Origin of the sequence: Mycobacterium sp. AZCC_0083 (genome assembly GCF_014202335.1) — a bacterium.
Lineage (GTDB): Bacteria > Actinomycetota > Actinomycetes > Mycobacteriales > Mycobacteriaceae > Mycobacterium.
The window spans coordinates 169,609-222,331 of record NZ_JACHGP010000015.1 but is presented as its reverse complement, the minus strand read 5'-3'; the positions used below and the strand labels follow the sequence as shown (position 1 = coordinate 222,331).

Genomic DNA, 52,723 nt, shown 5'->3' with positions numbered 1-52,723 from the left:
GCCACCACCGGCACCCGCCAACCGATACACTGACCGCTGCTCACAGGTGGGGAATTCCGATAAGCACACCTGGGGATCTTCGATGAGCGCCGTCACCGTTCCCGCAGGTCAGACCACTTTCTGGACATGTGCGCAAGGTTCGAGTTTCTTCCTATTGCCTCCACTTTTTTGGATACCTAATATGTCGTGATCGAACCCGCTCGAATGGGCTCGCGGCGTTTATCGGTGGGTCTGCGTCTGGTTCGTCGGCCTGGTGAGGCTGGCAGTAACCGTAAGGAACCGGCGCTTGGCTTTGAGCATGGTGTTTCTCCTTGAGCCGTGGCACGGCGTGGACACATCGGCTACTGCCGTGTCGAAATCACGGCGTGGTGGTCTGCGCAGGGATCGCGCTTGCTCAAAGCGAACTGAGTGAGTGCAGGCGCGCGGCCAGGATGTCGCCTCAGCGTCATGGATAACGGCGGTTATCCATGAAAGTCCGCCGTTTTCATCTGATGAACCACGGGTACGGCGTCGCAGGCCGTTGCTAGGCGCCCTGCTTTGGTGATGAAAACTTTTTGTTGATTTGGGGATTTTGTCGGCGACGCCTGAAAGATGACCCCGTGTCGACGGTCGAAAAGGGGTCAAAATTCGGCCGTCGTTGACAGATTTGGGCCCACGCGCAGTAGGTGTCAGGGCGTTCCTCATCGCCTGGTGCCGACACGCCGGGGCAAGTCGCGTCGAATGTGGCGCGACGTCGCAGAGCTTCTCGGCTATAGCGACAACGTCGTCCAACGGCACGCCGAGATCGCAGCACAACCGTGGGCAAGCTGCGTCACGTCGAGGCGGCCGCCGCAAGTGCTTGCTGCCTCTGTACACCAGGAGCGAGATCGTTGACCAGACGCTCAGCTGATTGACTCCCTGAACTCCACACCGTCCTGCGCCGCCTGCACCCAGTCGGCGATGTCCACGACCGGGTAAAGCTGGAATTCGTTGAGGGGACCGAACTTGCCGGTGCCGTCGAGCAGGTCCGCGGGACTGTCGGTCTCCACGACGGCGAACCCTCCAGTCCCATCAACTCGGGCGACGAATTGGTGAAACGTCGTGCCGGCCGGTTGCTGCCACTTTGAAAACAGTTCCAAACCGCGCCGGGTGGCCGCTTCATTCTCCTCTGCGGAGCCGCTGAGCCGAGGCGTCCAGGTCATGACGTACTTCATGTCTTTCCTCCTAGGATTTGAGCCGCGCGTCTGACCGCGGTGTGCGGTGTGTGCGGTTCTTGTTCACATCGAAAACAATCGACCGGGACGACGTTGCTCAAGGCGACAGCGTGGCGTTTGTCGTTTGCGGGTTTCTTGCACGCGTGTGGCGTGTGCCGTCATAGGTGGTCCATCTCGCGGGCCATTCGCGCCGCCTCGAAATAGTTGGGATCACGCCGCGGATAGTGCGGTCGTGGCTCAGGCAGCGCGATGTGGATGCGGCCGATTGCGGCGATCAACGTTGTGCCCAGCCGGCGATGGCGGGTCGTTGCGGGCGGCACCGATATCGCCGCGGCCGTTGCGAATGCAACTTCCTGTTCTGTGACGAGAACCCGTGTCGGGCCGTATTGCGTGGAGTCGACCGCCGACGGAGCTGACCGGACGTCCGGTGTCGCGGTAGATGCCGGTAGTAACTGCGACATGTGCGGATGCCTCCTCCCGATGATTGGTGGCTCCTACCGGAGTCACAGCTTCGCTATGTACAGCAAGAGAAGCACCAGGAGACGCCCAATCCCTCATCCAAATGCATGAGATCCAGCTACTCTTCATAAGAGATCCATAGCCAGGATGGGGCTGACGACGGTGGCAGTGTCAGTGGGGGTATCGGGGACCGGACGATGGTCACGGTCGAGGATTTCTCGCGCCTAGTATCTGGCATCTACGCTGCCGCGGTCACTCCCCAGCACTGGCGAATGGCCGTCGGCGACATTCACCGCACGCTCGGTGGCACACACGGCGGGCTTTTTTCGGACCATGGAACATCGTCCGTTCAGAACGCCGTTCCGGTGGAAGCCGCCCAAAGCTACGCCGAGCACTACCACCGCTTGGATCGCGTGCTCGCGGCCGTTGAGCGCAGTCCGGTAGGTGCAGTGCGGACCGGGTCGGAGTTGATGCCCCTCGTGCGGAAGTCAGAGTTCTATCAAGACTGGCTGCGGCCCCTCGACATCGACGACGGGTTATTCATCCGGCTTACCGACGAGTCGAGATCTACCTGCCTCATCGTTGCGGCGCCGGGACGGACGGAGTCGTTCGACACGCTGGAACGTGTGAAGCTGGTGAGCGGCTTGGTCCCACACTTGCAGCAGGCGCTGCGCACGCAGGACAAACTAGCGGCGCTGGCCGACAGCGCCGTTGAGCTGGCCGGGGCGCTAGAGGTCGTCCGGCACGGAGTAATCATCGTCGCAGGCGAACACCTGGTGATAAACCTGAATTCAGCCGCCGAACGGATCGTTCGTGCCGAAGACGGCCTTTGCATGCGGTCAGGACGGATCGCCACAACAAGCACGCGCGCCGAACAAGAGCTCCATTACGCAATACAGAAAGCCCTCACCGGCGAACCGTCCACCGTTCGCACGGGCCGGTCGCTCACCTGCTCTCGGCCCTCGGGTAAGCGCCCCTTCGTGATTCACGTGCTGCCCTCCCACCACCGTAACGCCGATGAGCCACTCAGGCAGCCAATGGCATTGGTGCTGATCATTGATCCAGACGACGAACCCGAACCCACCGTAGCTCTGTTGCGGCGGCTCTACCGCCTCACTCAAGCCGAAGCCGAGGTTGCGCTGCACGTGATGCATGGCGCGGATCTGAAACAAATCTCGGAGGAATTGTCGATCTCGTACACAACGGTTCGCACCCATCTGCAACACGTCTTCGACAAGACCGACACCCACCGCCAAGCCGAGCTCGTCCGTCTCTTACTCGTGCTAAGCCCGTGACGACACCCGCCAGCAAACTTGCGTAGTGCTACCGATCGACAACGGGAACCGCCAGAGCTTGCCCTATCTTGGCGCGTCCCGTCCTTCCCCTACAGGGTCCGCGGAAGGTTCAATGGGAACGAGCGAATACGGCGAGATCGAATACGGAGGGTTACCGGTATTGCCTTCGGTCGCCGAGTCGATTCACTGTCTCGACCCGGTCAGACGCTGTATCCGATCGACGGTGTCCGGGTTCGAGAGTTGTCCCCTTAGCTCCACTTTTGAACAGGCAGTTTGCAGGTTTTTTCGGTCTTGCTGGCTCGTCGGAATCCGGTTTGACGACAGTTGTCGTTCGAACACGGGCTCCACACTCGAACACGCGGAGATCGACGACATTAGGTGTTGTTCGGACTCGCTCCTCAGATCACGACGATTTGTCGCCTGGCGCTTAGCTGCCAGACCGGCTCGCGGCAGTGATTGGCACGACAGAGGTTCTTGTCGTCCTCGTCCGCCACACCGCGATTCATCGTCGGCAGGGCACAAAGTCCTCGGCCATCGCCGGGGGGCTTCGCATCGATTGAACCGGGCCTCAAGTCCCTGAGACCGCTGGACTCCGGCTGGTCTCGGTGACCGCGATCGTGCAGCTTGTCGCCGAACTTGGTGGGCTGCAGGCCCTCAAAGATCAATTCGTGAAAATGTGTCGCCTTTTACGGGGCTCGGCGCTCCTACGTGTGTCAGGGGCCCAACCAGGACCCCGATCACATCGAAGGAGCACATCATGATCACCAATATCAACCCCCGGCCGCCGACTGACAGAATCCCGTCGGCGTCCGCGGCGGAACCGACGTCTGCGCGTAAGCACAGGCGACGACTCGCCGTCGTCGGCGTTTCAGCGATGGCCGTCATGGCCGCCATGGCCGCCATGGCCGTGAGCCTGTCCGGTGTGGCCTGGGCGTCCACACCAACGAAGACCAACTGCACTTTCAAGACCGCCGATGGGCACTATGTGACGGCAGTCAATAGCGGCGGGCTGACGGGACTCGGCCAACCGCCGTTCGACGTAATCCACACGGATGCAGTGCGGGTCGGGTCATGGGAGACCTTTACGCTCGTAGACTCCGGTGACGGAACCCATTACGGTATCCAAGCCTTTGATGGGCATTACCTCACTGCCGTCGGCGGCGGCGGACGGATCACCGACGTCATCCACTCCGACGCCACGCAGTTGCAGGGTTGGGAGAAGTTCACCGTCACGAAGGTTCCATCGGCTCCGGGCGGCCAGGACGTGTATTCGATCGGCACCATCGACGGGCACTTCCTCACCGCCGTCGGCGGTGGCGGACGGACCACTGACACCATCCATTCCGATGCGACGGTGGCCAACGGCTGGGAGAAGTTCCACATCCACTGCGCAAACTGAGCGCACGCCGCGATATCAAGAGGCAGGTCGTTGCGGCCACAGGCCTGGCCAGGCATTGATCCTGGTCTTGCCTGTGGCCTCTCGATCGGTGCAACGCGGTCATCCTTGGCGGGTTGTAGCGCAGGAGCGCCGACTCGGATGTCTCTCGGCCTCAGGCAGCGTCGCTAGCTCTACCTCGAGGGTCGGGAGTAGGACGAGATAGTGCTTATCTTCAACGAATTCGAGGCACCTTTGCGTTCAGCGAGCGCGATCAGGTGCGCCAGAACGTGACTCGACGACTATTCGGCGGATATGTCCAAGAAGCGGCAGGAATTATCCGGAACAGCTGGCATCGCACTCCAGCTAAAATCGTTGCGCCGCAGCATTTAACGCGTATTTGCCGGAATGTTCAAGAACCGCCGATCGGCAATCCGTTGGTCGCGGGTTCGGGCCCCGCCCGCCCCACAAGGGTCAATCGCCCGCGTCGTTGACGTGGATCTCGAACATCATACGCGCGATCTTTAATCGGTCCTTAAAACGCATGGTGTAGAAGCGTTCTCGATAACGAAGACCTTGGTGGAAAATGCCCGCGACGTTCAGCGTGGCGGCCTCTAACGGTTGCGCATTGTTCACGCCCGGCGAAATCCAGCCATCTACTAATACCCATCCATGGCCCTCGGCGGCGCGGATATGTTCCGTGATTCGGAAGAGCGGATCGAGAGAGTGACCGAACATTGTGTACTGCCATCGCCCCGGTCCCTGAAAGTCGAGTACGTATATGTGATCCGATCCCGGGTCCGCCTCGGCGCGCCCGCCTATCCCGGCGTCCGCGTCTTGAGAGATGTAGCGCTGAGGCCATCCCGAATCACTAGGGACAGGACCGCGCGTTGAGGGCCCTTTCGCGCGTCGTCGTCAGCAGAGCGAGGCTTAGTAGGCCCGGTCACATTGAGCATCCTGTGTCCTATCGCTGGCGATCCTCGCGCCATTTAGTCGTGATGTCAGGTCCTTGTGCGTCGAGGGGCGGCGGGTAAAGCGCAGCCGAAATCGCCCTCCTCTCGATGGCTCCGACCGACCCTTGGCCAACGACGTCGAAGGCGGGTGGACTCTGACACGCCTACGAAATGACGTTACGACAAACCCAGATCGATGCCATTCCGCAGATCATCCATCGAAAAGGCCACTTTGGCGTCGCCGATATCCACGGTGTATTGGCCTTCGCCGGGCTCTGTCACCGGTGCCGAAAACTTGTAATGGCAAGAGGCCCGCCATGATTCGGAAGGTCTACCGTGTGTGGTTCCCTGTATGAGCTCACCGGTGGACAAGTCGCCGCCTCCGACGGCGCGTCCGTCGAGGCTGATGACTACCGGAACTCCTTGCCTGACATCGATGCCTGCCTGAACCGAGTTGGCAATGCAGCGCTTGGTACGGGGGCTATTCACATCGTCGCCGGAGATTGCCACCGAGACCTGGCCGTAAGCCAGGAAGCCGGCTCGCCATCCGTCTGAACCTCTGTGTTTTGACGCGACGAGCGTGGCGGCCGTAGCAGCAACCGCTACCAGCAGGAAACCAATCAGTATTGAAATCCAAACGCCGGATCGGCTGAGTCGAACCATCGGGATTCCTCCGAGGAGACGATGAAAGCCCACAGCGGCCGTGCCCAGCGAGAAGCGGCTTCGTATCTCGTCGCTGTTCCGCGCGGAGCCGTGATTGCCTGAGGCCCGCGGCCTTGCGCTAGGCCGTGAACACTTACTCGCTCTTGATGTGGTGCGCGATTGCGGTCTCCACCGACGCAGACCGGGACCGCGCCCTCTCGTCCGCCGCTTTCTGTGCCGCGGACGTGACGACGACCGCGTCCGCGCCGGGAAACACAGTTGCCACATGGCCGGTGGTGAGCCATCGCACCATGTATGGCGGCGAACCGTCCGCCGAACGCACCTCGGTGATCACCCCGCGCTGATCCGGTCGCTCCACTGTCGTGCCCTTAATCACCAACCAGTCGCCTACCTTGGCCTTCATCGCCCATTCCTTCCCTTCCCTTCCGTCTCCTATCGTGCGCGCACCTGTCACTCCTGGGAAGGGCATGCCGCTGTTCGATTCCTGCGCCAACAGTCCTAACCCGCGGTGTATGAGAATCGCGAGACCACGTGAGAGCGGGACCGGTTAGCGCGCAACTTGGACGGTATGGGGCTGGGGCCCTCGCTCACACGTGAACGTGGGTTGCCGACGGGGTGGTCCTGGCCGGTAGAGCCACAAGATGTGGGAGAGTGTCGGCTTTCATCACCGATGTCGGTGACTGTCGGAACGGCACACTGACGCTATCGGCGGGTGTGCCCAAGGGCGCCCCCGGCGGCCCCGGGCGATTCAGTGTCCAGGCCTGACCAGACGGCGTATCCGGTCAGCGATGTCCGGGTTCGACAGTTCTCCTCTCAGCTCCACTCGTTTGAATTGGCGATATGCAAGTTTCGCTGCTCGATCTGGCCATCGCACATCGCATTGACCGCCGAACTGCCGTCGCCTCTCGCGGTGACCTCGCGATCCTCGACCCGGAACTACCAGTGCTCAGGCGAGAAATGCTTGCAGGGCGTCGATGGCGAACCGATGATCGTCTTCCTCGGCCAAGCCTGATACCCCCACCGCACCCATCAGGGAACCAGCTATCCGCAGCGGGACTGCCCCGCCGGCAAGTGCAATGTCGGAACGGCTGTATCCGCCTTCGCCAAAGTAGTCCACTTGCTTGGCTCGATAGAGGCACGCAAGTGCCCAGGACGAGCAGTTGTGTTTGGCCACCGCGCGGATCTTTCGCGCAAGCCAGTCATCGTTCGCCGCCGACGTACCGGCTAGCGCCGCATGGAAGACCCGTTGCTCGCCGAAGTTGATCGCGATCGCCACTGGAAGGCCTTTCGCCGACGCCATTGACGCCATCGCGCTGCCCAGCATCCACGCGTGAGCATGCGTGAACTGGGCAAAGGTGAGGCTGTCTTCTTCTGCGATCACCGCCGCGTGCAGCTGACGCCAATGGGCTGGATCCGCTATCGGAGACATCATCAATTCCCTCCGGATTGGTTGCGCGCCCGGCGGTGTGCCTCGGCGCCGGTCTCGAACCACGCATTCCTCGACAGGCGCCGTTCCTTCGTGGTGGTCTTGCGCAGGTCGCGTATCAGGTCAGGCCGTGCACGGCGAAGTACGCCGATGCGCGGGCGGCGGTCAGTGCAGGGTCGGCGAACAGGCCGATGGCGTCGCCGGCGCGGATCAGTTCTGCCAGATGCTGCAAACTGCGGCCGGTTTCGAAGCCGCCGATCATGCGGAAGTGGTCTTGGCGGCCATTGAGGTACGCCAGCCACGCGACGCCGACCTTGTAGTACTGCGTCGGCGCAGCGAACACCAGGCGGCTCAGCGCCTCGGTGGGACCGAGAATGTCCCGGAACCCCTTTTCGTCACCGACGTCGAGTCGCGCGAAGGCGGCCGAGGCGAACGGCGCGATGACGGCGAAGGCACCGAGCAGGGCGTCGCTGGAACGGTTTCCGTCGCCGGCGATCAGGTCGACGTAGTTGAAGTCGTCGCCGGTGAAGACGCGTGCCGGTTCCAGTATCCGCTCGCGAAGTTCGATCTCGAGGGCGGGATCAAGCAGTGACACCTTGATGCCGCGGACGGCACGTACGTGGTTGTTGATGATCCGAACGACGGTGTCCATTGCGGCGCGGGGTTCGGTGAAGCCCCAGTAGCCAGTCAGCGCTGGGTCGAACATCGCACCGAGCCAATGCAATACGACCGGTCGGGTCGCTGATGCCAGCACCGCGTCGTAGACCGTGAGGTAGTCATCGGCTCCGGTTGCGGCGCGAGCGAGGTCACGGCTGGCCATCAGAACGACCTCGCCGCCGGCGGATTCGACGGCCTCGATCTGTTCAATGTAGGCGTCGCAGATCTCGTGCAGCGACGGCGACCCAGTGGTGAGTTGGTCGGTGCCGACCCCGACGACGACCCGGCCTCCGACCGACCGGGCTTCGGCGAGCGTACGCAGCGCAAGTTCCTTGGCTGCCGGCCAGTCCAAGCCCATGCCGCGTTGGGCGGTGTCCATCGACTCAGCCACGCCCAGTCCCAGCGACCAGAGGTCGTGGCGCAGCCGCATGGTGCCGTCCCAGTCGACGGAGTCACCGCGATCAGCCGTTGACGCACGCAGGGGGTCGGCGACGACGTGCGCTGCGGCGTAGACCGCCCGGCTGACGGGCGGCGTGGAGCGCACGTCGAGGCGGGCGGGTTCGTTGAGCAGCAACCGATTCATGGCGTGATCGGCTGCAGGGAGAAGCAGGGAAACCATGACTGTCGTCTTTCAGCGGGCGTCGAGTCCACCGTCGGCCAGGATCGTCTGGCCGGTGATGAAGCTGGCGGAGTCACTGACCAGGAAGGACAGCAGGGCGGCGATCTCTTCGGGTTCGCCGGCGCGGCCCAACAGGTTGGCGCGGACCTCTTTGCGGACCTCGTCCGACCAGGTTTCGGCCATGTCGGTCATGACGAAACCGGGGGCGACGGAGTTCACGGTGATCGTCGGTGCCAGCGCCTTCGCGAATGACACGGTCACATTCTCTAGGGCGGCCTTCGCCGCGGAGTAGCCGGTCACCTCGGGGCTGGCCAGGTTGTCGCGTCCGCGGATGGAAGACACGGTGACGATGCGGCCACCGCCCTTGGCCAGCATCAGAGGTGCCACGGCACGGATGAAGTTGACCGGCGCCAGGACGTTGGCGCGGTATTCATCGATCCAGACGTCGGTGTCGCCGGTCATGGCATCGGTGGCCTGCACGGCGCCCAGTGTGCAGATCAAGGCGTCGGGGATGTACCCCTGGCCCTTGACCTCGTCGATCATCGCTTGGACTGCGGCGGCATCCTGACCGTCGCAGCTGAAGGCGGGTGCACCGAGGTCAGCGGCGAGCTTCTTCAGGCCATCGGATTCGGTGCGGCCGTGCAGAACGACCTGTGACCCGGCTGCTGCTTCGAGTCGTGCGGCGGCGGCACCGATTCCGCGGGACGATCCGGCGATCATTACGGTCCTGGGCATCTACTGACTCCTTCTGATGGTGGTGGAGATGGTTTCGCCGGATGCGGCGAGATAGGCACCGGACAACGAGTCGACGAGCGACGAGAGTCCACCCGAAGTAGGTTGTGCCAGTGCTTGTTTGAGGATGGATTGGGCGATCGGCGTCGTCCGCAACACGTCCTCGATTAGTCGTCGAACGCAGACTTCGATGCCGTCGTCCGGGGCGATGAAGTCGACGATTCCGAGGCGCAGTGCATCCTCGGCGGACATCGTGCGACCGGTCATCGAGAGGATCCGCGCGGCGGCGGGGCCGGCAATGCCAAGGACACGGCTGAGCCCCGACCACCCGGGGGTGGTGCCTAGCGTTGCCTCGGGCAGCCCGACGCCAATGCCATCCGCCGCGACGCGGAAGTCGCAGTGCAACGCCAACTCCAGGCCCCCGCCGAAGGCGCTCCCGGTCAATGCGGCGATGGTTGTCTGCGGCAGTGCGGCCAATGTCCCGAACACCCGCTGTCCCAGCCGAATCCAGCGCCCACGGATGGCTTCGCTGGACAGGCCGCCGAACTCGCCGGTGTCCGCGCCCGCGCAGAAGACGGTGCCGGCGCCCTCGACGACGACCACCCGAACTCCGGAGCGGTCGGCGACGGCCGTCAGCCGCTCGTCGAGCTCGGTGAGCATGTGGGTACTCAACGCGTTGCGTTTGCGTGGTCGATCCAACACGATGCGCGCCAGCGGGCCCTCAAGCTCGAGTCGCACCTGCCCGCAGGCGTCGTCGTTCATCGCGGCGGAGAGGTGTTGCGCTGCAGGCTGGTCCAGCGGCGCTCGGTGAGCAGATCGATGTTGGCGCGACCGCCCAGGTCATCGCCCAGCCCGGAGGCAGCGGTGCCGCCGAACGGGACCTGCGACTCGTGCATGGCCGAGCCGTCGTTGACGTGAACCATGCCGGAGCGGATCCGGTCGGCTACGGCCCACGCGTTGTCGAGGTCGCGGCCGAACACTGCGGTCGACAGTCCGAACCGGGTGTCGTTGACGATCTCGATCGCCTCCTCGACGGTGTCGACCACGGTGATCGGCGCAATTGGGGCGAACACCTCCTCGTCGTGCAACGGCATGCCCGGCGAGACGTCGGTCACCACGGTGGGGCGCAGGAAGACGCCCTCGGCGGTGCCGCCCTCGACGACGCGGGCGCCCAGTTCGACACTGCGCGAGACCATTTCGAGGGCGCGATCGGCCTGACGCTCCGACAGCATCGGCCCGAGATCCACGTCGTCGAGGAAGGGGTCCCCGACGGTGAGCGCGTGGGCGCGTTCGACGAGCTTGGCCACGTAGGCCTCGGCGACGTCGGCCAGCACGATGTGCCGGCCGGTGGCGATGCAGACCTGACCCTGATGCCCGAACGAGGACGTGGCGCCGCACTCTGCGGCGAGGTCCAGGTCGGCATCCGACAGCACGATGCTCGCGTTGTTGCCGCCCAACTCCAAGGCGACGCGTTTGAGCAGAGGAGCGGCAGCGACGTTGATGCGGATGCCGGTCGGCTCGGATCCGGTGAAGTGAATCATGTCGACTCCCGGGTGGTTGACCAGCGCGGGTCCGGCCTCGCTGCCCGGCAGCACCTGCACGACACCGGCGGGCAGTCCGGCCTCGGCGAGGACTTCGGCGATCATGAGCCCGCCGACGAACGGTGTCTCCGGTGCGGGTTTGAGCACCACCGCGTTGCCCAGCGCGATCGCCGGTGCGAGCACGCGGAGGGCGATGTGCAGCGGTGCGTTCCATGCGGTGATGAGGCCGACGACGCCGACGGGTCGGCGTTCGACGAGGTTCACCCGGCCGCGTTGTCCGGACGGGATGACTTCGCCCAGCGGGGTGGTGGCCAGTTCGGCGGCTTGATAGAACTCGATGACACTGGCGCCGATCTCGCCGAGTGCCTTAGGTCCGGTGGCGCCGCCTTCGCGGACGAGGACGTCGCGGAATCGGTCCGTCGCGGCGTCCAGCAGGGCACCGGCGCGGCGCAGGATGGCGGCGCGTTCGGTGGCTGGGGTGGCATACCAGTCACGTTGAGCGGCAACGGCTCCGGCAACGGCACGGCCCACCTCGGCGGTGGTGGCCGATGCGGTGGTACCGATGACCTGCCCGCTGGCCTTGTCGGTCACCGGCAGCGGTGCGCCGTCGGAGGTGATGAACTCCCCGTTGAGGAAGATGGTGCCCGGTTCGAATGAGTCGGTCAGTCTGCCTGTTGATGCGGAGATGGTGGTCACGTGGCCTCCTTGGGAGGGGTTGTTGTTCAGGCGTGGACGTCGATGAGGGACCAGTCGGCGCGTGCTGCCGCCCGGCCCAGCATCAGGGCATGAATCTCGCTGGTGCCGTCGATGATCTGAATGACCTTCGAATCGCGCATCAGTCGCTGCACCGGGTAGTGCAGATGCACCCCGTAGCCACCGTGAAGCTGCACGGCCTCCGTGGTGTGGCGCATCGCGGCGTCGGAGGCGAACATCTTGGCTGCCGAGATCAGGTGCGCGTCCCCGCCGCCGCCGGCGGCGAAGCTGTCCACGCCTTCGCGCAGCAGACCGCGGGCCGCGAGGTAGTCGGCGTGCATGTGCCCGAGCTTTTCCTGGACGATCTGCAGATCGGCCAGCGTGCGGCCGAAGGCCTCCCGGTCGCGGACGTAGGCACTGGTCTCCCGCAACGCGGCGCGCATGAACCCAACGCCGTAGCAGCCGGCGTCGAGGCGGGCCAGGTTGAGGCCTTCGAGCATCCCGCGGAAACCGTCGACGTCCAGACGCCACGACGAGGGCACCCGGGCGCCGTCGAAGTGCAGGTTGGCCATCGGCATGCCGCGGAATCCGGACATCGGTTCGTCCTTGCCCACCGTGAGGCCTTCGGTGTCTAGGGGCACGACGAAGGCCGCGGTTGGCGCGTCGCGGTCGGCCGACTCCAGCTTGGCCAGCACGATGACGAAGTGCGCCTCGGGGGACTGGGTGATCCAGGCCTTCTCCCCGGTGATGCTGACGGTGTCACCGTCGACGGTGGTGGCTACCGTTCGGCCCGCGCGAATGTCGGTGCCGGAGTGCGGTTCACTGAGCGCGAAGGCACCCCGAATGGAGCCGTCCATGAGACCCGGCAGCCACCGCTCGCGAATCTCGCTGGGGCCATACGCCGCCAACAGATAGCCGTGCAGCCTGGCGATGGAGATCCCCAGTGCCACCGACCCCGAGTAGGAGGCGATGAGCTCGGTGGTCTCGTGGGCCAGGGCGAACATCGCCGGATCGATCTTGCCGTCCTCGGAGAAGATCAATCCCTGCAGTCCGAGGGCAGCAGCTTCGGCGAGCAGGTCGGGAAAGAACTCGCCGGACAAGTCGATGTCCTGTGCGCGCGGCGCGACCCGGGTCTGACAGAAGTCGTTGACCACGCCCAGGAAGTCCTGGGCGTCCCTGTCGAGGTGCTGAATGCTCACGGGGTGTCCACTCCGTTGTCTGCCCACTCGTAGCGGATGACTCCGCGAAGGTTCTTGCCCGACAGCAGATCGTCGTATGCCTCGTTGATCTGCTCGAGCCGGTATTCATTGGTGACGAGATCGTCGAGGTTGAGCTGGCCGGTGTCCCAGAGCCGCAGCATCGCCGGGATGTCATTGCGCGGGTTGCAACCACCATTGAGCGAACCCGTCAGCGTCTTCTGCCACAGCACGAACTCCGAGGGATTGATCGGAATGTCGGGCTGATCGTGGCGGGTGAGACCCACCACGGTGGCCTGGCCGCCCTTGCGGACCACCTTGACGGCTTGCCCGATGGTTTCCGGCGTTGCGACAGCCTCGAAGGACCGGTCCACACCCACACCCCACGTGAGTTCATTCGCGAACTCGACGGGATCGGTCGTACTGGGGTTGACGGTGTGGGTGGCGCCGAAGATCTTGGCCTGCTCCAGCTTCCAGTCGTTGATGTCGCAGGCGATGATGCGCTTGGCGCCGGCAAGCTTGGCACCCTGCACGATGTTCATGCCGATGCCGCCGCAACCGAAGACCATGACGTCGTCACCGGGCTTTACCCCACCTCGGTAGATCGCGGTTCCGACACCGGTGGTGACGCCGCAGGCCACCAGGCAGGCGCGTTCGAGGCGGTAGTGTGGCTCGACCTTGACGACTGATTGTCCTGGCACCACGGTCCATTCGCTGAACGTCGAGACCAGGCAGAACTGTCCGAGTTCGGTACCGTCGTCGTCGCGGAAGCGGTACGTGCCGTCGATCTGGGGCCCGAGCACGGTGTAGGCGCCCAGGTCGCACAGATTGGTCTGCCCGTTGGTGCACCACCGGCACGTGCCGCACGACGGCAGGTAGGACATCACGACGTGATCGCCCGGCTGCACGTGGGTGACGTTGGCGCCGACGGTCTCCACGACCCCGGCTCCTTCGTGCCCGAAGATCATTGGTAGAGCGGCAATTTGGTCGCCGGTGACGTTGTGCATGTCGGAGTGGCAGACGCCCGACGCGGCTAGGTGCACCAGCACCTCGTTGGGACCGGGTTCGTCAAGCTCGACTTCCTTGACCTCGAACTTGGTGTTGAGACCGTAGATCACGGCTGCCTGTGTACGCATGTCAGTGCTCCTTCTCTTCTGCACCGTCGGCGTTGCCAGGCGGCGGCGTGGGTTTGTGTGTGTGCGGTGTGCGGTGTTCGGCGAACAGCGACGCCGACATCACACGGATTTGGTCGGCGCGCTTGGGTTCGAAGTCCATCAACGCAACGATTTGTTCGGCGGTCCAGCCGGGGGCGACCTCGATGAGGACCGGCCCTTCGTCACCGAGGACGAACACCGCGCGCTCGGTGACGTAGATGACGTCCTGTCCACGTTCGCGGGCCAGTTGCGCGTTGAAGGTGATCTGTCGGACCTTCTCGATGAACTTGTGGTGTTTGCCTTCGGTGGTCACCCGCAGATGGCCCTCGGACATGTCGGTGCGCAGGCCGCCGGCGGTCAACGAGCCGCAGAACACAACCTTCTTCGCGGCTTGGGAGATGTTGATGAATCCGCCGGCACCGAAGATGCGGCCGTCGACCAGCGAGGAGTTGACGTTGCCGTCGCGGTCGACTTCGGCGAAGCCTAGACAGGTGACGTCCAGACCGCCGCCGTCGTAGAAGTCGAACTGTGACGAATGATCGATCACCGCTTCGGGGTTCCACGACACCCCGAAGATGACCCCCCGTTCGGGAACGCCGCCGATCATGCCCTGCTCGACGGTGAGGGTCATGTCCTCGAGGCGGCCCTCCTCCAGTGCGGCAGTGGCCACCCCGTCTGCCATGCCGACACCCAGGTTGACCACTGAACCGAGCTCGATCTCGTCCAGCGCGCGCCGGGCGACGACCTTGCGCTCGCTTAGCGCCATGGCCGGCGACCGACCGAACGGCACGTACACCTCGCCGGAGAACGCGGGGTTGTAGTCGTTGATGGCGGTCTGCCGCTGATTCTCGTCGAGGACAACGATGTCAATCAGGTGGCCAGGTACTACAACGCTTTTCGCATTGAGGGTGTGCGCTCCGGCGATCCGCTTGACCTGAGCGATGACGAGCCCGCCGCTGTTGCGGGCCGCGGTGGCCGCCGCCAGCACGCCGAGCTTGGCGGTCTCGTGTTCGAGGGTGAGGTTGCCGTTCTCATCGGCGGTGGTCCCCCGGATGAACGCCACATCGAAGGACGGGCTGGGGTAGAAGAGGTACTCCTCCTCGTGCAGCGACAGCACTTCGACAAGATCGGTGGTGGTGGCGGTATTGAGCTTGCCGCCGCCTTGGCGGGGGTCGCAGAAGGTGCCTAGGCCCACCTTGGTGACCAATCCGGGGCGCTTGGCGGCCGATTCCCGCAGCAACTGGGCCAGCACTCCTTGAGGAAGGTTATAGGCCTCTATGTCCCCGTCGTGAGCCATCTTCGAGAGGGTGGGTGTCATCGCCCAGTGCCCAGCGACGGCGCTGCGGATCAGTCCGGGGATGGCAAGGACGTCCATGCCCGAGCCGTTACGGTCGCCGATGCCGCTGCAGAAGTACGCCGACAGCGCGGAAGGTGAAGCGGTGTGGCGGTACCGCTCGGCCAGTGCGTCGAGCAGAGCCGACGGTTCGATGACGCCGCCGCCGGAGGCTTCCACCAGCAGACGGGCGCGGTCGGGAATGCGGTCCACGGCCTCACGGGCCGAAAGGAACTCGGGTTTGACGAGCTTGCTGAGTCTCATGGCATCACTCCTCCACCATTGACGTTGATCGTCTGCCCGGTGACGAAGCTCGCTTCCTGGCCGGCGAGCCAGGAGACGGCGGTCGCCACTTCCTCAGCGGTGCCGAAGCGGTGCATGACGAGCTGACGGGTCTTCGTTTCGATCCACTCGGGAGTGGCGTGCTCGGCGGTCATTGGGGTCTCGATCGGTCCGGGTGCCACGCAGTTCACCCGGACGTCGGGGCCCAGTTCGCGGGCCAGTGCCCGGGTGAGCCCGCCGATGCCTGCCTTCGAGGCGCTGTAGGCCGCGCAATTCAGGCCGCCGGTGTAGCCAAGCTGGCTGCCGATCGTGACGATCGATCCGTGCGATGTGCGCAGTTCCTCGGCTGCCGCGGAGGCGGCGAGGAAGGTGCCGGTGAGGTTGACCGCCAGGGTCTGGTTCCAGGTGGCGAGGTCCAGTTCGTGCAGGAGCTTCTGCTCCATCACCCCGGCGAGGGTGACCAGGACGTCGATACGGCCGAAATCGCTGACCGCGGTGTCGATCAGGTGGCGCATGTCGTCTTGGGACGTCACGTCCGCCGGCACCAGCGTCGCCCGCTCCGTGTCGTCGATACCTGCGGTGTCGGCGCCCGGTCGGTGACCGAGGATCAGGGTGAAGCCGTCCTTTCCGAGGCGTTGGGCGACGGACTGGCCGAGTCCGCCTTCGGCGCCGGTGAGTACTGCGACGCGTTCAGTCATCGTTGATCGCCCCCTGGAACGCCAGCTTCATCACCGATTCCTCATTGGCCTCGGCGCGGCTCAGTTCGCCGACGGTGCGCCCACCGCGCATGACCACGATCCGGTCGGCGGCGCCCAGCAGTTCGGCCAGAACGGAAGAGACCATGACGATGGCGATGCCTTCGTCGGCCAGACCCCGAATCAGCCGGTGCACTTCGGCTTTGGCGCCGACGTCGATGCCGCGGGTCGGTTCGTCGAGCAGTAGGACGCGGGGTTTGGTGGCCAGTACCTTGGCCAGTGCGACCTTCTGCTGGTTGCCGCCCGACAGCGCGCCGACCGGCAGAGATGGACTTGCCGCCTTGATGCGGAGCTCCTTGAAGAACCGTTCGACGATGCGGGTTCCGCGCCGACGGCGCAGCCACGGCCCCGTACTCATGTCGTTGAGGCTGGCCAGTTCGATGTTGGAGCTGATCGACATCCCCAGGTGCAATCCCTGGTTCTTGCGGTCCTCCGGCACAAGGGCGATCCCAGACGCGAGCGCCGCGTGCGGGTGGGCAGGCTTGTGGGGCTTCCCATCGAAGCTCATGGTGCCGGTTGTGGTTCGGCTCGCCCCGAAGATTGCGGCCAGTAGCTCGGTGCGGCCGCTGCCGACCAGGCCGCCGATGCCGAGGATCTCGCCGGGGCGGACGTGTAAGGACGCCGACAGCACGCCCGGCGCCGCGATGTCGTTGACGCTCAGGATCGGCGTCTGCGCCTCGGTAGCCGCAGTCTCGTGACCGTGGTAGAGGGCGTCGATGTCGCGGCCGATCATCTGCTTGATCAGGGACTCTTCGGTGAAGTCGGTGGCGGGCGCGGTGATGATGTGGCAACCGTCGCGAAGGACGGTGATGGTGTCGGCGTACTCGAGGACTTCGGGTAAGTCATGGCTGATGAGCACAACCGCGGTTCCCTGGTCGCGCAGATCGCGCAGCAACGCCAGCAGACGGAGTGAATCATCGTGCGGCAGTGACGATGTCGGCTCGTCGAAGAAGACCGCGCGGGCGTTCAGGGACAGGATTCGGGCGATCTCGACGAGCTGCTGTTCGGCGATGGACAGATCGCTAGCCGGACGGCGCGGGTCGATGTCGAGACCGACGCGGGCGAGGTGGGCCCTGGCCTGCTCGACGAGTGCATGTCGGTCGAGGAATCCCCACCGCGAGGGTTCGGCATTGACCAGGACGTTGTCGGCGACGGACACCGACCCGATCACCGAGAGCTCCTGGTGCACGATGGCAATGCCCAGACCGGCCGCCTGCGTGGGATTGCGGGGGTGAACCTGTTCGCCGTCGAGCAGGATGGTGCCGGTGTCGGCGGACTCGAAGCCCGCCAGGATCTTCGACAGGGTGGACTTACCGGCGCCGTTCTCACCGACGAGGGCGTGAATCTTGCCAGGCTCCAGGGTAAGTGAGACATCCTGCAGGGCCGCGACTCCGGCGTAGTGCTTGGAGATGCCGCGCGCCTCGAGCATGGCGGTACCGGGCGGTGCCGTGGCCAGGATCATTCGCCCGGCTCCCCTCGAGTGACCCGGTCCAGCACGACCGCGGCGACGACCACTGCGCCGGTGACGAATGTCCTCGCGGGCGATGGGGGCGGCGCATCTGCTGCCAGTAGAACGGTACGTTCATCAGCGTCAGGCCGTTGCCGAGAACGGCGATCACCAGGGCGCCCAGGAAGGTACCGGCCAATCGGCCGCGTCCACCGAAGAGGCTGGTGCCACCGACCACCACGGCGGCGATGACGTCGAGCTCGAAGCCGACGCTGCCGGCAGGCTGTCCCGAGGACAGCTTGGCCGTCAGGATCAGCGAGGCGATACCGGCACAGAGTCCGGCAAAGACGAAGGCGAACAACAGGACTCGAGACACCCGAATTCCGGAGAGCCGTGCGGCGTCGCGGTTGCCGCCGACGGCGTAGATCCGTCGCCCGATCTTCAGGCGGTGCAGGATCACGTAACCTACGGCGAAGGTGGCACCCATGATGATGACCGGGATCGGCACGGGTCCGACCTTGCCAAGCCCGATCTGAGTGAACGAAGTGTTCTTGATCGAGATCGGGTAGCTGTTGGTGATCAGCAGGGCGATGCCGCGCAGCGCCGTCAAGGTGGCCAAGGTCGCGATGAATGCGGGCACCTTGGCCATCGTGACCAGGAGGCCGTTCAGCAGCCCGCATCCGGTACCCACCACCAGGCTGACGATGACCGCGACGACCGCGGACATTCCGGCCCCGAGGGTGGCGTGCTGCAGGTAGAGCGCCGCGACGCTGCCAGTAAGGGCGACGACCGAGCCGACCGAGAGGTCGATACCAGCCACCAGGATGACGACGGTCGCACCAACGGCAGCGACGGCGGTGATCGAAACCTGTTGCAGAACATTGGTCAAGTTGCCAGCGGTGGTGAACTGGGGTGCCTGGATCGCGAAGAACCCGGCGAGCAGGACCAGCGCGACGACCGGCCCCAACTGCGCGAGTCTCTTGACGTTCGGGTTGTCCAGGATGCGCCCCTTGGCGGGCGGTGGCTGAGCGGGTCCCGTTGGTTTCGGCCGGGCCGAGATGGTGGTCATGGATACTCCTAAGACCGTTGCGTCGTGCGGGTGACGGCGCAGAGGATGGGTGGCTTCGGTCAGAACGCCGGGGTGGCGCTTCCGGCGTCGATGGTCTCCTTGGTCACGAGATCCTCCGGGAGGACCTTGTACTGCGGCACGGGCTCGCCCCGTAGGTACTTGACGGCTTCGTCGACGACGATCCCGGCGGTCGGCTTGTGAATGACCGTCGCGAGCGCCTCCCCGTTCTTGATGGCCGTGAACATGTCTGTCTCGCCATCCATTCCGACGACGTCGACGCCTTGGCGGCCGGCGGACTGGATTGCAGAAAGGCCGCCGAGTGCGGCCTCGTCGTTGGCGCCCACCACCAGGTTGATGTTGGGGTTGGCGGCCAGCATGTTCTGGGCGGCCTTCTCCGAATCGCCGCGACGGTAGTTGCCGGGCTGTTCGGCGACGATGTTGAAGGTGCATGCCCGCAGTAGCGGTATCGAGAAGGCGTTGATGCGGGCGTCGCTGGAGGCGTCGCCGGGGATGCCGGAGATGATGGCGACGTTCGCGTCGGGGCGTCCCTTGTAGTGGTTAGCCACCCATTCGCCGAGCATCTTGCCCTCGGTGGCGTAGGGCGCAAGGACTTGGGAAGCGGGATGGACGCCGAGCATGCCCTTCTGGGTGAAGAAGTAGGGGATCTTGGCGGTCTCGGCCTGCGACAGCACCGCCCCGAGGCCCTCGGTGTTGGCCGGCATCATCATGATGGCGTCGGTGCCCTGGGCGATCGCGGTCTGGATGTCGTTGAACTGCTGGTTGACGTCGTCGTTGGCGCTGACGACGTTGACCTTCACTCCGTTGCGTTGGGCGGCTTCCTCGGCGAGTTGCTTCTGCTTCACCAGGAACGGGTGACTCAGGCCTTCGATCGAGAAGGTGAGAGTGAGGGGATCGTTGGCGCCCTTGGGGTTCGGGTTGGTGTTGGTGCCCTTGTCGGAGTTCTCCGCGGCGATGCCATAGAGGTTGTTTGCCAGCGCAGTTTGGGCCTTGGCGATTGCATCGTGGTTCTTGGCGCAGCCGCCGTCGTCGACCGCGACGTTGGTCGCCGACGGTGCTGAGGTGTCGGCGTTGTTGTTGACACTGCTGCTGCACGCCGACATTGCGATGGCGGTGGCGGCGCAGACCAAGGTCGGCAGGACTCTACGGATCGTGCTCATCGGTGTTCTCCTTTGGGAAGGCGACGACGGCCGTTCCGCTGATCAACTTCGTCCTTGTCTCGTCGTCGAGGACTGTGGTGGTGAAGGTGGCCCGACGGGACACCAGGTTCAAATCCGTACAGGTGGCGCTGGCGGTGACGGTGGCCCCGGCAAACGCCGGAGCCAGCAGGTCGAGCTGATATCTCGTTGAAACACCGCCCGGTGCAACCAATTTCGTCAGGGCGGTTTGGATGAATCCGCCGACGAGAAGTCCGTGGGCGACGGGTCGGCCGAACCGAGTCCGCTCCGCGTACTTGGCGTCCTCGTGAATGGGGTTGTGGTCCCCGGTCATCGCTGCGTAAGCAGCGATCATTGCGGCGTCTATCGTGGCACCGTGCGACGACGTGGCCCCGAGGGTCATCTGCTCGATGGTCCGCACGGTCTGGGCGGTCACTGTGCTGCTCGGTCGTCGCTGCGTCCCTCGGCATCGCTGCGGCGGGCCAGCTCTTCGCTGATCTGCTCGGCGGTCGTCGACACGAGGTCAGCCAAACGGCCTCGCAGGTCCTCCTCGCTGACCCGAAAACTGGGGCCACCGATACACACCGACGCGACGACATTGCCTGCGGGATCGAGAACCGGTGCCGCCACCGACCGGACGCCGAGTTCGCGCTCTTCAAGGTTCAACGCATAACCTTCCCGGCGGATCTCGTACATCGCTTCGTGCAGTTCCACCGAGGAGGTGATGGTGGACTCCGTGTAGCGGGGAAATTCGAGCTGGTCGATGATGCGTTCCCCGACGCCGGGTGGCAGGAACGCCAGGATGACCTTTCCCTGGCTAGTTGCGTGCAACGGAACCTGTTGTCCCCGTTCGCCGTGCATGCGCACCGAATGCGATGACACCACCACGTCCAGATAGGTCAGCTGTAGACCTTCTCGAACCGAGAGAAAGACAGTCTCCAAGGCTTGGTCACGCAGGCCTGCCAGCAGGGGGTGAGCAATGTCGTGCAGGGTTGTGCGGTCGACGCCGTCGCCGGCAAGGACCCGCAGCTGCGGGCCGGGCAGGTACTTGCCGGACTCGTTGTGTACGGCGAACCCGCGATCACACAACACCTTCAGCAGCCGGTGAGCTGTCGGTGCGGTCACGTCGACCGCCCTTGCAATCTCGCCGGCAGAAGATCCACGCGGATGCAAAGACACCTCGGTGAGGATGTCGAGCACGCGGTAGGCGCTCTGGGCTCCTGGGATCTCCATAATGTGGACTCCATCTCCATAATGTGGATTGTGACTCAGACCATAGGTTGAACAGTCGCGAACGTCAACACCCAGCGGCGGGATGTCCAGATTGGAAAGGGGAAGGGCTTCCCGGCGACGTTGCTGCGGATGTGTGAGCCGCGTCTGCTCGGTCTGAGAACGTGAATCGCTGCGTGGGCTGCCGCGCCGAAGCGTAGGGAAACACCTGATTCTGTGCGGCCGGCGCATCCATAACGTCAGGTCCGAGAGATCCGACGGGTCTCACACACAAAGGGGAGAGATCATGAACACCAACAGCAACAAATTGGCTCTGCGCAGGCAGAGCATCCGGACGCTGACCGACAGCGAGCTGCGCTTCGCCCACGGCGGCGCGCCCAGCGTGGCGCCCGCCCCCGGCACGGACAGGCAGACGATCGGAGGTGGCGGTACGTCGGTGATCAAACTGACGGGAGCGGTGACGAGCGCTGTCGTCCATCTGACTGGCGGGATTCTCAACCCGTCGGGCGGCCGTCAAAACCCGTCGGGAGGCTAGGCCGCGTTTGCGCTTGGACCGACGCTCGCAATTGCTGATCCGGCACGCCTCTGCACGCCAGCGGCCACAATGTTTGTGGCGAAAGGGGTCGTGTGACCGATGACGACGAGGTTCGTTACGAGGCGGTCTTTCGCGAGCGCTGGCGCGACCGCAAGTCGGAAGGTGCGCGCCCTGGTGAGTTGATCAGGCAGCCGCGCTGGATCGATGTCGGGCTCGTCGCACTGGGAATCCTGTTGGCCGCGGGGGCGGTGGCGGCCGGCACCATGACGACCGCACGCACCGTCGCCCTGCCCGCGGTCGCGCAAGGCACGTCGGTGAGCGCGGTGCTCGCCGACGCGGCTGCGCCCGCACCGGGCACACCGGTGCAGTTCCGGGACGAATCGGGCACCACCTTCGACGCCGTCGTCGTCGGCACCAGCGCCGCCGAGGTGACGGCCGAATTGACGCAGTCCGGTCCGGCATCGGCAGGCAAGCTGCTGGTGCCGGCGGGGCGGCAACGGCTGATCTCGCTGTTGTTGCCGAGACTCTGGTGAGGTGGCGTCGGCGCGCGATTCCCTATGTCGCGCAGGCCGAGATGGCGGACTGCGGTGCCGCCGCGCTCGCGATGGCGCTGGCTTATCACGGCAGGCATGTACCGCTGGCCGAGTTGCATGCCGCCACGGGGACCGGGCGCGACGGCACCGACGCGCTGCGCATTGCCGAGGCCGCCACCACCTACGGGTTGCGCGCCCGCGGCGTGGCCACCGAGCTCGATGATCTGCGCGTTCTGCCGAGCGGTACCGTATTGCATTGGGGCGAAGCGCATTTCGTGGTTTTGGTGTCGGCATCGCGGCGTGGCGTTACCGTCGTCGATCCCGCCGCGGGTCGCTACCGGCTCAGCTGGGAGTCCGTCAATGACCTGTACAGCGGCGTCGCCATCCTGCTGGAGCCCGCCGAGGCGTTCGAGCCGGGCGGACGAGCCGCGCTGGGGGCGTTGCACCATGCCCGACGGTTGTTGACCCGTTCGAGTGGGCTCGGCAAGGTGTTGGCCACCTCGGTGGTGGTGCGGTTGATGGCATTGGCCGTTCCGGTGTTGACGGGTGTCGTCGTCGACAGGATTGCGCCCGCAGGGGACGGGCACCTGTTGAAGGTCATGGCCGCAGTCATGGCGGCGTTGATCGGCTATTCGGTGATCGCGACCTTCCTGCGGTCACATCTGTTGCTCCGGCTGCGCAGTCGTCTGGACGTCGACATGACGCTGGACTTCCTCGAGCACCTGGTTGATCTGCCGTACGGGTACTTCTTGAAGCGATCGTCCGGTGATCTGATGATGCGGCTGCGCAGCAACGCGACGGTCCGCGAGATCCTCACCACTGGCACCATCGCCGCACTGCTCGACGGCACCCTGGCCACCTTCTACCTGATCGTGATCATCGTCCTGTCGCCGACGCTCGCGGCACTGGTCGCCGTGCTGGGGGTGGCTGAGGTCGCGGTCCTGCTGTCGGCGCGGCGGCGAAACCAGCACCTGATGGGCGAGGCGCTGGCCACGGAGGCCAAATCGCAGTCCTACGCCTACGAGATGTTCTCGGCGATGGAGACATTGAAGACCGCAGGCGCCGAGCGTCGAGCCGTGACGCACTGGACCAACCTGTTCATCGCCGAGATGAACGTCTCGCTGCGCCGTGGGCGGCTCTCGGCTGCCGTGGAGACCGCGCTCCACGGGCTGGGCCTGCTGTCACCGATCGCGGTGCTGCTCGTCGGCGCCTATCTGGTGGGGTCCGGCCAGCTCTCCCTTGGCACCATGCTGGCGCTGGCGGCACTGGGCGGCGCCTTCCTCGAACCGCTCTCGGTCCTGGTCGGCACCGCAATGCAGGTCCAGCTGCTCGGCAGCTATCTGGCCCGAATAGAAGACGTCATCAACACCCCGACCGAGACCGACGGACGCGACCTGCAACACGCGCCCCAACTCACCGGGGCGGTGCGCGCCGAAGGCCTCACCTTCCGCTACCAGCCGCATGGTCCGCCTGCCGTCGACGGCGCAGACCTCGACGTGCGCCCCGGACAGTTGGTGGCCATCGTCGGGCGTTCGGGCTCGGGTAAGTCCACCATGGGTCGGTTGTTGTTGGGGCTCTACCCGCCGTCGGAGGGTCGTGTCCTGCTCGACGACATCGACCTCGCCACCCTCTACCCGCGTAGCGTGCGCTCCCAGATCGGCGTGGTCACCCAAAACCCGTACATCTTCGGGCTGTCGGTGCGCGACAACCTCGTGCTGGGCCACCCCGACCTGCCACTGAAGCGGCTCGAGGCCGCCGCCGAACTGGCCGGCATCGCCGAGGACATCCGGGCGATGCCGATGGGGTGGGACACGCCGCTCGTCGACGCGGGCGCGTCATTGTCGGGTGGTCAGCGCCAGAGGCTGGCGCTGGCCCGTGCGCTCGCGCCGTCGCCACGGATCCTGCTACTCGACGAGGCCACCAGCAGTCTCGACACCGTGACCGAGGCCCAGGTGCACGCCAACATCGCCGGCCTCGGATGCACGGTCATCGTGATCGCGCACCGGCTGGCCACCGTGATCGACGCCGACCACATCGTCGTGATGGACGCAGGCCGGGTGGTCGAGGGTGGCCGCCATCGCGACCTGCTGGCTGCGGGCGGCCACTACGCCCGTTTGGTCTCCGGGCAACTCGTCGGCGAAAATCCGCGGTAGAAAAGAGGATTGGGGTGCGCGGTCGAGGAACGGGCGTCGCTGCGTCGTTGATGGCGAGCGGCTTCTTCGTGATGCGGGCTCCCTTGTTGCCGCTGGAGGAGCTGGATCGACTGCGTGCCGATCCCACGTACTGGCGCAGCCTGGCGGCGCGACCGGAGGTCAACGAGGCGCTGCATCTGGCTTCGCCGGGATTGGTGCGCCGCTTGGCTGACGGAAATCCGGATGCCCGGGTGGCCGCATCGGTGACCGCATATTTGATCAGAATGTGCACCCGTGCAACGCCTTTCGGTCTGTTTGCGGGCTGCGCGTTGGGATCGTTGGGTGAGGAGACCGCCTTGCTGGTCGACGGCCCGGACGGGACCACTCGGCACAGCAGGCCCGACACCGAGGTGCTGGCGTCGCTGGTCGAGCGACTGCTTGCAGACCCGTCGACCAGGTCGGCGATGGTCGTCGAGCCCAACTCCAGCCGCTACCACGTGGCAGGCGCGATGCGACTGATCGAGAGCCGAGTGCGGGAGGGCCGTCGCAGCCATCACCTGGTCGTCATCGAGGACGACTCCCCGCTGCGCGTTGCGTTGGACGCCGCCTCCCGTGGATGCGTGGTGGCGAAGGTCGTCGACGCCGTCGCGGCTCACGCCGACGTCGAGGCGGACGAGGCACGCGAGTACGTCGATGCGCTGGTCGATGCCAAGGTGCTGACCCCGGTGGCCGAGCCGGCCGTGACGGGCCCAGAACCGTTGGCGCACGTACTGTCATCCTTGAACGGGCAGGGTCTGGCCGCGCCGTCGGAGGCACTGGGACGGGTGGCCGACGAGCTCGCACGCTTGGACGCCGCCGGGCTCGGCAATCCGCCAGAGGCATACGAGTCGGTCGCGGAGACGCTGCTCGGCCTGACCGGTGGCGGCGACGACGCCCGGCTGGTCCAAGTCGACCTGCACCGGGCAGGGTCCGGACTGACCCTCGGGCGCGATGATGTCGCGCAGCTCGCCGAGGCGGTGGAGCTGCTGCACCGACTGTCCCAGGGGTTCGAGGATCCGGCGCTCACGCGGTTCAAGGCGGAGTTCGGGGCCCGGTACGAGGACCGCGAGGTCCCGCTGATGGAAGCGCTGGACGAGGAGATGGGCATCGGGTTCGACCGGTCGACGCATCCCGCAGCCGACGAGTCACCGCTACTAGCTGGACTAGATCTCGGTGGCGTGCTGGGGAATTCGACATTCACCGTGCGTGACGCGACACTGCTCGATCTGGTGCTCCGCGCCCGCGACGGCGGCGCCGACCGAGTCGAGCTCGACGCCGATACCGTGGCGCGACTAACGACGGGTACTCCGTTGCCTCTGCCTGACGCGCTGGCCGTCTTCGCCACCATGCTCGAGGACGGCATCGAGGTACACGCCGTCACCGGCCCGTCGGGTGCTGAGCTTCTCGGGCGGTTCTGTCACGGCGATCGCGGCCTCCACGACGCCGTGCGCGCCCACCTGCGTGCCGAGGAGGCCCACGCGCCCGGGGTCGTGTTCGCCGAGCTCGTCCACTTGCCGGAAGGACGGATCGGCAATATCTTGGCCCGGCCGGTGTTGCGCGCCTATGAGCTTGTCCTACTGGGCCGTTCGGGCGCACCGGAGGAGCGTCAACTCAGCGTCGACGAGCTGACTCTGCGCATGGACGGTCAGCGGCTCGTGCTCTACAGCCCCCGGCTGGACGCAGAGATCCGGCCGCGACTGACCACCGCGCACAACCCGGCGTGGCGCGGCTTTGGCGTGTACCGGTTCCTCGCGGCGTTGCAGCGGGCAGGAGTGGCCGGAGCGCTCGCGTGGGACTGGGGTGCGTTGGCAGGTGCGCCGACGTTGCCGCGTGTCACCTCGGGTCGGCTCGTCCTGGCCCGGGCGCGCTGGCAGTTGTCGGCCGCCGAGCTGAGCACCGTCACCGGATCCGAAGCGGCCGAAGGCTGGGCGGTCCTCGTCCGCGACCGCGGCCTCCCCAACGAGGTACTGATTGCCGACGGCGACAACCGGCTCTACGTCGACACCACCAGCCCCGCGCTGATTGCGGTTGCGGCCAAGGTGTTGCGCGGACGTACCGGCGCGCTCGTCGAGGAAGTTCTGGCCGACGGCGTCGCCACCGGGCCGCAGGGCCGCTTCGCCCAAGAGCTCATCGTGCCCTTCACCTGCCGCACCGAACCCGCACCCGTGCCCATGCACCGGCGCACGCCTGAGGTGCAGCGCACCTTTGCACCGGGCAGCCAGTGGCTCTACCTCAAGGCGTACACCGGCACCGCGTCTGCCGACCGGATCCTCACCGACGCAGTCGGACCGGTGATAGATGGGCTACTGAGCACCGGGGTCGTCGACCATTGGTTCTTCCTCCGCTACGCGGATCCCGAGCACCATCTGCGGCTGCGATTGCATGGGGACCCGGCCGCACTGCACGACCACGCGCTGCCCGCCCTCACCGCTGCCCTTGCCCCATTTCTCGGCGACGGCACGGTCTCGACGGTTGCGCTGGACACCTACCACCGCGAGCTCGAACGCTACGGCGGCGACGAAGGCATCGAGCTTGCCGAACAGATCCATGCCGCCGACAGCGACGCCGTGCTGAAGGTATTGGGCATGCTCGACGGCGAAGACGTGGCCGACGCCCGCTGGAAGCTGTGTCTGTACGCCACCGACCGCCTGCTGGCCGACGCCGGCCTCGACATGCAGCAGCGCCGGGACTGGGTGAAGGATGGCGCCGCTGGCTACCGAGTGGAATACCCGGGCGCGCACAACCTCGACGCCGGAATCGGTGCACGCTGGCGCAACGAACGCGCACAGTTGACTGCGTTGCTCGACGACACGCAGGACCACCCGTACGAGCCTGCGCGCCAAGCGTTTCGGCAGCGGTCCGAGAAGCTCGCACCGCTACTCGCCGAGCTTGCGGACCGTGACCGGCGCGGCTTGCTGACCCAGCCGTTCCAGCACCTGGTGCTCAGCTTCAGCCACCTCAACGCGATCCGGCTGTTGCGCTCCGCCGCTCGGACCCATGAACTCGTCATCCTGAGCTTCCTCGACCGTCATTACGCCAGCCAGATCGCGCGGAAGCCTCGTCCGGACGTGTCCGACAATCCGACCTGACGCGCACCGATCGGCATCAAGAAAGTTCCAAGCGCGGCAGTCGATGCTCTCTTCTAACGCGAACCAACCAGGGCCCGCGAATACGAAGGGAAGCATCATGAACAGCAACCGCAACAAGCTGGCCCTGCGCCGGCAGAGCATCCGCACGTTGACCGACAGCGAGCTTCGCATCGTCAACGGTGGCGGCACCGGAGGCGCGCCCGCCCCGGGCACCGACCGGCAGACCATTGGGACGTCGGGTACGTCCGTGATTCGGCAGTCGGGTACGTCGGTGATCAACCCGTCGGGTGGGTCGGTGGCGTCCTCGGGTACGTCGGTGATCAACCCGTCGGGCGGCCGCGCGCTCAACCCGTCGGGCGGCTAGCCTGCGTCGCATTCTTCGGCCGACGAAGCATATCCATCCGGCGCCACACCACCGCCCATAGCTGACGCTATGGGCGGTGGTTGTGTCGTTGTGTCAGAACATGATTCGTCCGGTCGGTGTCATCGTGAAGGCCATCGTCGACCGTTTGCACGCCCCCTTTTGGGGTTTAGCGTCTGGTGCGGGATTTGTCCGAGGTGAGAGCAACTCTCATGGCTCCATCGCAGTAGGGGCTCAGTGATCAGAGTTGACGCAAACGATAATTATTTCTGATTTGCTAAGACAAGAGCATAAGTGCGCATACGCTGCGATAACCAGCGCCTATGCTGGTCGTGACGGGATCTCGCACTTATGATCGTTATTCGCTCGCTGACCGCTGCTGGGCTCGCTCTAGGTGGTGCTGCGTTCTGGTTCGCGGTCACCGACGCCCCCTCGACCATGGCGTTGCCGCCGATGGATCCGCCGATGGTGTCGCGGTCGGTGCAGTTAGTGAATGTGTCGTCTCCGCTAGTCGACCCGGCCTGCACGGACCCGTTGTGCGTGATGAGTGGCGGCGGCGTAGCGCCGACACCACCTCGGCTGACGTCTGCGCTGCTGACCACGGGTATCGGTCCGCTGTCGCTGGCCGCGGGAACGGATCCGCTGGCGGCGTTGATCGCGGTGTTCATCAGCAACGGCACCGCCGAGCATCCCGACGCCGGACTGTTCATCGGCACTGGCTACAGCCCATCGATTGGCTGCGTCGGCGCATCCTGCAACGGAGGCCGAGGGGGCCTGCTGATCGGCAATGGAGGAAACGGCGCCAATGCCACGCTCGCCGGTACTGCGGGTGGGAACGGCGGGAGTGCAGGACTCTTTGGAAGTGGAGGAGCCGGCGGCAACGGTGCAGCCGGCGTCACAGGGGCCGACGCGGCAGCGGGCCAGGTCGGTAGCGACGGCGGCGCGGGAGGCGCCGGAGGACGCGGCGGCGCAGGCGGATTGCTCATTGGACCGGGCGGGCAGGGCGGTTCTGGCGGTGTCGGCGGTGCTGGCGGCGCCGGCGCGACAGGTCCAGATACGTTGGTGGCGAGCATATCCGGGGATGGTGAGGCTGGAACGGCCGGCAGCGGCGCAGGCAACGGAGGCGCGGGCGGCAACGCCGGGGCCGGTGGTGCCAAGTTATTCGGGGGAGCGGGCGCCGCAGGCATCAACGGTGACGGCGGTGCAGGAGGCGACGGCGGCTCGGGTGGCCGCGGTAGTGACGGCGCCGACGGCACCGACGGCGGCAAGGGAGCCAATGCCACCATCGCCGGAGCCAAAGGGGACAACGGTATTGACGGCAAGGCCGGTGGTGACGGTGGCGCCGGGGGCAGTGGCGGGCAGGCCGGAAAGGGCGGCGCCGCTGGGACCGGCGGCAGCGGCGGACAAGTCGGAGCGGCCGGATCAACCGGTCTCCAGGGCGACGGCGGTATTGGCGGCAACGGTGGTGCCGGCGGACGCGGCGGCAACGGAGCCGATGGTGCCGACCGCGGCAACGGAGCGAACGCCACCATCGCGGGGGCCAGCGGAGTCAACGGAATCGACGGTCAGTCGGGCGGTATCGGCGGTGACGGCGGCAACGCCGGGCAAGCAGGCAAGGGCGGTGACGGTCGACAGGCCGGAGCCGACGGCGTGGCAGGCACTAACGGCAGTGGCGGTGACGGCGCCGACGGAGGTGACGGGGGTGACGGCGGCAACGGAGCCAACGGCGCCGACCGTGGCAACGGTGCGAACGCCACCACCGCCGGAGCGAACGGAGTCAACGGAGTCGACGGTCAGGCCGGCGGTAGCGGCGGTAATGGCGGAGGCGCTGGACGGGCCGGTACGGGCGGAGCTGTAGGGACCGGCGGTACCGGCGGACAAGCGGGCGCCGATGGAGCTGCTGGCGTTGAGGGTGATGGCGGCGACGGTGCCACCGGGGGCAAGGGCGGCAACGGCGGCAACGGAGCCACCGGTAGCAGCAGCTCCTTCTCCGGCGGCAAGGGCGGCAACGGCGGCGATGCAGGCAACGGCGGCGAAGGCGGCACCGCCGGCACCGGTGCCACTGCAGGAAATGCCGGCGTCCGCGGTATCGACGGGAACGGTGGTAACGGAGCCAACGGCGGAGTCTCCACCTACCTGCAGGGGGGAAACGGCGTGTCCGGCAACGGCGGCAACGGCGGCAACAGCACAACCGGATCCGGCGGCACGGGTGGGGACGGCGGCGCAATCTCCGTCATCAACGGCAGCGGGGCGCATAATCAGGCGGGCAATGGTGGATCTGGTGGCAACAGCGTGACGGGTGCCGGCGGAGTTGGTGGTGCGGGCGGCAATTCCAACCGGAGCGGGGGAACGAGCACCACGTACGCAGGCACAGGCGGGAAGGGCGGCGACAGCGAGACGGGTACCGGCGGCAACGGCGGCAACGGCGGTTCTCCAACCGGCGATCCCACCCGCAACGTCGCCGGCCCCGGTGGCGACGGCGGTACGGGCGGCGCCGGCGACGGACAACCCGGCGCCAACGGATAACGGCATCTGCCGGCGGTGTACCCATCGTCAACGGCGGCGTCCCCGGGAGGCACGGTTTGCAGCGGTGGCACGGGCGGCGCGGGTGACGGGCAATCGGGGACGTCCGGTTGATGCAAGGCGCTCGACTCTCAGCTTGATTATGCGTTCACCAGATGAAAACCGCGTTGCCCGTTCATGATTAAGGGCTTGGTGGCCGAGCGCCGTCGTGAGCCAGTCACGAAGCAGTTTCAGACCCGGCCGGACGTCCAGCGTGCGTGTCGCGATCCAGTACTGCGGTGCCGGGCAGTGAATGCTAGGAGAAGCTTCAGCTCCTGTCGGTGATCGGCGCGCCACGGTCGGTATGAGTGTCGCCGCTCGTGCCCGTCATCATCTCGCCGCCAAAAACGCCACGACCAACAACAGCACCACCGCCAACACCGCGGCGCCCACCACCCACACCACTGCGAAGCTTGGACGCTCCTCGGCCTGCGGCATGAACAGACACTCCGAGGGGTGAGAGCAATCGCAGGAGAGACGCTGCGGGCAAGGGGGCTGGGTCATTGCGTTCGATTATCCATCGGCGTCGACATTCGTGTGGACGTGTTGACCGTCCTGATGGACGACGACCACGGCGGCTGTTTCCGTCATTGGTCGTGTCGGTGATGCGACGACGGCGACCGCCGAACACGTCTTCGGCAAGCCCTTCACATGGGACGTGTTGACCCCCAATCTGGGCCGAAAGGAACTCACCGATACCGGAACCGTTGCGCCATGGGCCATCTGGGCGCCGATCGTACACATGCAGGCGGCTGGCGAGTACGCCATCGGCATCATCACCTTCCGAGGCCAGCTACGGATGGTTACGCGCCGGTCGCCGACTACCTACATGAAGTGCGGGACACATCGTCGGCGCCTCGCCCTGCTGACTGCTGGATTGGCTCGCGGATCGTGCCTCAGGCGAACGGATTGAGCACCACAGTGCACAGATGCGGCAGATTCCCGATGGGAATCCAGGCGACCATGGCGCGGCATGTCCCTGCCGCCCAGCCGACTGGCCCACCGCAGACTGGCCAAGCTCCGAGTCCTTGGGTGTTCAAAACGTTACGTGCGACACGGATCTGCTCGTCGCGGCCGGCAGTGACGGGTGATCCGACTCCTCCGTTGGCAGCCCATGTGGCCGGGGTGAACTGAAGTCCGCCGTAGAAGCCGTTACCGGTGTTCGCGGACCAGTTCCCCCCTGACTCGCATTGAGCCATTGCGTCCCAGTTCGGTTCAGCGCCGGCAGAGGGGATTGCCAGGGCCATTTGCGCAACCGCGATCACACCAGCGATGACGGCCACGGCGACCGCCTTCCGCACACTCATATCGATCCCTCCGTGAGGTCGCCGCACATCAACGAATGGAGCTGGCGTGAACGGCGATCCTCAAGCTCAAATCGTGATGGTGAGTTTACAGATGAGGCGGAAGTTAAACATAGATGTTAATGAGTCTAATTATGCTCTATGAGTCTATTTAATTCTTATGCTGCTGATGGGGCCGGAGAGGCTGCTGGGGATCAGCCGGGAAGCTGCGTTCAAGCTGGTCGACGCTATTCTGGTAGCTGGATTCCCGCCGTAGTCATGGCTTTTCGGCGCTTAAGAAGATGCGGCGGTCGTTCGGTCCAACCGCTGTGGCTATTGATCTCATTGTTATAGGACATCATCAAAGTGACAGATATGAAACATGTTATCTTTTGGGGTTTCTGTGACTAATGAGCTAGAAGTGATGTACGTGAATTCATGGGTCCGAGTGAGCCTGCGTGAGCAGTTCCGATCTCGCCCGAGATTCAGCCGTACCCAGCTCTCACACGCCGAGTCGGCCCGCTAAACAGCTTGTTCACGGCAGCTGCCGGCCTGGCAGCGTGGGCGGCAGGGTGGCGCGCAACCCTCGCTCACGAAGCGTCCCACGTCTATCTGCACCGGTACCTCTATGAACCCGAGTTCGCGCGGACCGCTGGTGCCGGGCATCTGCCATCTGACCAGGGCGAGAACCTCCAGTGTCTGCACCGCGACATTTCCCCTGATCCTGCTGATGTGGCGTCGACGCGACGGCGATCCGATTGGCGCGAGGTTCAGGCGAACAGAGGTATGGCCGCGTTGCTGATGCCGCGTAGGTTGTTCACCCGCGTGGCGCTAAGAGAGTTGGGACACTTGGGCCTAGGAACCAATGTCGCCGCCGACTCTGCCGAGTATCAGGCGTTGACAACTGCGCTCGCCGCCACATTCGAAGTATCGCGTCAGCCGCCGGAATCCGATTGAAGACAACATCTTTGGTCGTCCCGTCTGGGTGATGGCATCGACGCAGCGACACCCGGCAGTACTCGGGCGCAGAGTCGGTTGCACTCGCCGCTAGATTGTCCGGGGCCGGGCCGGGCCGGGCCGGGCCGGGTCGCCGGAGGTCACGCGCGTAGTTGGGACGACCCATCCATCTGCGCGCTCAAGGTGTACGCCGACGATGACACGATTGTCTCGATGGGATCGCGATGAAGCAGCAGGTCAGAGTCTCTTCGTCCAACGACATCAACTGGACGACGGGCGTCTGCAAGAATCTCCGGATGCCCGCTACCGACCTGACCGCCATCTCCGGGCTGTTCTCCCGCGCGACCTTTCGGGCTCTGGCGTCGGCGCGACCCGAACGCGCGCGTGAAGTTGCCCGCCGCGTCGAGGAAGCGGTCCCCGGGGCAGCAGAAATGAGCCTTGGAGATGCACTCGACAATGCGCTGCGGATCATGGCGAAGCAGTACCGCAACGAGTACGTCTTCAAGAACTCGCTGGTTGATCGCATCGTCTTCGGTCGACACAACCCTCGGACCGCGTCGGCACTCCTGGAGCTGCGGGCCGGGTCATCGATCGCGGATGTCGTGATTGTCAACGGCACGTCGACGGCGTACGAGATCAAGACCGACCTGGACGATTTCTCCCGGCTCCCAACGCAGATTCGCTGCTACGAGCAATGCTTCGAACGCGTCGTTGTGGTGACCTCGCCGCGTCTCGCGTCGCGTGTCTTGGCGGTCGTCCCCGATCACGTTGGGGTCAGCGCATTGAATAAACGGGGGAGCCTGTCTGAAATGCGAGCCCCGGCACCGGGCATCGGGCGTCTAACGCAAACCGGCATGTTCGGTCTTTTGCACCGGCAAGAAGTTCTGAACATTCTGCGCCGCACGCGCGGATACGAAATCGACGTCCCACCGGCGCGGTTGTGGCAGAGAACGCAAGACCTGTTCTTGGGGCTTGGTGTGGAGTTCGCCCACGTCGAGGTGGTTGACCAGTTGCGCGTGCGCGGTATTCGTGCGGCTGATCCGGCGGGTGTTATGCCGAGGTCCCTGCGAGCGATGGCCTACGAGGTTCCCCTAAACGCTAGTGAAGCAAGGCGCGCGCATGCCAAACTCATCGCGCCGACCGCGTCCTTCCTGAATTGATCTAGGGGTAGATCAGGGATAGCAGTGGGCAGGAAGGCCTTTCGTGTACTTCCCATACTTCTACGGCCGGCAAATGGAGCTGCTTGCTCTACGTGACGTCGCAACCGACCTTGCCGGGTGGAGCATCACACCCGTGATCGAACCCGTGATGACGAACCCGCGGGACATCGCTTCGTGCCTGCGCCGGTTGCGGGATGCCCATTCGGCGCTCTACCTGGTAGTGAATCCAAGCCAGGGCGAGTTCCTCAACGGAGTCCCCGATGAGTGGCGGCAGGGTGTCGGTGATTTCGTCGCCGACGCCAGCCTCGTCTATCCCGCGCACCAGGTGATATCCGAAGCTGATGCCGCCAACCTTCCTGCGTTCCTGCACCGATTTCCTGACCGCCGCGTAGCCATCGTTCTGCGGCAACCACACATCGCCGCCCGGATCTGGCGGTGCAGTTAGCTGACCGCGATGCAATCGTGTTCGTCCACACTTCGGCGAATCCACGCACTTACCTGCGAGAGTTACCCCCTGCGAAGTGTGTCGAGGTCGCGGCGTCATTCAACGGGCAGACGCGGAATGCCGACTACGGTGCCGCGGAATGGTTCTCGAACTCGCACCTCGATTTCATCGGTGACGGCCGACCTGGTTTCTCTGACTTCGGTCCTCTCCCTACAACATTCAGTCTACGGGGCGGCCCTGCGGGAGCGGCCGCTATCCACCTCATCTATTCGGTCGACGGTGGCACCCTATGGATCCAACACTTTGTCTCCGATACGGTAGACCGCAACGAAGGTGACGCAGCATCAAAGATTGCTGAAGCCGTCGAAAAGCTTGCAGGGGAGGTTGCCGTGGATCCCGAAAAATTCCTCGAAACAGCTGGCCTCCAATCGTTTTTGGCAAACCGGGTGCTCGACCTCGGCAGTAGCAAGCGTCAGCAGCTCATTCACCATCTGTCAACCGTCGCGGCATCCCTTGATGAGAGAGAAAGGCCCGCAACAGATCTAGGTTAGGGTATCCAGCTGATTGGCAACCGTAAATCGATGAGCGGATAGGCCGTGTGGTCCAGTCGGATGACGGTATGGGAAGTACTTGACCACCATCGGGGGCGTGGTCGGACATGCCAGCATGTCCAATTCCGGCGGCGATGGTGATAGCGGCGACCGCGGCGATGCGGGCACGAAGCCGCCACCCGCGCCGATTACCATCAAGCATGACGACGCGTTCAACAACCGACATCCCGGCGATGTGCAAGGACGGCCGGAACACCTCGGCGGCGAGAGCCGCTGATTAGCGATCCCAAGCAGGGAACCCGGTAACGCTGCGTCCCTTGATGGGAGTTCAAACGAGAGTGCGACCGACGGAACTCGTTGGTTGCGCGCATCGTTCGGCCGTAACTGCCACGACGGGTCTGGTGACGTTGGTGCCTGCGATCTTTGCGGTCGTGATCGGTAAGGACGCTGTTGTGACGGGTTGCATCAAGGTTGCGATGGCTGCCGCGGTCTGGCTCTGCTCGGGGCCGCCGCTTGTGCCCTCGAAGCGAGTCGGGCACGCCGATCGATGGAACTGACCAGCGTGGAGACACTGAGTGATCTGATCGGCGAAGAGCACTGGCAAGACGATGAAGTCGACGCACGCTACCAATCCGCCGTTGTGATGATCGACCAGATTGGTCTGCTCCGCGATGGTTCGAAGACACGTGGTAAGTGGCTGCGCGCCGCAGGCGTCCTGCAGGTACTAGCCGGAGCTTCGTTGGGGCTCAGCACGCTGGGGGTGCTGTCTACGCGGTACTGAGAGCATGTGATCGGCAAAGGCTCTGCGTTAGGCGCATGCCCTCCCCACGACCGTGAGGCCGCCGCAGTTGCATTTGTCGACGAGTGCTCGCCACGGAAACGAGTTGAATGCTGTGACATGTCAGCCTTGCTGACGATGCGTTGCAGATCGGGGTATGGCTTACATATCGTCGAAGTCCGCGACGTTTGGGCACAGGCGGCGGATGCGGTCGACGGTCAGCGGGTTCGATAGTTCTCCCCTTAGCTCCACTGAGAGGGGGCCAGGCGGGGATCAATCCCGAGCCTGGGCCCTTGTTTTGCTCACTAGCTTGAGCACGTTGGGGGTGGCCGATGCCGGGATTGTTCATGGCCTTGACGCTTGGTCGGCCACGGGCGAGCCGCTTGCCCGCATTGCAGTTCGTCTGCGCCCGCGGTCGAGGGAACGCACCAGGGTGTCCATCTCGGAGGACAGATCTTCGCCGGTTATAGCGATTGCATGTCGCGTCGCCAAACCCTTGAGAGGTTGGGGCAGTTCGGCTTCGGTCGGGGCCACGGCGCCGTGAAGCAGCACGGGGACGACGACCGCATCATGGCGTTGCAGGCCGGCTTCAATCTCGCGACGCACCCAGTCGTTGGGATCGTCGATGCGCCGACGGCCGTCGACGAGGTCGAGCCAATCAGGTCCGATCAACACCAACATCACGCCGCACACTCTGATCGCGCCGATGATCCGGTCCGGAAACGCTTCGCCATAGTCGATTGACGCGGTGTCCATGAACACCGAGGCGTCTCCGTAGCGCCGTATGAGTTCCATCTGAATGTCGCGTGCTTGCCAGGTGTTGTGCTTGCGCCGGTAGCTGATGAAGAAGGTGGGCGGTTTGAGCGGCGCCGCCAGCACGCCCACATCACGTTCGAGGCGCGCCCGCTCCCGCCGCACCATATAGGCGTCCACACCGATCATGGCCGCCGCGGTCAAGGCGAGACCAATGATCGGGTATACGACGGTGACGATCCGACCTTCGTCGAACACGAACTGTGAGCCGCCGAGGAACACCACCAACAAGCCGACCGACGCCACAAATATCCACAGTCCCGACCGGCGCGCGCCGAACGCCGCGGGAAGTACGATCAGCGCCACGATGAGCGCGATGTCGATCGCGATGCCCGCGGGCCTGAGCGGAATGCCGGCGAGGATGGTCCACAATGCGTTGGCGTGGACTTCGACCCCGGGCATTGGAATCGACGAGATCGACGTCACGAACACATCGTTTACGGGATCGGTCATCCCGATGAGTACTGCCTTCCCGGTGAACGCGTCCGATGGCACCCGGCCTGCGAGCACGTCCTGGAACGAGTAGTGCGGGAAGGTGCCGGGTGGCCCGCGGAAGTCGACCCACGCGTGGTTGCCGGGGAAGTCGGCAGGATCCACTGGCTGGCCGCGGAACAGTTCCGCCGCGCGCACGGCGAGCGTCGCGGTGTCCACGGGCGCGTGAATGATCCTGCGCAGCACGCTGTCGGGATCCTTCTCGATGGCGGCGCTGCCCAGCACCGCGCCGGGCGCGTCAACGACGTCGGCAGGCACCCTGATCAATCCTTGCGGACCGTCGTGTGTGGCCAACAGCACCGGCCCGTCGCGAGCGATCGCGTCGAGCACTGCGGCGTCGTTGGCTGGGTCGGAGCGCCCGATGAATTGCGTGTCGATGGCGACGACGCGCGGTGACCCGGCCCGGATGCGTTCGAGCACTTGCGCATACGCGGCGCGGGGCAGCGGCGGCCGGGTGCCCAGCTTCTCCAGTGTCGACTGGTCGATCCCAACGATCACGATGTCGCCGCCGGGCGACTGCGCACCCCGCCACGAGAACCGCTCGTCGACGCTCTGGCGCTCGAGGTCGTTCAGCGCCCCCGTGGCGTAGAGCGTCAACGCGAGGGTCGCGACCAGGACGGCGACGACCGCGGCGAGCACATCGCGGCGTGCCGGCTTGAACCTGTTGAGGTGGTTGGTCATTGGTGGGCGAAAGCCCCGGCGGGGGGATGTGTGGCGCTGACCAGTTTGGCCGCGCAGTAATTCATCGGGAAGCCATTCTGGTAGCACCACCCGAGCGCACCGTCGGCGTTGGTGAACGTGGTCGGCGCGATGGTGACCCAAGCGTCCTTCACATCGAACGACGCCCAGTCACCCGACCAGACCAGCTTGGCGCCGTATCGGTCCCGCAGCCGCTGATGCTCGTACAACGTGAGAGTGTCATCCCAGGTGAAGCCGTTGTCGATCGTGCCGGGTTGCTTCGAGCTCAGCTGAGGCATCCAGCGATCGGCGAGCTGGGCGGATACAAACGGGCGGTCGCCCGCCGCGAGCTGTCGTAGCTGTTGGTGACTGGCGGCTTCGTCGGCCGGGGATTGTGACCCCCACCCGGAGGTGGGCGGCGTCACGACGACATCGGCCCTGGCTGGACGGATGATGCCGTCGGGCGTCAGGTAATTCGGATCTGTGGGGAAGGTGGCGGCGCATTGGGCAGCGAGCTGCGGAATGTTCTCGCAACGCGGCACTCCCGAATTGTCGACGAGGAAGTTGACCGTGGCTGAGCCGCGGGTGTGCACGGTGCCGAGTGCCGGGGTCGTCAACGGAACACCGAGCGTCCGGGTGGCGCCCGCGTCGACCACTTCCTCCGATCGGCCACAACCCAGAGCAAATGACGACGCCTCGGGTGAATCAGCGCACGCAAGGATAGCGCCGGTGCACGGCACCGGCAGATTGCACTTCAGTGTCAGCGGCACGTAGCCGTCAGCGTCCAGGGGGATCGTGCCGCTGGACAGGATCGTGACGGCCTCGACACCCGCTTCCCCGGGGGCGCCGTATTGGCCCGCGCTCTGGCAATACGTGCCACACCCGAGCCGTTCCGCACCGCTCGCATTGGTCTGCCGCGTCGTAGAGGGTGGTGCGGCCTGAGGTTGCGCGCCAAGGGCCGGGCGCGAGCTCGACGACGGGGCGGACGCGACGGGCGTTGACGACTTCTCGCCTGCACCGCACGATGTCAGCAACCCCAGGATCATCAGTGCGAGGACCACCGCGGTTATCGGCCGCTGGGGTGCACTCGGGGCCATGGTGCCCCTCCCTCGTGAAGGTGCGCAAACGCCGCACCCACCGCGCCCCCGTCGAGAACGATGTTGAACAGTCATCATGTTCCTGAACTCCATCCCAGTCCCTCGGTTCGGCAAACTTTCACGGGCGAGAAGCCTCGCCGAATCGGGAGATATGGGCGATCAGGCCCCTCGTCGCTTGGAGTCGCCGATCGCGAAGAAAGGGAACCCGTCGTCAACTTCCGCGTTTTCGCAGCTCAAATCGCCTTCCGCCGCCGTGTTCGATTCCCGGCAACTCCACTGACCCAGCACTCAGGGGTTCTTAGTCGAACCCGTCAACTCAACGATTTCCTTGGGCCCGCTCAACGTGATGATGCGGGACGTCAACGACGCGATGCTCGAGTCCCTTCGTGCGGAATTTTCAGTCAGCCAAATCAGTGACTGCCTGGCACCACGAACCGTCTATGAGGCGATCTACGAAGGCGAGATCGCGGGGCGCGCTGTGTAAGAAGCCAGGCGCAGGAACTTGGGCGCAGTTATAGCGGATGGTGGCTGCAGCGGAAGGCCCCTCCCACGGCGGCGGGAGGGCGTGACTTTCCCCGCCGGAGGCACAATCGCTCTTCGGCTCGGCGCTTGTTGAAAAGGGGGTTGACCGGTTGATCGACCCTCGTCCTCCATTGTGGATCTTCTTCGCATGTTGCCGCGTAATGTCTCGACTTGTTGGGCACGGTGTCGGCAATTATGAATTGATTCACGAAGATCAGTCACCCGCGTAGCCGTGCGCGAGCCTCTGACGTGAAAGAGGATCGGAGTAAGCGTGCGCAAAGCGTTCATCTCCTACGCCCGCGTGAACAGAGCGCACGTTGACGAGTTGGTCGAGCATCTCGGCGTGCTGGGCTGGCAGGTATGGATCGATTCTTCGTTGCGTGGCGGCCAGCACTGGTGGGACGAGATTCTGCGCCAAATCACCGACTGCGACGTGTTCGTCCCGATCATCTCCATCGACGCGCTGAATTCGGCGGCGTGCCAACGCGAATTCGATTGGGCCGAGGCGCTGGACAAGCCTGTGCTTCCCGTCGCGGTGGAACCACTGCCGAGGGCCATTCCGCGGCGCCTCTCCCTGCGCCAGATCATCGACTATTCCGACGCCGCGCGTGCGGAGCACGCGGCGTTGAGGCTGGCCGGCGCGCTGTCGGCGCTGCCGTCGGCGCCATCGCTGCCGGCGCCGCTGCCGGCCCCGCCTGCCGCCCCGCTGTCCTATCTCACCGATCTGGTCGAACTGGTGTCCGGACAGCATCCGCTCGATGTCGAGCAGCAGCGTCGGGTCTTAGATCAGGTGGAGCCTGCACTTCATTCGGTCGATCCGCAGGAACGACAAGGCGGGCTCGACGTCTTGGAGCTTCTCAGCGGTCGTGACAACCTCTACGCCGACGTGTATCGACAGTTGACCTGGTTGAAGGAAAACGCCATGCCATCGGGCCGCGTCCCCATCTCCGCGCCCTCAGCTCGACCCGTGGACTCATCACCACAGCCTGCCAAGCAAGCATCTCGTCGCCCCGCGACACCAAGCGTTCCGTCCGTTCCGCCCGAGCACAAAACCCCGCGGACGAAACTGGCGCTTGGCGCGGTGCTCACTGTCGTCCTGGTGGGCGGTGCCATAACGGGCTATCTCGTTTGGCCGCACTCGTCGGAACCCAAAACCCAAGCGGCGCAATTGCTGCCATCGGCGTCATCCACCCAACCCGAAGCTCAAACCGGACAATCCGCACCGCCTGCGGCGCCATCCTCGAAACCCGCGCCGGCGTCGTCGGGGCAGACCGTGTTGCCCGTACAAGGGCACGAAGGATTGGCGTTGGATGACTCCGGCAACGTTTATGTCTCCGACAGCTCTCGGGTGATGGAGCTAGCGGCTGGGGGCAGCACACCGATCGAGCTGCCTTTCACTGGTGTCGGATCAGCAAGGGGTGTGGCACTGGGGACCTACGGCGATGTCTATGTCACCGATTACATCCAGAGGGCGGTCTGGAAACTGCCGACGGTCTCGAGCGCCGCGGAGAAGCTCTCGCTCGATGGGCTCGAATGCGGCAATCAAGAGGTGCCGATCAGTGCCATCGGTGTGGCGGTGGACGGTGCCGGGACTTTGTACCTGACCGACGGCAGCTGTCAGGGTCGAGTGGTGTCGGTGGCGGCGGGGTCGAGCAAAGGGACCATACTTCCGTTCACCGGTCTCTCCAACGCCGACGGGGTGGCGGTAGACAGCGCGGGCAACGTCTATGTCGCGGACACCGGCAACAACGCGGTGCTGAAGTTGCAGGCGGGCTCCGGAAGGCCGGCTGCTCTGCCGTTCACCGGGCTCGTCAACCCGAGCGGTGTCGCGGTCGACGGCACCGGCAACGTGTACGTCACCGACACTGGCAACAAACGAGTGCTTAAACTAGCGGCGGGGTCCAGCACTCAGACCGAGTTGTCCATCACCGGTCTCAGTCGGCCCCATGCGGTGGCCGTGGACACATCCGGCAACCTTTACGTCAATGATGGATTCGACGGCCGCGTCCTGAAAGTGCCAGCGGGCTGAAACCCAGATCGTGAACAGTCAGCTACGGACAGGTCACCTCTACCTGGAAGGTTTTGTGACCGCTGCCCACGCCGGTTCCGCTGATCGTGTAGGTGTTGCCGTCCTTCGAACCGGTGACTTCGCCCACGTCGCTACCTTCGCGGTAAGTGAGGCCTCCGTTGAAACTGTCACCCAAGCTGATACCGCCGACGAATAGCGGATCCCCGTCTGTCACATCGGTATCTATTCCGCTGCCGGGAGCCGACCCACTGGTGATGATTTCCACGGCACCGTTGCCTCTTTGGCGACAATTGACCGTGCCCTGCACGGACTTCTCCTCGCCATTGACGGTGACCGTCCATGTGCTGGCGCCTGCGTCTGGGCTCGCCGATTGGGATCCGCTCGCTGAGGCAGCGGTGGTCGATGATCCGCTCGTTGAGGCGGCGGTGGTCGATGAGCTCGAGGACGAGCTCGTGTTGGATTTGTCGGCCGAACAGCCGCACAGGACGGTCGCGACCACCGTCGCCCCCGCTGCGGCGACCAGAAATTCACGCTTGATCACTGTTCTCCCCCTTGAATTGTTGTGGTGAAGGCGTTCCGCGTTAATACAACCTCGCTGGCCGACCTGGAGACTGGCAAAACGAATTGTTGGCGCCGAAGGATTTTCGCGTGAACCGGGCGTGAGGGTAGTAGTAGCCGGTCGTAATGTGGTGAATAATTGGGCAATCTGTGCTCTTTCGCGCCAGACACAAATGATGCGAGTTACCATGACCCGTCCGCTTTGCCGGTCGACGGGGGTGCGCAATGTGGGGCTCGAAAGCACATTGGCGATACACGGTCTGCCTTGTTTCAGTGCCGGTGATCGTGTTGGCCGGCGGATGCTCATCGTCGGGGCCGTCGACCAGCCCCTCAGGGCCGCAGCCGACGTCACATCAGGACGCGCCGGGCACCTCCGTGACGGCGCAGACGTCTACGCCCAAGGCTTCGGCCAGTGCAACACCGTCGCCGGTCAAGGTTACGTCGGGCATCCTGGCGGTGAGTTCGATTGGTAACAAACGAATCTACAGTTTCATCGATCCCAACTCAGGGCAGTACTCCGAGGCCGTTACGTTCACCATCCCGACTACTGGATCAGTGCAGAGCTCATCGTTCCAGGCGCTGGCCGCTTCACCGGACCTCACCAAACTTGCCGTCGCCGAAACGGTCGATGGGGAATCAGCGGCGGGATGGATAGATTCCAGCGGGCAATTCACCTCAGTGACCACCGCGGCGGCCGAGGGTCCGTTCGGGGGTAGCCCACCGTCATACTCAGCGATTGGATTCGATGGAGCCGGAAACTACTACTACAGCCAGAATTCACAGGGCGCCATGTACACCGAGGCGTACGAGGTGTTGGCGGGCTCGACGGGCAATGCGCAAAAGCTCACGCTGACGCCGCCCGGCGCCGCCGCTCACGGCGCCGCGCTGAACTCAGATGGGAGCGTGCTGTTCGGCTGCCAAAACATGGCGGGCAACTGGTTGGATGCCAATACCCTGGTGATGACCATCGCCCCAGGTACCCAGATAGCCAAGATCGCGCTCGCCGGACGTGAAAAGGGCGGATGCCCAATCACCCCCGCGAGCAATCAGGTGACGCTATTGCCCACGACCAACACTGCAACGGTGCATGATCCGGTGGCCAATTCGGATGGAACGAAGGTTGCGTTCTTCTACGATGACCCCGATCGGGTCAAGCACAATTTCCCGGCCGTCTATACCGTTGGGACAGATGGCAATAGTCAACCGACCGTGGTGAATCTGTCCGAGTCCGACGCGAAGAAACTGGTAGGTGCCACGTTCCTCAGGTGGTCGTGAGCGGGGTCTCCGACGAAGTTGCCCAAGCGGTTGCGCCACCTTCTCACCGAGTACCGATGGGTACTCGTCGTCGCCGCGGGCCTCATGGCGTTCACGCTCGGCTTTTTCGGATACCGCGAGTGGCTCACCAGCCTGCACCAACACGACCCCGTCACTGCGCGCCTACCCCCGGAGTGCTCGACGGCGATACCAGAGATTCTGAAGTCCACCGGTCAGCGGGTCGTCCGGATGGAGAACGCCGAACACGCCGCACTATCGGCGGCTCGTCGATGACGTCCCAGTGCGGGAGAGAGTGATTCGATTCACATGACCCAGATGCCCAACGCGGTCACGGTGTCTCGCGTGGGACGCATCGTCCTGATGGTCCTGGCGATCCTGGTCGTTTCATTCCTGTCGCTGCGCGCGCTGTCGCCAAAGTTCGCCGCTGACTACTGGTTTGGGCGGCCTGACTCCTGGCTGAGCGTGGTAATCGTCATCGTGGTCATGACAGTCCTTGCCGTGTGGACGTACCGGTCCCGCAATCCCGGCGGCGCGGCCGGTATCCCAGTCGCGATCATCACAGGCCTCGGCGCCACCAGCCTCGTGCTTGGATTCAGCTCGTACTGGCAGTGTCACGACGGGCAGCACCCGAGTTTCTTTACCGCGCTGACCTTCACCGGCGCACTGGTGAAGGGAACGATCGGTGATCAATCGATCGGCGAGCCGAACCAGCCACAGCACCTTTGTCCGATTCCCACTCCGGTGGCGCTCGACGTGGCCCGCCTGTCGGCGCAGGCAGCGATATTCGTCGGCCTTGCCAGCGTCGCGGTCGCGTTATTCCGGTCCCAGACCGACCGGTTCCACATCAGGCGAGCCGGTTCCGTCACCGCGGTGGTGGGTATTGACGACGACACCCCATCGATGATCAGCGCGATCGCCAAGACCGTGGGACCGCGCGTCATGCTGGTTGTCATCACGGATATCCCGGAGCAGGCGTGCGTGTACGAGGCACGCAATCACGGGGCCCGCATCGTGACGGTGGATTTCAGTCGGCCGGAGACGCTCGCCGCATTATCGCTATGGCGAAAGTTGGACCGGCTTTATCTGCTGTCGGCTGACCCGTCGGCCAACCTGCAGCGGCTCGCAGTGATCACCAAGCAGCTGCCGGAGGACGGCCGATTGCCGCTGATCGTTCGCATCGATGATCCGTGGCAGGCAGAAGTTTGGCGTGCTCAACAATTCGGCGGATCCGACCGCCACTGGGCGGCCGACGCCGTCGGCAAGTACGAGGTGACCGCTCGTCGACTGCTTGATGCGATCATCAACGTCACGACTGTCGACCGCATCCTGGTATGCGGCGCCTCACCGCTGACCCTGGCCCTGTGCGCGGATATGGCACAGCGCTGGCGCGAACGTGACTTCTACACCGCCCCCGACGAGGTCCCGCTGCCGTCGGTGACCCTGGTGGCCCAACGTGCCAAGGAATACGTGGACGACCATGATTTCCACCAGCAGCAGTTAGGTCTCACCTCCGCCGCGAATATCGACGCGGTGGATGAGGCGCCGGCGATGTCAACCTTGCTCCGGCTGATCGGTGAACACGATCACGGAGTTGCGGTGATCCTCGTCGATGCGGATTCGACGATCGATACGACCATCGGGACCAGACTGGCGGCGCGTTTCCGAGATATGCCGGTCTACGGTTGTGACCAGGCGGCGCGGGTGGCCGAAAACCGGGTGCCGATCATCGGCCAGTTGCGCACGTATAACGTGGCGATGGACGTCGCCGAAGGTCAGGCGCATGACGCGTGGGAGCGTGCCGCGATGCTCATTCACTCGAACTGGGCTACGTCGAAGTGGGCAACAGGCTCCGCCGCCCGGCCGTGGGCGCAACTGGACGAGTTCTATCGGGAATCGAACCGGCGTCAGGTCCGCAACATTCTGCGGGTGGTGGAAGAGAAGGGTGAGCACACCTGGAGCAGCGGGAGCGCCCCAGCGGCACAGGTGTCGGCAGCAGAACTACAAAAGTTGCCGCCGCTGGAACAGCTGCGGCGGTTGGGATTCGAGAACGACGCCGCGCTAGCAATCGTCCGCGCCGAACACGAAGACTGGTATTCGTGTTACCGAAATGCGGGCTGGCAGTTAGGAAAGAGTCGCGACGACACTAATAAAATTCACAATAGGCTCAAGGACTGGAAGACCACCGCGGCGGACCCCGAATTGTTGGACAGGGCGGCCGACAGCGTGGCCGGAACACTGCTGCAACTCTTGGAATTGGGGTACCGATCCCGTCCGGTATGGGAGGCCTTTCGCCGAACCGGCACGGTCACCGCCGAACAACGAGGAGCCGCCTGGACCTGGACCGCTCATTCTGGGGAGACGATGCAGGCCAAGGCCAGTGACTGGGCCGTACAAGATGCCGGAGGGGACAGTTGGTCGGTTGGTGACGGTATCTTTCAGGACTCCTACGAAGAGGTTGACCCAACCGAAAAGCGTTGGCGTCGAATCGGAGTGGTTTCCGCCCGGCCCGCCCGGGTTGGGGAGACGCTTCAGACACGCGAGGGTCCGACCCAGGCCGCGCCGGGCGACTGGGTGGTGAAGGGAACGCGCGACGAGCTCTGGGCGGTCTCGGCCAGTCGTTTCGCTCAACGCTACGAACGTGTCGAAGCGTCGACGAGTGGAAGCCAGCAGCCGAGATGAGCTTCGAGGGTCGGTGCATCGAGTCCTTCGCCACGGAGAGGACTTTCCGATGTGGCGTATCTCTTTGAGCCACTCCAGCCATGACTGGCGTGAAGCGGTGGCGCTCAAGCAGTGGCTGGATTCCCAGCAACGTGAGCTGGCCAACGAGATTTTCCTGGACATCGACCCCACAGGGACAAGAGACCCACGGGCTCGGCGAATCTAGGCCATGGCGCCAGGTCAAGGTCAAGACTGAAGCAATGAAGAAGGTACTAGTGGCACCAGCGGTTCTAGTGGTGGGCATTGCCTGTGCCCCAATGGCACAGGCGGACGTGCCGGGGCTGGGGCCGTTCGTCGGCCAATGGGTTGGCGACGGGGAGAGTCTGACCGTCAATGCCGACGGCTCGGGCACGGAGACGTACAACGGGGGTTCGGTGAACTTCCAAATCGGCGGCGCGCAGCCTCCGCCACCCCAGCCGGACTACACCGCGTACGGCAACATCACCAGTGGCGGCAACGCTGAGCGCGGCAGCTATGTGACGATCACGCTCGTCGACGATGGCCAGGGCGTGCTCCTCAGCGTCGCGAACGGAGACAACGGGTTCCCGTTCTGCAAGATAGTCAACGGCAGCAAGGTCAACAGCGCCGACTGCGGGGCATAGGCGGCAGTTCCCGGTGAACTGGATACCTTCTATGACGAGCCAGGGTCAAATGCATTGCAGCACTGCGAAATAACCGGCTTCCGCGAGGCATGACGAGAACCGCAAGAAGCGAATCCGACGGTGACGGGCGGATCCCCGCCCGCCCCTTGCTGACCCGAGGCAGTTGTAGACCTAGAGGCTGAGAAAGCCTGTGATGCCGCCAACTACTGCGGACGCGTAGCGGGCTCGACCATCTGGACTTGTCATCTGTGCCGCGTCGTCGGAGCGTCTTTCCCCTAAGAGGGTCTGCGGAAGGCTCAATGGGAACGAGCGAATACGGCGAGATCGAATACGAGGGTTGCCGGTATTGCCTCCGGTCGTCGAGTCGATTCACTGTGTCGACCCGGTCAGACGCTGTATCCGATCGACGGTATCCGGGTTCTAGAGTTGTCCCCTTAGCTCCACTTTTCGGATACGTAAGGTTCTTCGTTCGAACCCTCGGTCTGTTTGTCGGGTTGATGGCGCGGTCCATGGCTTCGTGTCGATCATTGGCCCCCAACACGACCACTAGAACTAGACTTCAGCACGACGGATCGGGTTTGCCTCGTCGGGGGGACGTGTTGATGGACTTGGCCGCATGTGCTGGTTGCAGGGCGTGGTGATCGTCGGATGACCGAACTACCCGACGCTCCGGCGACGCCGCCAGACCCGGGCGGGCCTGGCGCAGCGCGGGTGAGTCGACGTCACTTGCTCGGCGGCGCTGGGCTGCTCGGTCTCGGTGCCGCTGCGGGCGCCGCGGCTGCCACTGCAATACAGCGGCAGAGCGCCGGTGTCACCGAGCGGCAGACCGCCGACCGGGGTCCGCACCCCGCTGCCCCGGCCACGCCCGGGCGATCGAACCAGCCGTTGAACGTCATCCTCATCATTCGCGATCAAACGCGGTTCGACTTGCCTGCCGGCCAGGGCTACACCACTCCAGCCCTTGATCGCCTTGCCCAGCAAGGGATTACCTTCCGCAACCACTACATCGCGTCCGCGATGTGTACGCCCTCGCGGGCGGCGTTCTACAGCGGACATCCGCCGCAAGTCAACGGCGTCTTCGACCAGATGGAGACCGGCTGGGTGCCGAACCTGCGCCAAGACCGGCCCAATATGGGTTCGATGATGAAGAAGCTCGGCTACCAGACCGCATTCTTCGGCAAGTGGGAAATGGAAGCCGACCTCATCCCGCCCAAGCCGACGGTCAACTACAGCGAAGCGCTCCAGCCCTATGGATTCGACGTCTACCAACCCGACGGTGACAAACCCGGCGCACCCAACCAGGGCTACGACACCGATGTGTACACCGCCGGCGAAGGCGTCCGCTGGTTGCGCGGCAATGTGCCGAAGCTGCGCGAATCCGGGCAGCCCTTCTTCTTGATCATGAGCTACCTGAACCCGCACGACATCATGTACGCCGACGCCAATGTCCCGGGAACACCTCAAGTGCAGCAGGCCATCTCGAAGGACGCGATCGTCACGCCCCCGGCGAATTCGCTATACAGTCACCGCTGGAACACCGCTCCCTCCCCGACACTGCAGGAATCGCTGTCGGCGCCGGGCATGCCACCAGCGTTGCGGGAATACAACACCGGGTGGGAGGGCGTCCTTGGCGCCATCCCCACCAACCGCCCAGACATGTGGCAAGTCTTTAATGACTATTATCTGAACATGATTCGTGACACGGATCTCAGCCTGCAACAACTCGAGGACGGCCTCGACGAGCTCGGGCTCTGGGACGAGACGGTCGTGATCTTCACCGCCGATCATGGCGAGATGGCGGGTGATCACGGCGGCATCCGTGGCAAGGGCCCGATGGCTTATGAGGGCAACTCCCATGTGCCGTTGATCGTCGTCCATCCCGACTATCCCCGGGGCCAACAGTCGGACGTCGTCACCAGCCACCTGGATGTGATGCCGTCGCTGCCCGGGCTAGCGGGGGTGCCCGAGGACCAGCGGCGAGAGGCTGTGCAGGGATTGCCCGGCCATGATTTTTCCGCGGTGCTCGCCACCGCTGGGACTGCGAGCCCACAGGCCGTCCGCCCGGGCGCCTTGTTCAACTACGTCGGCCCGCTCACCATCGATGCGGACTATTGCGTGGCGGGAATGAAGGAACTGCTTCAGAACAAACCGGCGCCGCCGTTGACCGAGCTTCGAACCAAGCTCAACAAGCGCGGATTCATGAGTTTTGCGTTCGACGGACAGTACAAGTTCGCGCGCTATTACGCGCCCGCGAACTTCAATACGCCGACCACGCTGGAACAGATCCTGCGGAACAACGACATTCAGCTCTTTGACCTGAAGAACGATCCGCTCGAGACGCACAATCTGGCACTGGATCCGGAAAAGAACAAGGACCTCATCCTGCGGATGAACGCCTTGCTGAACGAACTGATGGCCAATGAAGTGGGCACGAACGACGGGAGTTTCCTGCCGCAGGAGATTCGCCCCAAGCCTCAGTGAGGCTGAATGAACCCACTTTCGGGAATGCTGACCGGCACGCAGAACCGGATCCGCACCGACGTCACCTCGGCCGCGGAGTCGAGGCGCCACAGTATGCGACACCGCGACGACGATCGCCTTCCTCAATCGCCCTAGCGGGCGCGCGGGCGGGCGAACGCCTCGGCCAGCGTTGTGGCGACTAGTCGGTAGACGGTGTCCTCCTGGGGAAACACGTTCGGAAAGAAGTAATACCCGTGCCCCGCCGAATCGCCGGCGACGGCGATACGGGCGCTGTCGCCATCGATTTCGTGGGTGTTGTCGACCACCCAGCTGTAGACGTCATAGGCATCATCGAATGGTGTAGGGAACGGGAACTCCGGCGCCATCCGGTAGTTGGCCGACACCACGACGGCGTCGTTGGTCAACGCCAACTTGCGAGACAGGAAGTCGCAGTCATCAGACGAACCGACCGTGAATCCACCGCCGTGGTAGTAGACGATCACCGGAAGATGCTGATCCGCCGGTGCTGCCGCGGGTCGGTAAAGCTGGCATCGCGCCACTCCGTCGGTGACCGGCAGGTAGACCTCGTCGACATGGACGTTCGGTACTGCTTCGGAGCCTGCCATCGGGACCAGGGCGGAGTCCTGTGGGTGGCCGTCGCCGACATACCCGCTCCGCACAGGCGCAATCATCAAGTCCCGCAACGCTACCGGACGTCGCACGTTGGCCAGTATGCGGTACATCGGCGTCGCCGGGTCATCAGGAGCGACAAAACTCAGACCATCAATGGAAATTGGCGTGAAGTTACGACAAAACCAGATCGATGCCGTTCCGCAGATCATCCATCGAAAAGGCCACTTTGGCGTCGCCGATATCCACGGTGTATTGGCCTTCGCCGGGCTCTGTCACCGGTGCCGAAAACTTGTAATGGCAAGAGGCCCGCCATGATTCGGAAGGTCCACGGTGTGTTGTTTCCGTTATGAGCTCACCGGTGGACAAGTCGCCGCCTCCGACGGCGCGTCCGTCGAGGCTGATGACTACCGGAACTCCTTGCCTGACATCGATGCCTGCCTGAACGGAGTTGGCAATGCAGCGCTTGGTTCGAGGGCTATTCACATCGTCGCCGGAGATTGCCACCGAGACCTGGCCGTAAGCCAAAAAGCCGTCTCGCCATCCGTCTGATCCTCTGTGTTGTGACGCGACGAAGGTGCCGGCCGTAGCAGCAACGACCAGCAGCAGGGAACAAATCAGTATTGAAATCCAAACGCCGGGCCGGCTGAGTCGAATCATCGGGATTCCTCCGAGGAGACGATGAAAGCCTACAGCGGCCGCGCCCGCGCTTCGGCATGACTTGCGCACAGCTGCACACCAGGTTCGCCAGGTTCGCCGAGGTCATTCGCAAGCTCGGCGATTCCGATCGTACGAGTCTCAGCGATTCCCAACGCGAGCTCGTCCGACAGGGACAGAGACTGTTGGCGTCGCAAGCCATGGTCGGCGAGCGAACTTCCGTGTCGCCCCAATCAGACGTTCGGTTCGCCACGGACCTAACCGAGGCGATGGGCCGTTGGTCATTGAGGCAAGGCGTGTGGCATTGGACGGCGACTCAGGCGTCGTCGTAGTCGGACACCGCGGCCTCGAACCTCTTGACGGTTTCGTCGACGTCGTCGAGGGTGTGGGCGGCCGAGACGTACCAGATACCTCGGTAGGCGACCCAGATTCCGTAGGCGATGAGCTGACCTGCGAACCGTCCGTAGCGTTCATGGTCGACGGTTTGCAGCTGCGCGTATCGAGTGATCGGTTCGGCGCTGGAGTCGAACCGAGCATGAAACGCCATCGGCAGTCCCTGGATCTTGATGGGGATTCCGTGATGGTCCAGCACGCCGGTCAGACCGTCGATCAATGCGGCGCCGACGGATTCGACGTAGCGGTAGACGCTGCGGTCCTCCAGTTCGTCGAGGGAGGCGAGCACCGCGGCGGTGGCAATGGTGTTGCCGTTGAACGTGCCGGCGTGGGTGAGTGCGCCGGTGGCGACGTCGGCGAACAAGTCGCGTCGACCGGCAAGCGCGGCACAGGGCCATCCCGCGGCCATGGCCTTGCCGTAGACGGCGAGATCCGGTGTGGCGCCGAAGCGTTCGGCGGCGCCGCCGAGTGCGACCCGGAACCCGGAGATGGTCTCGTCGAAGATCAGCACGATGCCACGACGGGTGCACAGGTCGCGCACGTGTTGCAGATAGCCGTCGGCGGGTGCGATGGCTCCGGCATTGAGCATCATCGGTTCCATCAGGACTGCGGCGATGGTGTCGCCGTGCTCGCTTAGGGCCGCCGTGAATGCCTCTGGATCGTTCCATTCGATGGTGAGGGTGGCATCGAGGGCGTCGGGCAGTTGGCCGAGGCTGCCGGGCTGGACTCGTCCGCCATCGGAACGGATCTGGATGTTGTCGAACCAGCCGTGGTAGTGGCCGTGGAACCGCAGGATGTTGCGTCGGCCCGTGGCGTTGCGGGCGATGCGCATCGCCGCTTGGATCATCTCGCTGCTCGAGCTGCCGAACCGGAGTTGTTCGGCCCAGGGGAGCACTGCCAAAATCCGTTCGGCGGCCTCGATCTCGCGGTGGTGGGTCGCGGCGTAGATGATGCCGTCGCGTTGCGCGGCGATGACCTTCTCCACGACGCGCGGCGGGGCGTATCCGAGGAAGTTTGGGCCTTGGCCGAGCAGGTAGTCGAGGTACTCGGTGCCGTCGGTGTCCCACAGTCGGCAGCCGCTGGCGCGCTCGACGATGAGGTGCGGGTTGAGCAGGCGGGTGTTGCTGCTGACGCCTCCTGCCAGCGCGCGCATCGCGCGTTCGCGTTGATCCTGCTGGATCGTGGTCGAGGCGTTCATCGCTCTTCTCCTGATATCTGAGAGGTAGGGAGTCGGTAGGCGTGTAATGCGTTGCAAGCGAATATGTTTCGACGCTGGTCGGGCGTCAGCGCGGCCAAGCCGTGTTGGGTCGTTGCCAGCACGCGGTCATAGCTGGCGGCCAGCTCGCAGACCGGCCAGTCCGAGCCGAACATCAATCGCGCGGGACCGAACGCGCCGATCAGGTGGTCGACGTAGGGCTGCAGATCGGAAGGGGTCCAGCTCGTCCACGACGCCTCGGTGACCAGACCCGACAGCTTGCACCAGACATTCGGACTCTGCGCCAGCGCGGAGATTCCGTCCGCCCAGTCCTGGGACCAGCCCTCGGCGATGGGTGGCTTGGCGCCGTGGTCGACGACGAAGCGCAGTTCCTGGTGGCGGCGGACCAAGGTGTTGGCGGCGGCCAGTTCGCGGGCGGTGATCTCCAGATCGAAGGTCAGCCCGCTCGCGGTCACGGCGCGCATCCCGGTGTCGACGTCGTCGCGGAGCAGCCAGCACGGGTCGGCTTCGTCGGCCGCGGCGTGGCGCAACCCCACCAGATGTCGGCCTCCGACACCGCTGAGCAGTCCGTCGATCTGGGCGCCGACCTCGCGGCTGGTCAGGTCGACCCAGCCGACCACGCCGACGATGACGGCTGTGCGGGTACACAATTCGAGCAGCTGGGCCGTCTCGGCGAGGTCGGCGCGGACCTGCACCACGATCGTCGCCGAGACGTCGTTGTCGAGCAGGTGTGGTTGCAAGTCACCGACGTCGTAGCGGCGCCGCAGCGCGGCGTAGTCCCCGGTCATCCACGGGTAGTCGCCGACGTCGGGGTCCCAAAGGTGGTGGTGTGCGTCGACGATCGTCATGGCTGAACGGGCGTCGGTGCGTCTTCGGCGAGCAGCCCTTCGGTCTTCAATTCTTGCCATAGG

The 52,723-nt window shown here is 64.6% G+C and carries 47 protein-coding genes (1 of these 47 cut by a window edge); 19 read left to right on the top strand and 28 right to left on the bottom strand.

Features of this window, described 5'->3' with window-relative positions:
- Window positions 1-881: 881 nt before the first annotated feature.
- Entirely contained in the window at window positions 882-1,193 is a 312-nt protein-coding gene (locus tag HNP02_RS31895) for a DUF3303 domain-containing protein (protein WP_184444650.1), read from the bottom strand.
- Between the two features lie 158 nt (window positions 1,194-1,351).
- Window positions 1,352-1,654, bottom strand: coding sequence for a hypothetical protein (locus HNP02_RS31890; RefSeq protein WP_184444649.1), 303 nt, complete (start codon window positions 1,652-1,654; stop codon window positions 1,352-1,354).
- A gap of 195 nt (window positions 1,655-1,849) precedes the next feature.
- On the opposite strand from HNP02_RS31890, the gene HNP02_RS31885 reads away from it, so the two are divergent.
- Window positions 1,850-2,947, top strand: a complete 1,098-nt coding sequence (locus tag HNP02_RS31885; RefSeq protein WP_184444648.1) for a helix-turn-helix transcriptional regulator — start codon at window positions 1,850-1,852, stop codon at window positions 2,945-2,947.
- A gap of 757 nt (window positions 2,948-3,704) precedes the next feature.
- Window positions 3,705-4,346: a hypothetical protein gene (locus tag HNP02_RS31880; protein ID WP_184444647.1), complete on the top strand. Its 642-nt coding sequence runs from the start codon at window positions 3,705-3,707 to the stop codon at window positions 4,344-4,346.
- 450 nt (window positions 4,347-4,796) lie between these two features.
- Here the strand turns inward: HNP02_RS31880 and HNP02_RS31875 are convergent, their stop codons facing one another.
- The 17 genes from HNP02_RS31875 to HNP02_RS31795 form a co-directional block, all read right to left on the bottom strand.
- A complete protein-coding gene (locus HNP02_RS31875; RefSeq protein ID WP_184444646.1) occupies window positions 4,797-5,060 on the bottom strand; it encodes a hypothetical protein in 264 nt (87 codons plus the stop codon).
- Between the two features lie 392 nt (window positions 5,061-5,452).
- Window positions 5,453-5,938, bottom strand: a complete 486-nt coding sequence (locus tag HNP02_RS31870) for a hypothetical protein (protein ID WP_184444645.1) — start codon at window positions 5,936-5,938, stop codon at window positions 5,453-5,455.
- 133 nt (window positions 5,939-6,071) lie between these two features.
- The gene (locus HNP02_RS31865) at window positions 6,072-6,341 is read right to left on the bottom strand and encodes a DUF1918 domain-containing protein (protein WP_184444644.1); all 270 of its coding nucleotides are present in this window, start codon (window positions 6,339-6,341) and stop codon (window positions 6,072-6,074) included.
- A gap of 543 nt (window positions 6,342-6,884) precedes the next feature.
- The gene (locus HNP02_RS31860; RefSeq protein WP_184444643.1) at window positions 6,885-7,370 is read right to left on the bottom strand and encodes a heme-degrading domain-containing protein; all 486 of its coding nucleotides are present in this window, start codon (window positions 7,368-7,370) and stop codon (window positions 6,885-6,887) included.
- 112 nt (window positions 7,371-7,482) lie between these two features.
- Window positions 7,483-8,640: a DUF993 family protein gene (locus HNP02_RS31855; protein ID WP_184444642.1), complete on the bottom strand. Its 1,158-nt coding sequence runs from the start codon at window positions 8,638-8,640 to the stop codon at window positions 7,483-7,485.
- Window positions 8,641-8,652: 12 nt separating this feature from the next.
- On the bottom strand, window positions 8,653-9,375 hold the full coding sequence (locus HNP02_RS31850; RefSeq protein WP_184444641.1) for an SDR family NAD(P)-dependent oxidoreductase: 723 nt from the start codon (window positions 9,373-9,375) through the stop codon (window positions 8,653-8,655).
- Entirely contained in the window at window positions 9,376-10,134 is a 759-nt protein-coding gene (locus HNP02_RS31845; protein ID WP_184444640.1) for an enoyl-CoA hydratase/isomerase family protein, read from the bottom strand.
- The gene (locus HNP02_RS31840) at window positions 10,131-11,609 is read right to left on the bottom strand and encodes an aldehyde dehydrogenase family protein (protein WP_309241761.1); all 1,479 of its coding nucleotides are present in this window, start codon (window positions 11,607-11,609) and stop codon (window positions 10,131-10,133) included. Before HNP02_RS31840 ends, HNP02_RS31845 begins: the two co-directional genes overlap by 4 nt.
- 26 nt (window positions 11,610-11,635) lie before the next feature.
- Entirely contained in the window at window positions 11,636-12,805 is a 1,170-nt protein-coding gene (locus tag HNP02_RS31835; RefSeq protein WP_184444639.1) for an acyl-CoA dehydrogenase family protein, read from the bottom strand.
- A complete protein-coding gene (locus tag HNP02_RS31830; RefSeq protein WP_184444638.1) occupies window positions 12,802-13,938 on the bottom strand; it encodes a Zn-dependent alcohol dehydrogenase in 1,137 nt (378 codons plus the stop codon). Before HNP02_RS31830 ends, HNP02_RS31835 begins: the two co-directional genes overlap by 4 nt.
- A 1-nt stretch (window position 13,939) precedes the next feature.
- Complete coding sequence (locus tag HNP02_RS31825) at window positions 13,940-15,553, bottom strand: acyl CoA:acetate/3-ketoacid CoA transferase (RefSeq protein ID WP_184444637.1); 1,614 nt, start codon at window positions 15,551-15,553, stop codon at window positions 13,940-13,942.
- Window positions 15,550-16,269 (bottom strand): SDR family NAD(P)-dependent oxidoreductase, encoded by a 720-nt coding sequence (locus HNP02_RS31820; RefSeq protein WP_184444636.1) that lies wholly within the window; start codon window positions 16,267-16,269, stop codon window positions 15,550-15,552. Before HNP02_RS31820 ends, HNP02_RS31825 begins: the two co-directional genes overlap by 4 nt.
- The gene (locus tag HNP02_RS31815) at window positions 16,262-17,755 is read right to left on the bottom strand and encodes a sugar ABC transporter ATP-binding protein (RefSeq protein ID WP_255507186.1); all 1,494 of its coding nucleotides are present in this window, start codon (window positions 17,753-17,755) and stop codon (window positions 16,262-16,264) included. Before HNP02_RS31815 ends, HNP02_RS31820 begins: the two co-directional genes overlap by 8 nt.
- Window positions 17,652-18,842 carry an ABC transporter permease gene (locus tag HNP02_RS31810; protein WP_255507160.1) on the bottom strand — a complete coding sequence of 397 codons (1,191 nt, stop codon included), beginning with the start codon at window positions 18,840-18,842 and terminating at the stop codon, window positions 17,652-17,654. The genes HNP02_RS31815 and HNP02_RS31810 overlap by 104 nt, the downstream gene beginning before the upstream one ends.
- A gap of 59 nt (window positions 18,843-18,901) precedes the next feature.
- Window positions 18,902-20,020: a substrate-binding domain-containing protein gene (locus HNP02_RS31805; protein ID WP_184444634.1), complete on the bottom strand. Its 1,119-nt coding sequence runs from the start codon at window positions 20,018-20,020 to the stop codon at window positions 18,902-18,904.
- A complete protein-coding gene (locus HNP02_RS31800) occupies window positions 20,004-20,453 on the bottom strand; it encodes a MaoC/PaaZ C-terminal domain-containing protein (RefSeq protein ID WP_309241760.1) in 450 nt (149 codons plus the stop codon). Before HNP02_RS31800 ends, HNP02_RS31805 begins: the two co-directional genes overlap by 17 nt.
- Window positions 20,450-21,250 carry an IclR family transcriptional regulator gene (locus tag HNP02_RS31795; protein ID WP_184444633.1) on the bottom strand — a complete coding sequence of 267 codons (801 nt, stop codon included), beginning with the start codon at window positions 21,248-21,250 and terminating at the stop codon, window positions 20,450-20,452. Before HNP02_RS31795 ends, HNP02_RS31800 begins: the two co-directional genes overlap by 4 nt.
- Window positions 21,251-21,533: 283 nt before the next feature.
- On the opposite strand from HNP02_RS31795, the gene HNP02_RS31790 reads away from it, so the two are divergent.
- From HNP02_RS31790 to HNP02_RS43580, 6 genes are all read left to right on the top strand, one after another.
- On the top strand, window positions 21,534-21,782 hold the full coding sequence (locus HNP02_RS31790) for a hypothetical protein (protein WP_184444632.1): 249 nt from the start codon (window positions 21,534-21,536) through the stop codon (window positions 21,780-21,782).
- 92 nt (window positions 21,783-21,874) lie between these two features.
- A complete protein-coding gene (locus HNP02_RS31785) occupies window positions 21,875-22,315 on the top strand; it encodes a hypothetical protein (RefSeq protein WP_184444631.1) in 441 nt (146 codons plus the stop codon).
- Window positions 22,312-24,468, top strand: coding sequence for a peptidase domain-containing ABC transporter (locus tag HNP02_RS31780; protein WP_184444630.1), 2,157 nt, complete (start codon window positions 22,312-22,314; stop codon window positions 24,466-24,468). The genes HNP02_RS31785 and HNP02_RS31780 overlap by 4 nt, the downstream gene beginning before the upstream one ends.
- Before the next feature lie 14 nt (window positions 24,469-24,482).
- Entirely contained in the window at window positions 24,483-27,575 is a 3,093-nt protein-coding gene (locus HNP02_RS31775; RefSeq protein ID WP_309241759.1) for a lantibiotic dehydratase, read from the top strand.
- Between the two features lie 97 nt (window positions 27,576-27,672).
- A complete protein-coding gene (locus HNP02_RS31770) occupies window positions 27,673-27,939 on the top strand; it encodes a hypothetical protein (protein WP_184444629.1) in 267 nt (88 codons plus the stop codon).
- A 348-nt stretch (window positions 27,940-28,287) separates the two neighbouring features.
- On the top strand, window positions 28,288-30,462 hold the full coding sequence (locus tag HNP02_RS43580) for a PGRS repeat-containing protein (RefSeq protein ID WP_184444628.1): 2,175 nt from the start codon (window positions 28,288-28,290) through the stop codon (window positions 30,460-30,462).
- A 932-nt stretch (window positions 30,463-31,394) separates the two neighbouring features.
- Here HNP02_RS43580 and HNP02_RS31760 read toward each other — a convergent pair.
- A complete protein-coding gene (locus tag HNP02_RS31760; protein WP_184444627.1) occupies window positions 31,395-31,805 on the bottom strand; it encodes a transglycosylase family protein in 411 nt (136 codons plus the stop codon).
- Window positions 31,806-32,962: 1,157 nt separating this feature from the next.
- On the opposite strand from HNP02_RS31760, the gene HNP02_RS31750 reads away from it, so the two are divergent.
- From HNP02_RS31750 to HNP02_RS31730, 5 genes are all read left to right on the top strand, one after another.
- Entirely contained in the window at window positions 32,963-33,898 is a 936-nt protein-coding gene (locus tag HNP02_RS31750) for a sce7726 family protein (RefSeq protein ID WP_184444625.1), read from the top strand.
- A gap of 43 nt (window positions 33,899-33,941) precedes the next feature.
- Window positions 33,942-34,343 (top strand): sce7725 family protein, encoded by a 402-nt coding sequence (locus tag HNP02_RS31745; protein ID WP_184444624.1) that lies wholly within the window; start codon window positions 33,942-33,944, stop codon window positions 34,341-34,343.
- Window positions 34,334-34,894, top strand: a complete 561-nt coding sequence (locus HNP02_RS31740) for a sce7725 family protein (protein ID WP_184444623.1) — start codon at window positions 34,334-34,336, stop codon at window positions 34,892-34,894. Before HNP02_RS31745 ends, HNP02_RS31740 begins: the two co-directional genes overlap by 10 nt.
- A 79-nt stretch (window positions 34,895-34,973) precedes the next feature.
- Window positions 34,974-35,171 (top strand): hypothetical protein, encoded by a 198-nt coding sequence (locus HNP02_RS31735; protein WP_184444622.1) that lies wholly within the window; start codon window positions 34,974-34,976, stop codon window positions 35,169-35,171.
- Window positions 35,172-35,456: 285 nt separating this feature from the next.
- Window positions 35,457-35,675, top strand: a complete 219-nt coding sequence (locus HNP02_RS31730; protein WP_184444621.1) for a hypothetical protein — start codon at window positions 35,457-35,459, stop codon at window positions 35,673-35,675.
- Between the two features lie 342 nt (window positions 35,676-36,017).
- Here HNP02_RS31730 and HNP02_RS31725 read toward each other — a convergent pair whose 3' ends face one another.
- Both HNP02_RS31725 and HNP02_RS31720 read right to left on the bottom strand, forming a co-directional pair.
- Entirely contained in the window at window positions 36,018-37,658 is a 1,641-nt protein-coding gene (locus HNP02_RS31725; protein WP_184444620.1) for a CHASE2 domain-containing protein, read from the bottom strand.
- Window positions 37,655-38,752, bottom strand: a complete 1,098-nt coding sequence (locus HNP02_RS31720) for a hypothetical protein (protein ID WP_184444619.1) — start codon at window positions 38,750-38,752, stop codon at window positions 37,655-37,657. Before HNP02_RS31720 ends, HNP02_RS31725 begins: the two co-directional genes overlap by 4 nt.
- Before the next feature lie 793 nt (window positions 38,753-39,545).
- Here HNP02_RS31720 and HNP02_RS43855 point away from each other — a divergent pair.
- Entirely contained in the window at window positions 39,546-41,303 is a 1,758-nt protein-coding gene (locus tag HNP02_RS43855) for a TIR domain-containing protein (protein ID WP_184444618.1), read from the top strand.
- 22 nt (window positions 41,304-41,325) lie between these two features.
- Here HNP02_RS43855 and HNP02_RS31710 read toward each other — a convergent pair whose 3' ends face one another.
- The gene (locus HNP02_RS31710; protein ID WP_221318264.1) at window positions 41,326-42,051 is read right to left on the bottom strand and encodes a lipoprotein LpqH; all 726 of its coding nucleotides are present in this window, start codon (window positions 42,049-42,051) and stop codon (window positions 41,326-41,328) included.
- 185 nt (window positions 42,052-42,236) lie between these two features.
- Here HNP02_RS31710 and HNP02_RS31705 point away from each other — a divergent pair, with 185 nt between their 5' ends.
- The 5 genes from HNP02_RS31705 to HNP02_RS31685 all read left to right on the top strand — a co-directional run bounded on the left by HNP02_RS31705 (window position 42,237) and on the right by HNP02_RS31685 (window position 48,937).
- On the top strand, window positions 42,237-43,136 hold the full coding sequence (locus HNP02_RS31705; RefSeq protein ID WP_221318263.1) for a hypothetical protein: 900 nt from the start codon (window positions 42,237-42,239) through the stop codon (window positions 43,134-43,136).
- An 18-nt stretch (window positions 43,137-43,154) separates the two neighbouring features.
- On the top strand, window positions 43,155-43,409 hold the full coding sequence (locus HNP02_RS31700; protein WP_184444615.1) for a hypothetical protein: 255 nt from the start codon (window positions 43,155-43,157) through the stop codon (window positions 43,407-43,409).
- 69 nt (window positions 43,410-43,478) lie between these two features.
- A complete protein-coding gene (locus HNP02_RS31695; protein WP_184444614.1) occupies window positions 43,479-45,815 on the top strand; it encodes a hypothetical protein in 2,337 nt (778 codons plus the stop codon).
- 239 nt (window positions 45,816-46,054) lie between these two features.
- On the top strand, window positions 46,055-46,456 hold the full coding sequence (locus HNP02_RS31690) for a hypothetical protein (RefSeq protein ID WP_184444613.1): 402 nt from the start codon (window positions 46,055-46,057) through the stop codon (window positions 46,454-46,456).
- Between the two features lie 648 nt (window positions 46,457-47,104).
- Window positions 47,105-48,937 (top strand): sulfatase-like hydrolase/transferase, encoded by a 1,833-nt coding sequence (locus HNP02_RS31685; protein WP_184444612.1) that lies wholly within the window; start codon window positions 47,105-47,107, stop codon window positions 48,935-48,937.
- A gap of 131 nt (window positions 48,938-49,068) precedes the next feature.
- Here HNP02_RS31685 and HNP02_RS31680 read toward each other — a convergent pair whose 3' ends face one another.
- From HNP02_RS31680 to HNP02_RS31660, 5 genes are all read right to left on the bottom strand, one after another.
- A complete protein-coding gene (locus HNP02_RS31680; protein WP_309241758.1) occupies window positions 49,069-49,638 on the bottom strand; it encodes an alpha/beta hydrolase fold domain-containing protein in 570 nt (189 codons plus the stop codon).
- 82 nt (window positions 49,639-49,720) lie between these two features.
- Complete coding sequence (locus tag HNP02_RS31675; protein WP_184444610.1) at window positions 49,721-50,206, bottom strand: hypothetical protein; 486 nt, start codon at window positions 50,204-50,206, stop codon at window positions 49,721-49,723.
- A gap of 313 nt (window positions 50,207-50,519) precedes the next feature.
- A complete protein-coding gene (locus HNP02_RS31670) occupies window positions 50,520-51,794 on the bottom strand; it encodes an aspartate aminotransferase family protein (RefSeq protein WP_184444609.1) in 1,275 nt (424 codons plus the stop codon).
- Window positions 51,791-52,660 (bottom strand): amidohydrolase, encoded by an 870-nt coding sequence (locus tag HNP02_RS31665; protein WP_184444608.1) that lies wholly within the window; start codon window positions 52,658-52,660, stop codon window positions 51,791-51,793. The genes HNP02_RS31670 and HNP02_RS31665 overlap by 4 nt, the downstream gene beginning before the upstream one ends.
- Window positions 52,657-52,723: the end of an aldo/keto reductase gene (locus tag HNP02_RS31660; RefSeq protein ID WP_184444607.1), read on the bottom strand. The gene runs 944 nt beyond the window's last position; only the last 67 of its 1,011 coding nucleotides appear in the window; its start codon lies off the right edge, out of view; its stop codon occupies window positions 52,657-52,659. Before HNP02_RS31660 ends, HNP02_RS31665 begins: the two co-directional genes overlap by 4 nt.

What these genes read in the sequence shown, in the direction of transcription:
- HNP02_RS31830 (WP_184444638.1), bottom strand. Translation starts at nt 13,938, where the DNA reads ATGCGTACACAGGCAGCCGTGATCTACGGTCTCAACACCAAGTTCGAG.
- HNP02_RS31825 (WP_184444637.1), bottom strand. Translation starts at nt 15,553, where the DNA reads ATGAGACTCAGCAAGCTCGTCAAACCCGAGTTCCTTTCGGCCCGTGAG.
- HNP02_RS31850 (WP_184444641.1), bottom strand. Translation starts at nt 9,375, where the DNA reads ATGCCCAGGACCGTAATGATCGCCGGATCGTCCCGCGGAATCGGTGCC.
- HNP02_RS31720 (WP_184444619.1), bottom strand. Translation starts at nt 38,752, where the DNA reads ATGGCCCCGAGTGCACCCCAGCGGCCGATAACCGCGGTGGTCCTCGCA.
- HNP02_RS31770 (WP_184444629.1), top strand. Translation starts at nt 27,673, where the DNA reads ATGAACAGCAACCGCAACAAGCTGGCCCTGCGCCGGCAGAGCATCCGC.
- HNP02_RS31855 (WP_184444642.1), bottom strand. Translation starts at nt 8,640, where the DNA reads ATGGTTTCCCTGCTTCTCCCTGCAGCCGATCACGCCATGAATCGGTTG.
- HNP02_RS31845 (WP_184444640.1), bottom strand. Translation starts at nt 10,134, where the DNA reads ATGAACGACGACGCCTGCGGGCAGGTGCGACTCGAGCTTGAGGGCCCG.
- HNP02_RS31690 (WP_184444613.1), top strand. Translation starts at nt 46,055, where the DNA reads ATGAAGAAGGTACTAGTGGCACCAGCGGTTCTAGTGGTGGGCATTGCC.
- HNP02_RS31710 (WP_221318264.1), bottom strand. Translation starts at nt 42,051, where the DNA reads ATGGTAACTCGCATCATTTGTGTCTGGCGCGAAAGAGCACAGATTGCC.
- HNP02_RS31890 (WP_184444649.1), bottom strand. Translation starts at nt 1,654, where the DNA reads ATGTCGCAGTTACTACCGGCATCTACCGCGACACCGGACGTCCGGTCA.
- HNP02_RS31665 (WP_184444608.1), bottom strand. Translation starts at nt 52,660, where the DNA reads ATGACGATCGTCGACGCACACCACCACCTTTGGGACCCCGACGTCGGC.
- HNP02_RS31820 (WP_184444636.1), bottom strand. Translation starts at nt 16,269, where the DNA reads ATGACTGAACGCGTCGCAGTACTCACCGGCGCCGAAGGCGGACTCGGC.
- HNP02_RS31670 (WP_184444609.1), bottom strand. Translation starts at nt 51,794, where the DNA reads ATGAACGCCTCGACCACGATCCAGCAGGATCAACGCGAACGCGCGATG.
- HNP02_RS31675 (WP_184444610.1), bottom strand. Translation starts at nt 50,206, where the DNA reads ATGATTCGACTCAGCCGGCCCGGCGTTTGGATTTCAATACTGATTTGT.
- HNP02_RS31760 (WP_184444627.1), bottom strand. Translation starts at nt 31,805, where the DNA reads ATGAGTGTGCGGAAGGCGGTCGCCGTGGCCGTCATCGCTGGTGTGATC.
- HNP02_RS31725 (WP_184444620.1), bottom strand. Translation starts at nt 37,658, where the DNA reads ATGACCAACCACCTCAACAGGTTCAAGCCGGCACGCCGCGATGTGCTC.
- HNP02_RS31815 (WP_255507186.1), bottom strand. Translation starts at nt 17,755, where the DNA reads ATGCTCGAGGCGCGCGGCATCTCCAAGCACTACGCCGGAGTCGCGGCC.
- HNP02_RS31790 (WP_184444632.1), top strand. Translation starts at nt 21,534, where the DNA reads ATGAACACCAACAGCAACAAATTGGCTCTGCGCAGGCAGAGCATCCGG.
- HNP02_RS31875 (WP_184444646.1), bottom strand. Translation starts at nt 5,060, where the DNA reads ATGTTCGGTCACTCTCTCGATCCGCTCTTCCGAATCACGGAACATATC.
- HNP02_RS31805 (WP_184444634.1), bottom strand. Translation starts at nt 20,020, where the DNA reads ATGAGCACGATCCGTAGAGTCCTGCCGACCTTGGTCTGCGCCGCCACC.
- HNP02_RS31860 (WP_184444643.1), bottom strand. Translation starts at nt 7,370, where the DNA reads ATGATGTCTCCGATAGCGGATCCAGCCCATTGGCGTCAGCTGCACGCG.
- HNP02_RS31885 (WP_184444648.1), top strand. Translation starts at nt 1,850, where the DNA reads ATGGTCACGGTCGAGGATTTCTCGCGCCTAGTATCTGGCATCTACGCT.
- HNP02_RS31895 (WP_184444650.1), bottom strand. Translation starts at nt 1,193, where the DNA reads ATGAAGTACGTCATGACCTGGACGCCTCGGCTCAGCGGCTCCGCAGAG.
- HNP02_RS31880 (WP_184444647.1), top strand. Translation starts at nt 3,705, where the DNA reads ATGATCACCAATATCAACCCCCGGCCGCCGACTGACAGAATCCCGTCG.
- HNP02_RS31685 (WP_184444612.1), top strand. Translation starts at nt 47,105, where the DNA reads ATGACCGAACTACCCGACGCTCCGGCGACGCCGCCAGACCCGGGCGGG.
- HNP02_RS43580 (WP_184444628.1), top strand. Translation starts at nt 28,288, where the DNA reads ATGATCGTTATTCGCTCGCTGACCGCTGCTGGGCTCGCTCTAGGTGGT.
- HNP02_RS31865 (WP_184444644.1), bottom strand. Translation starts at nt 6,341, where the DNA reads ATGAAGGCCAAGGTAGGCGACTGGTTGGTGATTAAGGGCACGACAGTG.
- HNP02_RS31750 (WP_184444625.1), top strand. Translation starts at nt 32,963, where the DNA reads ATGAAGCAGCAGGTCAGAGTCTCTTCGTCCAACGACATCAACTGGACG.
- HNP02_RS31795 (WP_184444633.1), bottom strand. Translation starts at nt 21,250, where the DNA reads ATGGAGATCCCAGGAGCCCAGAGCGCCTACCGCGTGCTCGACATCCTC.
- HNP02_RS31810 (WP_255507160.1), bottom strand. Translation starts at nt 18,842, where the DNA reads ATGACCACCATCTCGGCCCGGCCGAAACCAACGGGACCCGCTCAGCCA.
- HNP02_RS31870 (WP_184444645.1), bottom strand. Translation starts at nt 5,938, where the DNA reads ATGGTTCGACTCAGCCGATCCGGCGTTTGGATTTCAATACTGATTGGT.